Raw genomic sequence first — 55,410 nt, forward strand, 5'->3', positions numbered from 1 at the left:
ATCGCGCCGGCGAAGCGGGCGGAGACGTCCATGACCTGGCCGAGGTGGGAGAGGTCGCTGGTGCCGATCGCGACGACCTCGCCGGTCGAGACCTTGCGCGGCAGGGTCCCGCCGAGGTGCACGGCCTGGCGGCCGACCAGCTGGACGGTGCGGTAGGCCGCGGTGAGCCAGTTGGTGACGGCGAAGCGGTGCCGCATGATCCCGGTGGCGGCCTGCACGAGGCCGATCACGAACATCACCGAGGCCCACTTCAGCAGCTCGCCGCCGTCGCGGTCGGCGACGCCGGTGTCGATCGCGCGGCCGATGACCGCGGGCATCACGGCCTGCGCGGACATCCAGACGATGCCGAAGAGCATCCCGACCACGAGGGTGCGCCACTGGCCGCGGGCCATCCACCACAGGAACGCTCCCGGTGACGTCGTGACGGCGGTGCCGGGGTGGTCGAGGGGGAGGTGGCGCACTCGTCCCACTGTAAGCACGCGGAAGGCCCGCAGCGACCGGTTATCGGTCGCGCCGACGTGGCGTCGGACTCAGTCCAGGCCGCACGACGAGCGGGCGAACCCGATCGCGTTGCTGGCCCCGGCGGGGCTCATCCGGATGACCAGCTGGCCGGGCTTCCCGTCGAGGTGCAGGGAGACGAGGAACGCCGTCGCGCCGGCGGCCTCCATGAAGACGTGGTCGTCGCACCGGGCCGGCTGGACGGGCAGCTCGATCCGGGCCGCGTCGCCGTCGCTGGCGACCGTCGTGCCGGGCGCCCAGCGGGTCTGCCCGGCGGCGCTGAAGAGGGGGGTGCCGCCGACGGTGTCCACGGTCAGCCGGTGGCCCGGCACCCCGCTGGGTCGGGCCACCAGCGTCAGGGTGCCGGTGCTGCCCCGGCCCGGGCCGTCGCTGGGCACCGCGTCGTCGAAGGTCAGGGTCGCGACCCGGTCGACGGCGAGCTCGAGGCAGCGGCTGTCGACGTACCGCTGCACGATGTCGTTGTCGTCGCTGACCGGCAGGGACACCGTGCGGCCCGCGTAGGTCACGAGCACCCGGGGGCGTACGGCGTCGCCGGCCGCCCCGCACGCGGGACGGGCCGGCAGGTGGAGCGGGAAGCCGCGCTCGGAGCGCGAGGGGTCCAGCCGGAGGCGCTCGCCGGGCAGCGGCGTGCGGAAGCGGCCGTCGACGTAGCGGATCCGGGTCGGCGTGACGTCGCGCCTGGTGTCGTTCGCGATCCACACCTCCATCCGGCCCAGCGCGGCGTCCCGCGAGGACTGGCGCAGGTCCGCAAGGAGCTTCCCGCTCGGGGGCGGGTCCGGGGGCAGCTGGATCGGGGTGAGCGTCGGGACCGGCCCGGTCGGGGTGGCGGTCGCCGCGGAGGAGCCGGGGGACCCGGAGGCATCGTGGGAGTCGGAGTCGCCCGGGCCGCAGCCGACCAGCGCCAGCGCTGCCACGAGCAGCCCGGCGACCGTCGGGGCGAGCCGGCGCACGTCAGTCGGCCGTCCGGGCCGCGAGCAGGTTGGGCACGACCACCAGCAGCGTGCCGAGGACGACGGCCATCGAGGCCGCCACGACCACGGCGTACGTGCGGTCGACGACCACGTCGAAGATCAGCATCGTCATGCCGGTGATGAGCAGCGCGATGGTGCCGAGCACGACGTAGACGATCCGGTGCCCCGCCTTGACCACCTGCTCCTTGATGTTGTGCCCGGAGAGCCGGCGGTGCACGGCCACGGCGGCCATCACCAGCGCGGTGACCAGCGCCGCGAGCAGGACGAGCACCAGGTAGAGGAACGTCTGGAAGCGGTCGAGGTCCGCGAACGAGCTCTGGAACGGCAGCGTCAGCAGGAAGCCCGCCGTGAGCTGGGCGCCGGTCTGCATGACGCGGAGCTCCTGGAGGAGGTCCTCCCACTTGCGGTCGAAGCGCTCCTCCTCGGTCTCGTCGCGTCCGTCGCGCGCGGCCTGCTGATCCTCGTCCTGCTCCTGCGCTCCCATGGCGACAGTCTGGACCGTGGCGCCGACGAGTGCGCGGGAATCAGCCCGCGAGCCCCTCGACCACCTCGGCGCCGGGGAGCTGCGCGAGCAGGGCGCCCGCCACCAGCAGCTTGGAGCGGCGTACGCCGGAGCCGATGACCGCGACGTCCATGGCGGCGACCCGGGCGTCGACCAGGAGTCGCCACCCGGCGGGCAGCCCGACGGGGGTGATGCCGCCGTACTCCATCCCCGACCCGTCCACCGCGCGGTCCATCGGGAGGAACGACGCCTTGCGCACGTCGAGGGTCCGCTTGACCAGGTTGTTCACGTCGGCGCGGGTGTCCGCGCGGACCAGGCAGGCGGCGACCCGCTCCTCGCCGTCGCGGCGGCCGCCGACCACCACGCAGTTGGCGCCGGTGCTCATCGGCAGGTCGTAGGCCTCGCTCATCGCCGCGGTGTCGGCGAGGTCGGGGTCGATCGCGACGACCGCGACCCGGTCGGCGTGCTCCCAGCCCCGCAGGGCGGCGGCCACGGAGGGCGCCAGGAGGTCCGGGTGGTCGAGCGCGGGCAGGGACGTCAGGGCGCCGAGGGACGGAAGGCTCACCGCCCCATCCTGACCCGGACGTGGGCGGATGGTCACCCGGGGTTCACGTCGCGGGCCCCGACCGGCCATGCCGGTCCCGTCTGCTGGGGCCATGACCGCAGTGGCGCTCCCGGACCTCGAGCCCGCGACCCCCTCGCTGGTCGCGACCCCCGCGGTCGTCGCCCACCGTGGCGCCAGCGGGCTGCGGCCGGAGCACTCGATGCAGGCCTACCGCCTCGCGCTCGCCACCGGCGCCGACGACCTCGAGATCGACGTCGTGACGACCCGCGACCGCGTCCTGGTGTGCCGCCACGACGCCGAGCTCTCCCGGACCACCGACATCGCCCAGCGCCGCGACCTGGCCCACCTGCGCACGACCAAGCTCGTCGACGGCGAGGTGGTCACCGGCTGGTTCGTCGAGGACCTGCTCTGGGCGGAGGTCCGCACGCTCCGCACCCGCGAGCGGTGGGCGCGGACCCGCTGGGCGAGTGCGGCGTACGACGGCCGCGGCCGTGTCGTCACGCTCGACGAGGTCCTCGGCCTGGTGCGGGGCGAGTCGCGGCGCCGGGGCCGGCCCTGCGGCGTGCTGGTCGAGCTGAAGCACGCGGCGTACTACGAGGCGCTCGGCCTGCCGCTGCACGAGCCGCTGCTCGACGCCCTGCGCCGCCACGACCTCGACCACCCGGCCTCGCCGGTGACGGTGATGTCCTTCGAGGCGACCGTGCTCCGCCGCCTGGCGCGCAGCGCCCGGGTGCCGCTCGTGCAGCTGCTCGGCCCCGCCGTCGACCGGCCCGCCGACGTGGTCGCGTCGGGCGGGACGACCACCTTCGCTGAGCTGGCCACGCCCGTGGGGCTGGCCCGCGTGGAGGACTGGGCCGACGGGGTCGGCGCCCACACCGGGCTGGTGCTGGCCGACGGGGTGGCGCCGACCGACCTGGTCCGCGACGCGCACCGCGAGTCGCTGACGGTCCACGTCTGGACGCTGCGCCAGGAGAACCGCTTCCTGCCCGAGCCGTACCGCTCCCGCGCCGGCGACGACGCGGCCGGCGACCTGCCCGGCCTGACCACCCGGCTCCTGGAGCTGGGGGTCGACGGGCTGATCACCGACCATCCTGCGGTCGTCCGCGCGGCGCGGGACGCCTGGGCTCAGTCCTGGGGGAGCAGCGCCCAGGCGACCAGGTAGGCCACGATGAAGGTGCCGAAGCCGAAGACCGCTCCGAGCACCGTCACCAGCCGGACCAGCGTCACGTCGACGTCCAGGTAGGTCGCCACGCCGGTGCACACGCCGGCGACCATCCGGTCGTCGCGCTCGCGCACCAGGCGCTTGGGGTGGGCGGGGGTCTGCGGGGTGCTCATCGGTTCTCCTCGTGGGTGGGGTCGTGCTGCGGGATCGTGGTGGTGTCGTCGTACGACGTGGGGGTGGTGCCGACCCAGCCGGTCTGGCGGGTGCCCCAGCGGTCGCGGTTGGTCAGCGTCGTGGCCAGCAGGCCCGCGATGCCGGCGAGCACCCAGGGGACGGGCAGCAGCCAGCGGATGTCGGCGCCGTGGACGACGTCGCCCTGGACCAGGGCCCAGACGCCGACCAGGCCGACGAACGCCAGGCCCATCACCAGGTGGCCGATGTTGACCGGGTGGCGGCCGGAGCGGTCGGTGGTGTCCATGCTCGTCTCCTTCTCGGGCGTGCTCGGGGTGTACGGCGGGGTGCTCGGCGGGGTGCTCACTGGTGCACCTCGATCCCGCCGAGGTCGAGGGTGGCGACGACCGTGATCTCGGGGACGTCGTTGCCGCCGTCGTGAACGCGGTTGACCGTCGTGCCGATGCCGCCGCTGTCACCGTCGAAGAACGAGATGCCTCCCGGTCCGTCGACCGTGGCCCGGATCCGCGTGTCGACGCCCGGCGGCATGATCACCTCGAGGTGGCCGACGTTGCCGCTCAGCTCGATGGTGCGGCCGTCGAGGGCGTCGAGGTCGCGGACCTGCCTCAGGTCGAGCACCAGCTCCCCGGCCTCGACGTGGTAGCCGTCGGCGACGGCCGCCGCGCTCGTCGGGGTGGCGAGGACGGTGTCGGTCTCCCACTCGCTCGCGGCCGTGGTGACGGCCAGGGCGAGGGTCGAGACGAGCCCGACCAGGATGAGTCCGCCGGCCCGGCCGAAGAACGCGCCGACGAGCAGCATCACGCCGGTGAGGGCGACGGCGAGGGCGGGGTACGCCGAGTCGGTGACCGGCAGCCCGGCCAGGTCGACGATCCCGAGCACGCCCTCGGCCAGCGCGATCAGCGCCAGCGTGAACCAGAACAGGATCGGGCCGCGCTTGCGCGGGTTGCGGGGCCGGGGCGCGGCCACGGGGGTCGGCGGCACCCAGCCCGTGGCGGGGGCCTGGGCGTAGGGGGCGGTGGGCGGCGCGGTGGTCGGCACGGTGGTCGGCACGGCGTACGACGGGGTGGCGGCGTAGGCCTCCGGCGCGGGGGCGGTCGCGGGCCCGGACGGGGAGCGGCGGTCCTTGCGCGTCAGGAAGAGCAGCGCCACCAGGGCCACGATCGCGATCGGCCAGGGGAACCAGTCGCCGCCCCACGAGTCGCCCACCAGCGCCAGCGCGGCGATCGCGCCGACGATGACCAGCGCGACCGAGCGGCTGCGCTCGTCGAGCCCCAGCGGGGAGCCGGGGCGCCCCTCCTCGGGCACGAGCAGCCAGCAGGCGCCGTACAGGATCAGGCCGGCGCCGCCGAAGAACACCAGCACCACGAAGGCCACCCGCAGGATGACCGGGTCGATGTCGAGGTGGCGGGCCAGGCCGCCGGCCACGCCGGCGACCTTGCGGTCGTGGACCGAGCGGCGCAGGCGGCCGAGGTCGCGGACCTCCTCACGGGTGGCGCGGGGTCCGGCGTCGGCCGGGGCCGGCTCGTGCGGTGCTTCGGGCGGTGTCGTCGTCATGGCTCCAGCGTGGGTGCTGCGGCGGCGGCGCACCATCGGGGGAGACCCTGATCCTGGGCGCGCCGACCCCGGTCCCGGGCCGGGTCCGGCGTCAGGGTCGAGCCGGGGTCGCACCTCATGGTCGGAGGTCGGTCGCTGTGTGACGATTGAGGGGAGATGAGGCCCCGATGACCACCGCAGCCCCGGCGCGCGACGTACGCCGCGCCACGCGTGACGCGCAGGCCCCCGTCATCGGCGGCGTGGCCGCCGGCCTGGCGCGGCACCTCGCGCTGCCCGTGCTCTGGGTGCGGGCCGGCTTCGTGCTCGCCGCGGCGCTCGGGGGGCTCGGCATCGTGTTCTACGCCGGGCTGTGGCTGGTGCTGCCGTCCGACAGCTCCTTCGAGACCGGGGCGCCGGGCCTCGAGAGCGCGACCCGCCGCGGCATGCGCCCCGGCCGGATCCGCCGCCTGGGCGACGTGGGCCCGGCCATCGCGCTGGCGGCGCTCGCCTTCGGGGCGATCCTGCTGCTGGAGGCCGTGCTCGGGCAGTCCGCGGTGTTCTGGCCGATCTTCCTCGGCATCGTCGGTGTCGCGCTGCTGTGGCGCCAGGCCGACGAGGCCCAGCGCGAGCGCTGGCTCGACACGACCGGCCGCATCGACCCGGTGCGCGTCATCCTCGGGAACGGCGGGTGGGCGTCGTACGCCCGTCTCGCCGCCGGCATCGGCCTCGTCGTCGTCGCGCTGACCCTCTTCGCGTTCCGCGGCGGCTCGCTCGCGATGGCCCGCGACGTCAGCGTCGCCGCGCTGCTCGGCGTGGTCGGGATCGGGATCGTGGTGGGGCCGTGGATCTACCGGCTCGCCTCCGACCTGACCGACGAACGGGCCGAGCGGGTCCGCACCCAGGAGCGCGCCGACGTGGCCGCCCACCTGCACGACTCCGTGCTGCAGACGCTCGCCCTGATCCAGAAGAACGCCGCCGACGGCCCCACCGTCGCCCGGCTCGCCCGCGCGCAGGAGCGCGACCTCCGGTCGTGGCTGTACGCCGGGGAGTCGACCGACGGCTCGACGCTGGCCAGCGCCCTGCGGGGCGTCGCGGCCGCCGTCGAGGACGCGCACGGCGTCTCGGTCGACGTCGTCACCGTCGGCGACTGCGACCTCGACGAGGCGCTGCGCCCGGCGGTCGCGGCCACCCGGGAGGCCGTCACCAACGCCGCGAAGCACGCGGGGACCGGGCGCATCGACGTGTACGCCGAGGTGACGCCCGGCGCCGTCGACGTCTTCGTGCGCGACCGGGGCCGCGGCTTCGACCCGGCCGCCACCCCCGCGGACCGCCACGGCGTCCGCCACAGCATCATCGACCGGATGCAGCGACACGGCGGCCACGCCGAGGTGCGTTCCACCCCCGGCGAGGGGACCGAGGTGCGCCTGCACCTGCCCCGCGCCTCCCACCAGGAGGAGACCCCATGACGCAGACGCCCGGCCCCGGCCCCGGCCCTGGCCCTGGCCCTGGCCCTGGCCCGGTCAGCGTGGTCGTCGTCGACGACCACGCGATGTTCCGCCGCGGCGTCCGCGCCGAGCTCGCGGGCGCGGGGGCGGAGGCGATCGACGTGCGCGCCGAGGCGGCCGACGTCGACGAGGCCGTCGCCGCGATCGCGCAGCACCGCCCGGACGTCGTCCTGCTGGACGTCCACCTCCCCGGCGGTGGTGGCGTCGAGGTGATGCGGCGGCTGGCGCTCGCCCCGCCGTCGGACGGCCCGGCCCCGCGGTTCCTCGCGCTCAGCGTCAGCGACGCGGCCGAGGACGTGATCGGCACGATCCGGGGCGGTGCCCGCGGCTACGTCACCAAGACCATCACCGGCCCCGAGCTGGTCAGCGCCATCCAGCGCGTGGCCGACGGCGACGCGGTGTTCTCCCCGCGGCTGGCGGGCTTCGTGCTGGACGCCTTCGCGGGCTCGATCGACGTCGCTGCGGTCGACGAGGACCTCGACCGGCTCACCGAGCGCGAGCGGGAGGTGATGCGGCTGATCGCCCGCGGCTACGCCTACAAGGAGGTCGCCAAGGAGCTGTTCATCTCCATCAAGACCGTCGAGACCCACATGTCCAGCGTGCTGCGCAAGCTGCAGCTGTCCTCGCGCCACGAGCTGACCCGCTGGGCCTCGGACCGCCGGCTGCTCTGAGTCCTGGTGGAGGAGGCCGGGCCGTGCGTCAGGACCGGGCGTTGGTGAGGCTGGCGGTCCAGCGCTCGTCGATCTTGCCGACCCGCCAGATCGTCACCGACAGCGCCCACGTCACGACGAAGAGCAGCACGATGCCGTAGCCCACGTGGTTGAGGTCGACGTTCGCGATCGCGGCCAGCGGCCCCGAGCGGATGCCGGTCTTGTCGGCGAGCAGCCCGATGATCTCGATGCCGCCGATGATCAGCGCGACCGCGACGGACAGCGCGGTGACGGTCATGTTGTAGTAGATCTTGCGCACCGGGCGCGAGAAGGCCCAGCCGTAGGCCACCGTCATGAAGGCGCCGTCGAGGGTGTCCAGCAGGGACATGCCGGCCGCGAAGAGCACCGGCAGCGTCAGCACCGCCCACCAGGGCAGGTTGGCCGCGACCGCGCCGCCCGCGATGACGAGCAGGCCGATCTCGGAGACGGTGTCGAAGCCGAGGCCGAAGAGGAAGCCCGTGGGGTACATGTGCCACGGCTTCGTCACGGCCCGGGTCACGCGGCCGAGGATGCGGTTGAGGAAGCCGCGCTTGTCGAGCTGGCGCTCGAGCTCGGCCTCGTCGTACCGCCCCTTCCGCATCTCGCGGAAGACGTGCACGATCCCGATCAGCGCGGCCAGGTTGATCAGGCCGATGGTCAGCAGGAAGAGCCCGCTGATGGAGGTGCCCCAGACGCCGGTGATCTGCTGCAGCGCCGAGCTGTCGTCGCCGACGCCCTTCGCGAGCGCGCGCACCCCGAGCGCGATGCCCAGCACCATCACGAAGACCACCGAGGAGTGGCCGAGGCTGAACCAGAAGCCCACGCTCATCGGCCGCTTGCCCTCGGCCAGCAGCTTGCGGGTGACGTTGTCGATGGCGGCGATGTGGTCGGCGTCGAAGGCGTGCCGCATGCCGAGGGTGTACGCCGTGAGGCCGAGCCCCAGGCCGAGCACCTTGCCGCCGACCTCGTAGCCGTGCGGTGCGACGACGCCGAGCAGGAGGCCCCAGCCGAGCACGTGCAGGAAGAGCACGAACCCCATCGTGCGGGCCAGGCTGAGCTTCTCGTCGCGGGCCATGGGTCGCCGGGCGGGGCGATCGATGGTCGTCGGCGTCATGTTGCGCACTCTACCCACTTGCACATGGTGTGCAATAAGGGTCTCGCTCCGGAACGGCCCGGACGCTCTACGATCAGCGCATGGAGACGCTCCGGCTGGTGCTGCTGTTCCTGCACATCCTCGGGTTCGCCGCGCTGATCGGCGGCCTGCTCGCGCAGGCGCGGCAGCCCGAGAAGACCGTCAACGCCGCGATGCGCGACGGCATCGGGACGGCGTTCCTGGCCGGGCTGCTGCTCGTCGGCGTGCTCGAGGCCGGGGACACCGCCGTGAACCACGCGAAGGTCGCGGTGAAGTTCGCGATCGGCCTGCTGATCCTGGTCCTGGTGATGGCCAACGTGCGCAAGGAGCGGATCCCGCAGGGGCTGTGGGTCGGGCTGCTGCTGCTCAGCGTCGCGAACGTCGCCGTCGCGGTCTTCTGGTCGCCCGTCCATCACGCCTGAGGTTCGGAGCCGTCGGCCCCGCGGATCGGCGGAACGGCCGGGCAGAGCGCAGCGTCAGCCGCCCGGGCAGGTGGCGGTGCCCGGCGCCAGGTCCGGGTGGATCGCGCCGTCCCGCTCGCTGACCGACCGCACGGCCGCGTCCGCCCCACGTCGTACGGCCACGACCTCGGCGAGGATCGACACCGCGATCTCGCCCGGCTCGTCAGCGGCGATGTCGAGGCCGATCGGTGCCCGCAGCGCCTCGAGGGCCTGCTCGGTGACGCCGTTCGCGAGCAGCCACTCCCGGCGCCTGGCCTGGGTGCGGCGTGAGCCCATCGCCCCGACGTACGCCGTGCCGGCGGCGAGCGCAGCGCTGATCGTCGGGCCGTCCACGTCGTCGTGGTGGCTGGTGACGACGACCGCGTCGACGTCGGCATCGATCGTGGGCGTGGTCTCGCTGACCCGGCTCTGCCACCCGAGGGCGTCGAGCATGGGCACGAGCGCCTCGGTGACGGGTCCGGCGCCGACGATCAGGACGAGGGGAGGGGTGGCCATGGAGCCAGTATCCGCCCGGTGCCACGGGCCGACCGGATGTCGGTCGCGGAACGTAGGGTGGGACCCGAGATGAGCACCCCCTTCACCCTGCCCGGCCTCGAGCACGTCACGCCCGCCGAGGAGCCCCGCACCACGCGGCGCGGACCCTCCCGCGAGGAGCTGCTGGAGGGCCTGAACGAGCCCCAGCGCGCCGCGGTCGTCCACGAGGGCGCCCCGCTGCTCGTCGTGGCCGGCGCGGGCTCCGGCAAGACCCGGGTGCTGACCCGCCGGATCGCCTGGCTGATCTCCGAGCGCAAGGCGCACCCCGGCTCGATCCTCGCGATCACCTTCACGAACAAGGCCGCCGCGGAGATGAAGGAGCGCGTCGAGGACCTCGTCGGCAAGCGCGCCCGGATCATGTGGGTCTCGACGTTCCACTCCGCGTGCGTGCGCATCCTGCGCAAGGAGGTCGACAAGCTCGGCTACAAATCGAGCTTCTCGATCTACGACGCCGCCGACCAGAAGCGCCTGATGGCGCTGGTCTGCAAGGACCTCGACCTCGACCCCAAGCGCTACCAGCCGAACGCCGTCCTGCACTGGGTCTCCAACCACAAGAACGAGCTCCGCGACGCCGCCGACGCAACCAAGGACGCCCAGAACAACCTCGAGGAGACGTACGCCGCCGCGTACACCCTCTACGAGCGCCGCCTGCGCGAGGCCAACGCGCTCGACTTCGACGACCTGATCATGAAGGTCGTGCACCTCTTCCAGGACTACCCCGAGGTGCGCGAGACCTACCGGCGCCGCTTCCGCCACGTGCTCGTCGACGAGTACCAGGACACCAACCACGCGCAGTACGCCCTGATCCACGCCCTCTGCGCCAACCCGCTCGAGGAGGTCGTCGAGCCCGTCTCCCCGGTGGTTGAGGAGGTTGCGCAGCAACCGTCTCGAAACTCCGAGCGGGTCGAGCCCGCGGAGCTGATGGTCGTCGGCGACGCCGACCAGTCGATCTACGCCTTCCGCGGCGCCAACATCCGCAACATCCTCGACTTCGAGCAGGACTTCCCAAACGCCACCTCGATCCTGCTCGAGCAGAACTACCGCTCCACCCAGACCATCCTCAACGCCGCCAACTCCGTCATCGGCCACAACAAGGGGCGCAAGCCCAAGCGGCTGTGGTCCGACGCGGGCGACGGCGAGCGGATCACCGGGTACGTCGCCGACGACGAGCACGACGAGGCCCGCTTCGTCTCCGCCGAGATCGACACCCTCACCGACGCGGGTGGTCGGCCGGCCGACGTGGCCGTCTTCTACCGGACCAACGCGCAGTCGCGGGTGTTCGAGGAGATCTTCATCCGGCACGGCATGCCCTACAAGGTCGTGGGCGGCGTGCGGTTCTACGAGCGCCGCGAGGTGCGCGACGCGCTCGCCTACCTCCGGATGCTCGCGAACCCTGACGACCAGGTCTCGCTGCGCCGGATCCTGAACACCCCCAAGCGCGGCATCGGCGACCGCGCGGTGGCGTGCGTCGGGGCGCTCGGCGAGCGCGACCGGCTCACCTTCTGGGAGGCGCTGCGTCGTGCCGACGAGGCCCCCGGCCTCGCGACCCGCTCGCTGAGCGCGATCCGCGCCTTCGTCGCGATGATCGAGGAGCTCCAGTCGATGGTCGACGCGGGGGAGCGGGCCGACGTGATCCTCGAGTCCGTGCTCGCGCGCTCGGGCTACCTCGCCGAGCTCGAGGCCTCCGACGACCCGCAGGACGCCACCCGGCTGGAGAACCTCGCCGAGCTGGTCGCCGTCGCCCGCGAGTTCTCCGACGACCCGGTCGCCGGACCGTCGGCCGACCCCGCCGACGTCGACGCCGGCACCGTCGCCCCCGGCCTGCGCGACTTCCTCGAGCGGGTCGCCCTCGTCGCCGACACCGACCAGATCCCCGACGCCACCGACGACTCTGGCGTGGTCACCCTGATGACCCTCCACACCGCCAAGGGCCTGGAGTTCCCCGTCGTCTTCCTCACCGGCCTCGAGGACGGCGTCTTCCCGCACGCCCGCTCGCTCGGTGACCAGCCCGAGCTCGAGGAGGAGCGCCGGCTCGCGTACGTCGGTGTCACGCGGGCCCGTGAGCGCCTCTACATCTCCCGCGCCGTGGTCCGCTCCGCCTGGGGCGCCCCGTCCCACAACCCGGGCTCCCGGTTCCTCGACGAGCTGCCCGTCGACCTCGTCGACTGGCGCCGCACCGAGGCCGCCCAGACCAGCTGGTCACGCCCGGACCTCTCCGGCTCCTCCGGTGGCCGGATGGGTGCCCCCACCGCCGCCGGCCGCCGCAACTTCTCCTCCGCCGCGCTCCGCGCCGACGCCGCCGCCAAGGCCAAGCCGGCCCGCGACATCCCCTCCCTCGAGCCCGGCGACCGGGTCCTGCACGACTCGTTCGGCATGGGCACGGTCGTCGCCGTCGAGGGAGCCGCCGACAAGGCCGTCGCCTCCATCGACTTCGGCTCCGAGGGCGTCAAGCGGCTGCTGCTGCGCTACGCCCCCGTCGAGAAGCTCTAGCCGGCTCGGGAAGGTGCCGAGTCGGCGCGTCTGCAGATGCTGAGGGGTCGAGTCGGCGCATCTGCAGACGGGCGCGAGGGGCTGAGCGGCGAAAGTCCAGCGTCGTAGGCGACCGAGCGGCATGATCGGCACCGTGGCGGACAGCGGGAGGGCGACGATCGTGAGCGGCTCGCCGGTCCGTTCGGTTCTGGTGACGGGCGTCGTGGTCGCAGCACTGATGTGGGCGGGCGTTCTCGTCTACGCGGCGAGCGGGAGTGACGAGTCGCCCAGCGGGCCGCACGCCGAGTTCACGCGGTCCCAGTTGGTCCGGCTCACGGCGCGTGGCTCGGCGCGCAACCCGGTCCTGCTGCCTCGTGACCTGCCACCGGGGACGGACAACACCGGAGAACGCGACTTCACGCTGCTCAACAAGCCCTTCACGTCCACGGGTCGCCAACGCGCGGGTGCTGTGTGGCTGACGGAGTATTCCGTCGGAGCGCTCCCTCCTGCGGACGGCAGGGTCACGGGCTACACGGTGTACCAGGAGTGGTCCCAGACCCCCGAGCTGCATCGGCCGCGCTGCCGCAGCGGGCGACGGGACAACGTCACCGTCGTCCGTGTGGTCGGCGACGACCAGCTGACGATCTGCTTGGGGCCGGACCCCACGGCTGCGTCGCGCGAGTACTGGTCGACCGTCGCGTTCACGTCCAGCCTGTCCGACGTCGGCTGGTTGCGCGGCACTCTTCCGTGACCGCCTGAGCCACACGCTGGTGAGCATGTCGGCCGGGGTCGCCGCCGCGCCCTGCTCGCTTCGCTCGCGGGCGCTCGTGCCTACGTCTCGGTGGGGACGCCGCGCCCCTGCTCGCTTCGCTCGCGGGCGCTCGTGCCTACGTGACGCGGTGGTGCCGGGATCGCCGAGTCGGCGCGACAGCCCTCCGCTCGCTGGCGCTCGCTGCGAGCAGTAGCGCCGACTCGGCTCCGACCAGCACGGTGGGCTGGTCGTCCACGGGCAGAACCGCTCCGCTCGCTGCGCTCGCTACGGGTTCAACCCGTGGACGACCAGCGCCTGGTACGGGTCCACCGGGTCTCCGCCGCCGGGGCGGACCTCCAGGTGGAGGTGCGGGCCGGTGACGTTGCCGGTCGAGCCGACGTAGCCGATCAGCTCACCGGCGCGGACGACCTGGCCGGTGCTGACGGCGTACGACGTCTGGTGGCAGAACCAGAGCTCGGTGCCGTCCTCGAGCGTGATCACGGTCTTGTTGCCGTAGGAGCCGTCGTAGCCGACCGACGTCACGACGCCGTTGGCGACCGCGTGGATCGGGGTGCCGCTCGGGGCGGCGAAGTCGAGGCCGGTGTGGAAGTGCGACCAGAGGCCGCTGTACTCACCGAACGTGGCGGTCAGGTGGTAGCCCTCGACCGGCAGCACCCAGGCGTTGAGGGCGATCTTCTTGGCCTGAACCTCGGCCTGCTGGGCGAACTTGGCGAGCGCGGCATTGCGCTGCTCGGCCTGGTTCTCGGCCTCGTCGACCAGCTCGGCGTTCGCGGCGTCCGCGAGGGCGTCGCGACGCGAGTCGCGGCTCACGGTCGACTTGCGGGCGTCGAGGAGGCTGACGGTGGAGACGTCGCTGGCGCCGCTCAGGGCGCTGGCCTGGCTCAGGCGGTGGTCGTTCGACGCGAGGTCCGGGGACGCCGCGGTGACGGCGCCGCCGGCGGAGACCGCCAGGGCGGCCACACCGAGCAGGATCGGAGCCGAGGGGAGACCGCGGAACAGGGGGCCACGCGAGGCGGTGTGCTTCGCGGCCCTGCGCTTGCCGGCGGTCGCAGCGGCGACGTCCGGGGTCTCCGAGGGAGCACGGCCGTGGCCGCGACGATCCGCTCGGTGGTTGCCCATAAAGAAGTCTCCGCTGGGTTTCGGGGGTGAGACAGCGAGCCACGACCATAACGGATGGGTCACGGCCCGGGAAATCTGGACCGACCAATTTGTGGACGACGAGCGCATGTTCCGTCCGGAATCTGGGTAAAGGTGAGGGCCGCACCCGCTCGATCCGGCCGGATCCGGCCCGGTCCCGCCTCCTCGTGGCGTTCGTCACCCGTCCGCTAGATTGCCCTCATGATTCGCATCGTGGTGGGCAAGCCCGGGCTCGACGGACACGACCGCGGCGCCAAGATCGTCGCCCGCGCCCTGCGCGACGCCGGCCACGAGGTCATCTACACCGGGCTGCACCAGACGCCCGAGCAGATCGTCGAGACCGCGATCCAGGAGGACGCCGACCTGATCGGCCTCTCGGTCCTCTCCGGGGCGCACATGACGCTCTTCCGCAAGCTCATCGAGCTGCTCGCCGAGCGCGACGCCTCCGACATCGTCGTCTTCGGCGGCGGGATCATCCCCGAGGAGGACATCCCGGTCCTCACCGAGATCGGGGTCGCGAAGGTCTTCACGCCCGGCGCCACCACCGGCGAGATCACCGGGTGGGTCAGCGAGCACTTCGCCCAGGGCGCCGAGGCCTGAGCCGTCGGTACGCCGGACTCCGACCCCGTCCGCGGAGTTCCCCGGCCCGCTATGCCGTGCGTCACGTCGGGCGCCCTCGCCTCGTCCGTGGGCGTCGTACGGGTCTAGGGTGCCCGGGAGATACGTGCGGTCGCACATCGACGGCCGACAGCTTCGAACAGGACTGGTGGATCAGTGGATCTGATGGAATTCCAGGCGAAGGAGCTCTTCGCCAAGCATGACGTCCCCGGCACGCCGGGCATCGTCGCGACGACCCCCGCCGAGGCCCGCGCTGCGGCCGAGAAGCTCGGTGTCTGCGTCGTCAAGGCCCAGGTCAAGGCGGGGGGCCGCGGCAAGGCCGGCGGCGTCAAGCTCGCCAAGACCCCCGACGAGGCCGAGGAGCACGCCACGGCGATCCTCGGCATGGAGATCAAGGGCCTGACGGTGCACCGCGTGCTGGTCGCCCCGGCCGCCAGCATCGAGGAGGAGTACTACTTCTCCTTCCTGCTGGACCGCGCGAACCGTCAGTACCTCTGCATCGCCAGCGTCGAGGGCGGTGTCGAGATCGAGGAGGTCGCGAAGACCAACCCCGACGCCGTCAAGCAGATCCCGATCGACCCGGGCACCGGCGTCGACGAGGCCAAGGCCCGCGCGATCGTGGCCGAGGCCGGCTTCCCCGAGGTCCTCACCGAGCAGGCCGTCACGACGGTGCTGAACCTGTGGAAGGTCTTCGTCGAGGAGGACGCCACGCTGGTCGAGGTCAACCCCCTCGCCCGTCTCGCCGGCGACAAGCTCGAGGCGCTCGACGGCAAGGTCTCGCTCGACGAGAACGCCGAGTTCCGCCACGACGACCACGCGCAGTTCGAGGACAAGGAAGCGGCCGACCCGCTCGAGGCGAAGGCGAAGGCCAAGGGCCTCAACTACGTCAAGCTCGACGGCTCCGTCGGCATTATCGGCAACGGCGCGGGGCTCGTCATGAGCACCCTCGACGTCGTCGCGTACGCCGGTGAGGCGCACGGCGGGGTCAAGCCCGCCAACTTCCTCGACATCGGTGGCGGCGCGTCCGCCCAGGTGATGGCCGACGGCCTCGACGTGATCCTCAACGACGAGCAGGTCAAGAGCGTCTTCGTGAACGTCTTCGGCGGGATCACGTCCTGCGACGCCGTGGCCAACGGCATCGTCGGCGCCCTCGAGATCCTCGGCGACGAGGCCAGCAAGCCGCTGGTCGTCCGCCTCGACGGCAACAACGTCGAGGAGGGCCGCCGGATCCTGGACGAGGCCAACCACCCGCTGGTGACCCTCGTCGAGACCATGGACGGTGCGGCCGACAAGGCCGCCGAGCTCGCGCACGCCGCGAAGTGACTGGAGAACTCTGAATCATGTCTATCTACCTGAACAAGGACTCCAAGGTCATCGTCCAGGGCATCACCGGCGGTGAGGGCACCAAGCACACCGCGCTGATGCTCAAGTGCGGCACCCAGGTCGTCGGCGGCGTCAACGCCCGCAAGGCCGGCACCACCGTGGCCCACAAGGACGCCGACGGCAACGACGTCGAGCTCCCCGTCTTCGGCTCCGTCAAGGAGGCGATGGCCGAGACCGGCGCCGACGTGTCGGTGGCCTTCGTGCCCCCGGCCTTCACCAAGGACGCCTGCCTCGAGGCCATCGACGCCGGCATCGGCTTGCTCGTGGTCATCACCGAGGGCGTGCCCGTGCAGGACACGGCCGAGGTCTGGGCCTACCTGGACGGCAAGAGCACCCGGATGATCGGGCCGAACTGCCCCGGCATCATCACGCCCGGCGAGGCGCTGGCCGGCATCACGCCGGCCACGATCGCGGGCTCCGGCCCGATCGGCCTGGTCTCGAAGTCCGGCACGCTGACCTACCAGATGATGTTCGAGCTGCGGGACTTCGGCTTCTCGACCGCCATCGGCATCGGCGGCGACCCGATCGTCGGCACCACGCACATCGACGCCCTCGAGGCGTTCGAGGCGGACCCCGACACCAAGGCGATCGTGATGATCGGCGAGATCGGCGGCGACGCCGAGGAGCGGGCGGCGGCCTACATCAAGGAGCACGTGACCAAGCCCGTCGTCGGGTACGTCGCGGGCTTCACCGCCCCCGAGGGCAAGACGATGGGCCACGCCGGCGCGATCGTCTCCGGCTCGTCCGGCACCGCGCAGGCCAAGAAGGAGGCCCTCGAGGCCGCCGGGGTCAAGGTCGGCAAGACGCCGTCCGAGACCGCCTCGCTGATGCGGGACATCCTCAACGGGCTCTAGCCCGCAGGACCGCTGACCCGGTCCGAGAACGAACGAAGGAGGATCCCCGGCACCAGGTGCCGGGGATCCTCCTTCGTCGTCAGGGGCTCAGCAGCCCTGGTCGCCCCAGCGGCACATCGCGGCGACGAGCGTGGCCACCGCGTCGGCGTCGGACGCGGCCTGGTCGGCCAGGTCCTGGTCGGTGGCGGCCATGCCCTCGCCGTACGTCGTGGCGACGAGCACCGTGGGGCCGACGCGCACGATCGTGACCACGTCGAGGCCCGGCGCGGGGGAGCCGTCGAGCTCGTAGCCGGTGATCGCGCTCGCCGACCGGTCGCCCTGCCGGCCGTCCAGGACGGTCCGCACGCTGGTGTAGCCGTCGGAGGTGCTCTCCGTGGGGCAGTCGCGGTAGACCTGCAGGACCGCGTCGATCCACGCGTCCGCCGCGGCGACGTCGGCGAACCGCGTCAGCTGGCGGTGCCGGAAGTCCTCCGGGTTGGTCCAGCCGGCGCTGAGCCGCTCGACGCCGGTGAGGGCCGGCGCCTGCTTGCCGCACGCCTCGAAGGCGAGGGGAGGGGCGTCGGTGGAGGCGGACTCGATGCCGTACTCGCCACCCTCGGAGCTGGCGTCGTCCGGGTAGCCGTCCAGGATCGGGAAGTCCGCGGGGATCGCCGCCGCGTCGCCGCTCCCGGTGCCGGTCCCGTCGACCGTGCCCGTGGCACCGGCCGTCTCCTCCGGCCCGACCGAGGAGCTGGGGAGGTCGCACGGCTCGGCCGCGAAGACGCACAGCGAGCTGACGGTCGGCGCGGAGTCGGTGGTCATCAGCCGCTGCGTGAAGTCGATGACGTCCTGGTTCGCGCCGCCGGCCCCGTAGTAGGACAGCGCGTAGATCGCGTTGCCGACCCGGACGTTCTGCACGACGGTCAGCTCGGAGCTCAGCTCGCCACCCTGGCGCACGCGGACGGTCCAGGCGAAGGACTCCTCGCCCAGGTCGGAGGGCAGCGCGTCGAAGAGGTACGTCGCGTTCTGGCCGCGCTGGCTCGGGCACCGTGCGACATCGGTCTCGAGCTGCTGCAGGGCCGCGGAGGCGGCGTCCTGGTCGGCGTACACCGCCAGCACGCCCTCGCGCCGGTCCTCGGACTCGCCGACGTAGGTGACGCTGGCGCGGTCGACGGTCCTGGCCGGGGGCGTGCGCTGGTCGCCGGAGCCCAGGCACGGCGGGAAGACCTCGACGTCCGTGGGGGACGTGACGGTCACCGCCGACCCGTCGCTGCCGTTGGTGGCCGGGAAGCCCTCGGCGAGCGGGAAGCCGTCCGGGATCCGCTGCCGCCACGTCGGGCCGGCGTCGGGGGAGGGGGTGGCGGACGGCGAGGAGGTGGCCGGCCCGACGTCGGGGGCGCTGCTGTCCTGCCCGCTCGCGCTCAGGGCGAGCGGCACGGCGATGATCGCGACGGCCGCCAGGCCCCCGACGGTGGCGAGCGCGTTGTTGCGGCGACGCAGCCGGTTGCCGCGGCGTCGCACCTCGGAGGCGGGGAGCGGGTTCACGTCCATCCCTTCGTTGAAGTGCTCGAGGTCCTGGATCGGGTCAGACATGGTGTGCTCCCTCCTGGAGTCCGGTCTCGTCGGTCAGGAGCGCGGCGAGCGCCGCGCGTCCCCTGCTGAGCCGCGCCTTGATCGTGCCCTCGGGCACGCCGACCTCGGCCGCCACGGCGTGCACGGGCAGGTCGGCGATGTGGTGGAGCACCAGCGCCTGCCGCTGGGCCTCCGGGAGCTGCTTGAGCGCCGCCACCAGGGCGACGTGGCTCTCGCTCGGGGCGGCGGTCTCGGTGGCGGCGCCGACGGCGCGGTCCACCGGTCGCCGGCCGCGCACGGTGCGCCGCCAGCGGCTCACCGCCAGGCGGTACGCCGTGGTGCGGACCCACGCCTCCGGGTGCTCGGCCTGCTGGAGCTTGCGGCGGTGCGCCCAGGCACGGACGAACGCCTCCTGGACGCACTCCTGCGCCTCGTCCCGGTTGCCGATCATGGCGTAGACCTGCCCCGTGATCCGCTGGAACGACGCGGCGTAGAAGTCGTCGAACTGCTGCTCGTCCATCGACCTGTCCCCGTCTCGTGAGTGCTGCGCGTGTCGTCAGTCGCGAGGGATACGCCCCGGGTGCGACCACGGTTGCACGTGCGTCGAGGTTTTTTCGGCAGACCGCCCGGTCCGCCGGGTCAGCGGGAGGGGGAGGCCTGCCGCTCGAGCCGCTCGAGCGCCCGGCGGGCCAGCGCCTCGAACGCCGCGTCGCTCATCGGGGCGCCGGGGGCCGGGACGAAGCCCAGCTGGGCGACGCCGGTGCCGACCCGCATGATCGCCATCGCGACCGTCAGCTTCTTGTTGTCCGACAGCTCGGTGGTCAGGTGCCACACGGTGAGCTGGCGGTCGGCGCTGGTCAGCTCGGTGGTGCGGCGCACGTCGGTGCCGAGCTCCTTGTCGGGACAGGCCGCGAGCTTGGTGCGCACGCCCGCGACGAACGCCTTGGCCGCCTTGACCGGCAGCGACCCCTGGGTCTCGGTCAGGCCGAACTCGTCCGGCAGCCCGGCCTTGAGGATGAGGTAGGACCGGGTGCTCGCGTGCGAGATCGGGGCGCCGTACGCCCGACCCGTGAAGGCGGTGCCGTCGCAGGAGGTGGCGGCCACGTTGGTGCGCGCCTGCTGCGGCGGGGTGGCCACCCAGGGCTTGTCGACGCCCGTGATCGGCGGCAGGTCGACGAGCCCGAGGCCGGCGGGGTACTCGTCGGCCGGGAACGGCGCGCGGTCGCGCACCCGCGGCTTGTCGTCCGCGCAGGCGCCGGCGCCGGAGGTGGGGCAGAGGCGGTCGACCGCCGCGCCGAGGACGGCGGCGGAGAGGCGGCTGTCGGGCACGGTCGTCGACGCCAGGCTCTCGACGGTGGTGGTCGTGAAGACGCCGGTCCGCGCCAGCCCGACGACCATCGTGGTGACGGGCGCCTGCCAGGACCGCAGCACGAGCTGGACGGCGTCGTCCCCGACGCCGGGGACCTCCCGGGTGGCCAGCAGCTGCACGCGCTCGTCGCTGCAGCCGGCGAACCAGGCCCGCGTCGTGGCGAAGGTACGACGGGCAGCGGCCTCGGTCCGGGAGGCCTCGGTCGCCTGCAGCGCGGTGCGGCGGGGCGCGCCCTTCGCGGGGGCGGCGCGGAAGGTGCGGACCAGCGCGGCGAGTCCCTGGGGGTCGGCGTACCGCTCCCGGGTGCACGGCACCTCGACCCGCTTCTTGCCGACGTTCTTGGTGGTGCGGCGCACCTGCCAGTCGCGTCCGGGGGCGGTGCGGCGCAGGTCGGCGTCCTCGAGCATCGTGCTCGCGGGCAGCACCTCGGGCTCGGCCTCCGGGGAGGAGGTCGCGTCCGGCCCCTTCGGGGCGGAGGTGGTCAGCCGCTCGCGGTCCAGCGTGGGGTGCACCCCGGCGGCGTCGGTCACCAGCGCACCGGTGAGCACCAGGGCGGCGACCGTCACGACCGCGCCGACCCCGGTGTGGGTCCGGCGGCGGGCGGCCCCGGCCCGCCGGATGATCGTGGCGCGCGGCCAGGTGACGCTCGCGACGTGGTCGCGCAGCGCCTCGAAGAGCGGTCGGATGCTGGTGCTGGGCACGTCGCGGTGCACGGCGAACTGCGCCGTCGCGGTCTGCAGCTCGCGCTCGACCTCGGTGCGGGGGAGCCCGACCTCGCGCGCCATGTCCGACAGCGGCACGGTGGTCAGGTGGGTCAGCAGCAGCGCCTTGCGCTGGGGCGTGGAGAGCTTGCCGAGCGCGTCGAGGGTGGCGCGGGCCTCGGGGTCGAGCTTCTTCTCGCGGTGCCAGAGCCGGGCGGTGTGCCGCCGCTGGGCGTGCGCCCAGGCGTGCGGGCGGGCCCAGGTCTCGGGGTCCTCCTGGCGGGAGATCTTGCGCCAGTGGTGCCACGCCACGACGAAGGAGTCGCGGACCGCCGCGCGCGACGCGGGCAGGTCGCCGGTGAGGGCGTAGGTCTGCAGGAGGAGGCGGTCGCGGGCGTCCTTGTAGAACGCGTCGAACTCGTCGGGATTCCTCATGGCCCGTCCACGGTACGGGAGCCGCACACGTCGCGGCCAACCGGCGTGGGACCGCATCGGGGCCCTGGTGCCGGGTGATGATGGGCCGGCCATGACTTCGCTGCTCCCTCGATCTGCCACGGCCCCCACCCGCTCGCCCGCCGGCTCCGGCACGGACGCGCGGCACCGTCGGCCGCTCGTGCTGATCGCCACCGCCGGCGGCGTCGCCGCCGCGGCCTCGACGCTCCTGGTGTGCATGGCGCTCGGTGTCGTGGGCTGGTTCCTCAGCGACGCGGGCGCCCACGGGACCCCCCGGGACGGCCTGCGCGTCGGTGCCCTGGGCTGGCTGCTCGCCCACGGGTCGGGCGTGCGGGTGGAGGGTGTCGCGATCACCGTCGTGCCCCTCGGTCTCACCGCGCTGGTCGCCTGGGCGGTCTGGCGCGTCGGCCACCGGGTCGGCGACTCGGTGTCGGGGCACGGGCCGGACGCCGACCGGATCGCCGACGGCGAGCGTGACTGGACGGTCCCGGTCGCCAGCCTCCTCTTCGCGGTCGGGTACGCCGTCACCGTCGGGGTCACGACCTCGCTGGCCTCGACCGCGGCGACCGCGCCGTCCGGGTCGCGCGCGGTGCTCTGGTCGCTGCTGCTCTGCGCCTTCTTCGGCGCCCCCGCGATCGCCGTCGGCTCCGGCCGTGCCGCGATCTGGGCCGCCTTCCTGCCGCCGTCGGTCCGCGCCAGCGGCGCCGCCTGCCTGCGGATCCTGGTCTCCTACCTGACCGTCGCCGGCGTGGTCTTCGGCGTCGCGTTCGCCCTGGACCTCGGCGCCGCCGCCTCGGTGATGTCGCAGCTGCACACCGACGCCGGCGACGCGACGCTCTTCAGCGTCCTCTCGACCGCGGTCGTCCCGAACGCCGTCGCCTTCTCGGGCTCCTACCTCCTCGGCCCCGGCTTCGCGGTCGGCGCGCACACGCTGGTCTCCCCGGCCGCCGTCGTCCTCGGCCCCATGCCGCTCTTCCCCCTGCTCGCGGCCCTGCCCCAGGCCGGTCCGGTCGCCGGCTGGGTGATCGGGCTGATGGCGCTGCCGCCGCTGGTCGCCGCCCTGGCGGCCGCGCGCACCCAGCACCGGATGCCCACCCTGCGCTGGGACGAGGGCGCCCTGCGCGGCTGCGTCGGCGGCGTGCTCGCCGGCGTCCTGTTCGGCATCGTGGCCTCGCTGTCGGGCGGCTCCGTCGGTCCCGGCCGGATGCGGATGGTCGGCCCGTTCTCCTTCGACGTGCTCGTGCACGCGATCACCGCCTTCGGCATCGGCGGCCTCGTCGGCGGGCTCCTGATGACCTGGTGGCAGCGCCGCCTGGCGCGCCGTTCCGCCGACGTCGCCTGAGCCGCCGGCCTCCGCGGCACGCCCTAGACTCCTGCGCGTGCCTCCCACCTCTCCCGCGCGCCTGGTCGTGCTCGTCTCGGGCGCCGGCACCAACCTCCAGGCCCTGCTCGACGCGTGCGCGGACCCGGCGTACGGCGCCCGCGTGGTCGCCGTCGGCGCCGACCGCGACGACATCGAGGGCCTGGAGCGCGCAGAGCGCGCCGGGGTGCCGACCTTCGTCAAGAAGGTCGGGCAGTTCAGCAGCCGCGACCACTGGGACCGCGCGCTGGCCGACACCGTCGCCGGCTTCGACCCGGACCTGGTCGTGCTGGCCGGCTTCATGAAGCTGGTCGGCGAGGAGTTCCTCGGCAGGTTCGGCGGGTCGGTCGTCAACACCCACCCCGCGCTCTCGCCGTCGTTCCCCGGGATGCACGGGCCGGGCGACGCCCTGGAGTACGGCGTCAAGGTCACCGGCTGCACGCTCTTCGTCGTCGACGCCGGCGTCGACACCGGGCCGATCCTGGCCCAGTCGGTCGTGGCGGTGGAGGACGACGACACGGTCGAGGCGCTCCACGAGCGGATCAAGGTCGCCGAGCGCGCGATGCTCGTCGACACCGTCGGCCGGATGGCCCGCGAGGGCTTCGTCGTCGACGGCCGCCGGGTGAGGTTCGGCCGGACCTCCTCCTAGCCCCTAGACTCGGGCGCACCACGACTGGCGCAGGTGGGCAACCACCAGGGAGTGACGTCGGGAGCATCGCCCGCCTGGGTGCTCCTCCACCCGAGCAGGAGTGTCTCTGTGCCCGAAAACCCCGAGAACCGCATCGCGATCCGACGCGCCCTCGTCTCCGTCTACGACAAGTCCGGGCTCGAGGACCTCGTCCGCGGGCTCCACGAGGCCGGCGTCGCGCTGGTCTCAACCGGCGGCTCCGCCGCGCTGATCGAGAAGGCCGGCATCCCGGTCACCAAGGTCGAGGACCTGACGGGCTTCCCCGAGTGCCTCGACGGCCGCGTCAAGACGCTGCACCCGAAGGTGCACGCCGGCATCCTGGCCGACCGCCGCCTCGAGACCCACGTGCAGCAGCTGGCCGACCTGGGTGTCGAGCCGTTCGACCTCGTGGTCTCCAACCTGTACCCCTTCACCCAGACCGTCGCCTCCGGCGCCTCGCCCGACGAGTGCGTCGAGCAGATCGACATCGGCGGCCCGTCGATGGTCCGCGCCGCGGCCAAGAACCACCCGTCGGTCGCGATCGTCACGTCCCCGGCGCGGTACGCCGACGTGCTGACCGCTGTCGGCGTCGGCGGCTTCACGCTCGCGGACCGCAAGCGGCTCGCCGCGGAGGCGTTCGTCCACACCGCGTCGTACGACGTCGCCGTCGCGACCTGGATGGGCAACGTGCTCACCGACACCACCGACGGCTCGGGTGCGCCCGCCTGGATGGGTGGCACGTGGGAGCGCCAGTCGGTGCTCCGCTACGGCGAGAACCCCCACCAGGCCGCGGTGCTCTACACCAACGACCTCGGCCCCGGGCTCGCGCAGGCGACCCAGCTGCACGGCAAGGAGATGTCGTACAACAACTACGTCGACGCCGACGCGGCCCGCCGGGCGGCCTACGACTTCGACGAGCCGGCGGTCGCGATCATCAAGCACGCGAACCCGTGCGGCATCGCCGTCGGCGCCGACGTGGCCGACGCGCACCGCAAGGCGCACGCCTGCGACCCGGTCTCGGCGTTCGGCGGCGTGATCGCCACCAACGTGCCGGTCTCGGTCGAGATGGCCCGGCAGGTCGCCGAGGTGTTCACCGAGGTCGTCGTGGCCCCGGCGTACGACGACGGGGCCGTCGAGGTGCTCGCCGCGAAGAAGAACATCCGCGTGCTGCAGTGCGTGCCCGCCGTCCGCGGCGGCGTCGAGCTGCGCCCCGTGTCCGGTGGCCTGCTCGCGCAGGAGCGCGACGCGGTGGACGCCCCCGGCGACGACCCGACCACCTGGACCCTCGCCACCGGCGAGGCAGCCTCCGACGAGGTGCTCGCCGACCTCGCCTTCGCGTGGAAGGCCTGCCGCGCGGTCAAGTCCAACGCGATCCTGCTCGCCAAGGACGGCGCCTCGGTCGGCGTCGGCATGGGCCAGGTCAACCGGGTCGACTCGTGCAAGCTCGCCGTGCAGCGCGCGGGGGACCGCTCGACCGGCGCCGTCGCCGCGTCGGACGCGTTCTTCCCCTTCGAGGACGGCCCGCAGATCCTCATCGACGCCGGCGTCGCCGCGATCGTGCAGCCCGGCGGCTCGGTCCGCGACGAGCTGACCGTCGAGGCCGCCAAGGCGGCCGGCGTGACGATGTACTTCACCGGCACGCGGCACTTTGCTCACTGACCGTGGCGGCGGAGCCGCCACGGTCATCGGTGAGCAGGTCGAGCGAGGGCCGCGACCGAGGAACGAGGTCGCGACGCCCGGGTCGAGACCCGGTGAGGTGCAAAGCAGCAGCAACCCAGACAGGATGAAGCCATGACTGCACAGAAGCTCGACGGCACCGCCACCCTCAAGGCGATCAAGGCCGAGCTCGCCGACCGCGTCAGCAAGCTCCGCGAGCAGGGCGTCGTCCCCGGGCTCGGGACCGTCCTGGTCGGCGACGACCCGGGCTCGCACTGGTACGTCGGCGCCAAGCACAAGGACTGCGCCGAGATCGGCATCGAGTCGATCCGCGTCGACCTGCCGGCGACCGCCACGCAGGCCGAGGTGGAGGCCGAGATCGACCGGCTCAACGCCGACCCGGCGTGCACCGGCTTCCTGGTCCAGCAGCCCACGGGCCTCGACGAGTTCGCGCTGCTCTCGCGGGTCGACGCCGACAAGGACGTCGACGGCCTGCACCCGGTCAGCCTCGGCAAGCTCGTCCTGGGCGAGGAGGGCTCGCTGCCCTGCACGCCGGTCGGGTGCATCGAGCTGCTGCGCCGCCACGACGTCCCGATCGCGGGCGCCGAGGTCGTCGTCGTCGGCCGCGGGCTCACCGTCGGCCGCCCGCTGGGGCTCCTGCTCACCCGGCGTACCGAGAACGCGACGGTGACCCTGTGCCACACCGGCACCCGGGACCTCGCCACGCACGTGCGCAACGCCGACATCGTCGTGGCCGCCGCGGGGGTGCCCGGCATCATCACCGGCGCCATGGTCAAGCCGGGCGCCGCGGTGCTCGACGTGGGTGTCTCGCGGGTCGACGGCAAGATCGCCGGCGACGTCGCGGACGACGTGTGGGACGTGGCCGGCTGGGTGTCGCCGAACCCGGGCGGCGTCGGTCCGATGACCCGCGCCATGCTGCTCTCGAACATCGTGCTGATGGCCGAGAAGGCCCTGGGCTGACGCGTTGTCGACACCGCACGAGCCCGCACCGGAGCCGGACGAGACACCGGACCCGGTGCCGGACCCTGGGTCCGACCCGGCCTCCGACCCGGCTCCGGAGGAGCAGCCGCCGCCGTTCGAGGAGCTGCCCTTCGAGGAGCACGTCGAGGACGAGCCGCGCCGCTACCCCTCGACGATCGGCGGGCTGTTCTACCTCGTGGTGCTGGCCGCGACGGCGGTCGGCATCGGCATCGTCTGGACGGGCAACTGGCGCCTCGGCACGAACTGGATGGCGGGGGCGCTGATCTTCGCGGCCCTGATCCGCCTGGTGCTGCCGCGGCGCGACGCCGGGATGCTCGCGGTGCGCCACCGCGTCTTCGACTGCCTGCTGCTCGCGGGCGTCGGGGGACTGCTGATCTTCCTGGCGGCGACGATCCCGAACCAGCCCGTCTGAGCGACCCGTCGCCGGTTCACGCAGAAATGCGTCGACCCGTCGCTTCTTCACGCGCAGCGCGGTGAAGAGGCGACGGGTCGGCGTGCTGAGCCGTCGACGAGCGACGGGTCGGCGTCAGATCAGGCCGAGCTCCGTGACCGCGGCGCGCTCGTCGGCGAGCTCGGCGGTCGAGGCGTCGATCCGGGCACGCGAGAAGTCGTCGATCTCGAGACCCTGGACGATCTCCCAGTTGCCGTCCTTCGTGGTGACGGGGAACGACGAGATGAGGCCCTCGGGCACGCCGTAGGAGCCGTCGGAGACGACCGCCATCGAGACCCAGTCGTTCTCGGCGCTGCCGTGCAGCCAGTCGCGGGCGGCGTCGACGGTGGCGGACGCGGCCGAGGCGGCCGAGGACGAGCCCCGGGCCTCGATGATCGCGGCGCCGCGCTTGGCGACGGTCGGGATGAAGGTGTTCTCGAGCCAGTCCTGGTCGCCGACGGCCTCGGCGGCGTTCTGGCCCTTGACCTCGGCGTGGAAGAGGTCGGGGTACTGCGTGGCGGAGTGGTTGCCCCAGATCGTCATCTTCTTGATGTCGGTGACCGAGGCGCCGGTCTTCGCGGCCAGCTGCGAGATCGCGCGGTTGTGGTCGAGGCGGGTCAGCGCCGAGAACCGCTCCTGCGGGATGTCAGGGGCGTTCGTCATGGCGATGAGCGCGTTGGTGTTGGCCGGGTTGCCGGTGACACCGATGCGGACGTCGTCGGCGGCCACGTTGTTGAGGGCCTTGCCCTGGGCGGTGAAGATCGCGCCGTTGGCGGAGAGCAGGTCGCCGCGCTCCATGCCGGGGCCGCGCGGGCGGGCGCCGACGAGCAGGGCGAGGTTGACGCCGTCGAAGATCTTCTCGGCGTCGTCGCCGATCTCGACACCGGCGAGGGTCGGGAACGCGCAGTCGTCCAGCTCCATCACGACGCCCTCGAGCGCCTTGAGGGCCGGGGTGATCTCCAGCAGGCGCAGCTCGATGGGACGGTCCGGCCCGAGCAGCGAACCGCTCGCGAGACGGAAGAGCAGGCTGTAACCGATCTGGCCGGCTGCGCCGGTGACGGCCACCTTGAGGGGCGTTTGGCTCACGACGACTCCTTGTCGACTTGGCAGCCCGGAGACGGGCCTGGATGCATGGTCCGAGCGCCGACGCTAGCAGCGCTCAGGCGGGCTGGCGACGGAGGGTTGTGCGGCCGTCGACCGCCCGTGCGCCATGCTGGCGCCATGCGACGGACCCGGCTCGCGGCCCTCACCGCCGTCCTGACGGCCTCCCTGGCCCTCGTCGGCTGCGGCGGGGAGCCGCCGACGATCGCCCCGAGCGGCGTCGACGAGCTCGTGATCCCGACCCCGTCGCCCGACCCGGCGGACTTCACCACCACGATCGACAACCGGTGGCTCCCGCTCGAGCCCGGGACGGTGCGGACCTACGAGGTCACCGGGGACGGGGCGGGGAAGCAGACCGAGACCGTCACCGTCACCGACGACACCCGCGTCGTCGCCGGGGTCACCACGGTGGTGGTGCACGACGTGCTGACCGACGCCCGCGGCAAGGTCGTCGAGGACACCTACGACTGGTTCGCGCAGGACGACGACGGCAACGTCTGGTACTTCGGCGAGGACACCACGGAGTACGGCGACGGGAAGCCCAGCACGGAGGGGTCCTGGGAGGCCGGCGTCGACGGGGCGGAGGCCGGCCTGGTGATGGCGGCCCGCCCGCGGATCGGCGACGGCTACGCCCAGGAGCACCTCGCCGGGGTGGCGGAGGACCGCGCGGAGGTGCTGTCGCTCACGGAGCGGCGAGCCGTCCCCGCGGGCGTCTTCGGCGACCTGGTCGAGACCGAGGACACCACCCCGCTCGAGCCCGGGCTGGTCGAGCGCAAGTTCTACGCCGAGGGTCTCGGGGTCGTGCTGGAGGAGACGGTCACGGGCGGCGACGAGCTGGTCCAGCTGGTCTCCGTCACCACCCGCTGAGCGTCGTCAGTGGTCGCCCGACGGGCGGATCTGGGTGCGCTCGCCGGCCCCGCCGTCGGACCACGGCTGGTCGGGCGCCCACTGCTGGGGCTGCTGGGGCTGCTGGGCGGCCTGGTCGGGCTGCCAGCCCTCGCTCTCGTGGCGCCACTGCTGGGCCTGGGCGTCCCAGTGCCAGCCCTGCGCCGCGGCCTCCTCGATCGTCCAGGCGCGCTCGGCCTGCTCCTCCTGGGGAGCGGCGGCACCGGCGGCCGCACCGGCGCTCGCGGCCGTGGCGGGGCGGGCCGGTCGGTCGAAGCTGAGCCCGGATCCGGGGACCGGCTCGCCGTCGCGGCCGAAGAGCGCCGGGTGGGCGAGGCCGCCGAGGGCCGCGCCGACGAGCGGCGCGACGACGAAGAGCCAGAGCTGGATGATCGCGTCGGTGCCGGCGAAGAGGCCGACGCCGATCGAGCGGGCGGGGTTCATCCCGCCGCCGGTCAGCGGCAGCGTGAAGAAGTAGCAGGCCGCGAAGGCCAGCCCGATCGCGATCGGGGCGAAGGCGCGCTGCTCGTTGCGCGCGTCGGTCGCGGACAGGTGGACCAGGACGAACAGCGCGGTCAGCACCACCTCGACGAGCAGCGCGGCCCAGACGGCGAAGCCGAAGCCCTGGTCGCCGAAGAAGCTCTGGCCCATCGAGCCCTCGGCGTCGAAGGTGTCGAAGCCGTGCAGCATCGCGAACACCAGCAGACCGCCCACGACACCGCCGACGACCTGCGCCCCGGCGTACGCCGCGACGTCGCGCCAGGCCAGCCGCCCGCTCAGGCCGGCCGCCACGGAGACCGCCGGGTTGAAGTGCCCGCCGGAGATCCGGCCGAAGGCGAAGGTCACCGCGACCAGCGCGAAGCCGAAGGCGAGCGGGGTCGCCGAGGACCCGTCGCGGGAGTCGCCGCTGAGGGCGAGGAAGCCGCAGCCGAGGAGCACGAGGACGAGCGTCCCGAGTGCCTCCGCGGCCAGCTGCTGCGTGCGGGTGGATGAGTCGACCATGTCCGAGAGCCCCCTGTGGTGGTCCCCGGGCCCTGTCCCGGGGTCGGCAGCACTCTAGTCGCGTCGGCGGCCCGTTGCCCCGGGCCGGGACGGGTGCGAGGCTGGGCAGGACGCGGCGTCAGGTATCTTGACGTCAAGCAACTTTTCCATGATCCGCGACGTTCAGGAGCAGCCTTTTCCATGGCCAAGATCATCTACACGCACACGGACGAGGCGCCGCTGCTGGCGACGTACTCCTTCCTGCCGATCATCCAGGCGTACGCCGCCAAGGCCGGTGTGGAGGTCGAGACGCGCGACATCTCGCTGGCGGGCCGCATCATCGCCCAGTTCCCCGAGCGCCTGACCGACGAGCAGCGCATCGACGACGCGCTCGCCGAGCTGGGCGAGCTGGCCACGAAGCCCGAGGCCAACATCATCAAGCTCCCCAACGTCTCCGCCTCCATCCCGCAGCTCAAGGCCGCGATCAAGGAGCTGCAGGAGAAGGGCTACGACCTCCCGAACTACCCCGAGAGCCCGCAGTCCGACGAGGACAAGGAGATCCGGGCGAAGTACGACCGGACCAAGGGCTCCGCGGTCAACCCCGTGCTCCGCGAGGGCAACTCCGACCGGCGCGCGCCGCTGTCGGTGAAGAACTACGCGAAGAAGCACCCGCACCGGATGGGCGCCTGGAGCGCCGACTCGAAGACCAACGTCGCGACGATGGGCAAGGACGACTTCTTCTCGAACGAGAAGTCCGTCGTGATCCCCGCCGACGACACCCTCTCGATCGTGCACGTCGCGGCCGACGGCACCGAGACCGTCCTCAAGGACGGCATCACGGTCCTCGCCGGCGAGGTCGTGGACGGCACCTTCATGAACGTCGCGGCGCTGCGCCGCTTCCTGCTCGAGCAGATCGCCCGCGCCAAGGCCGAGGGCGTGCTGTTCTCGGTGCACCTCAAGGCCACGATGATGAAGGTCTCGGACCCGATCATCTTCGGCCACGTCGTGCAGGCGTTCTTCCCGACGCTCTTCGAGCAGTACGGCGAGCAGCTCACCGCCGCCGGCATCTCCCCGAACGACGGCCTGGGCGCGCTGCTCGGCGCGGTCGCCGACCTCCCCGAGGGCGACGCCATCAAGGCGACCATCGACCAGGGCATCGCCGACGGCCCGACGATGGCCATGGTCGACTCGGACAAGGGCATCACCAACCTGCACGTGCCGTCCGACGTCATCATCGACGCCTCGATGCCGGCCATGATCCGCACGTCCGGCCACATGTGGGGCCCCGACGGCGAGGAGGCCGACACCCTCGCGGTGATCCCGGACTCGTCGTACGCCGGCGTCTACCAGACGACCATCGACGACTGCCGCGCGAACGGCGCCTTCGACCCGGCCACCATGGGCTCGGTCCCGAACGTCGGCCTGATGGCCAAGGCGGCCGAGGAGTACGGCTCGCACGACAAGACCTTCGAGGTCCCGGCCGCCGGCCAGGTCCGGGTCCTCAACGCGGCCGGCGACGTGCTCATCGAGCACACCGTCGAGCCCGGTGACATCTGGCGCGCCTGCCAGACCAAGGACGAGCCGATCCGCGACTGGGTCAAGCTCGCCGTCACCCGCGCCCGCGCGACCGGCTCGCCGGCGATCTTCTGGCTGGACGAGAACCGCGCCCACGACGCCAACCTGATCGCGAAGGTGGAGGAGTACCTCCCCGAGCACGACACCGACGGGCTGACCATCGAGATCATGGCGCCGGCCGCGGCCACGGCGTACTCCCTCGAGCGGATCCGCAAGGGCGAGGACACCATCTCGGTCACCGGCAACGTGCTCCGCGACTACAACACCGACCTGTTCCCGATCCTCGAGCTCGGCACGTCGGCGAAGATGCTGTCGGTCGTCCCGCTGATGAACGGCGGCGGCCTCTTCGAGACCGGTGCCGGCGGCTCGGCGCCCAAGCACGTGCAGCAGCTGGTCAAGGAGAACTACCTGCGCTGGGACAGCCTCGGCGAGTTCTTCGCGCTGGCCGCGTCGCTCGAGCACCTCGCGGGCTACGACGACAACGCGCGGGCCAGGGTGCTGGGGGAGACCCTGGACAAGGCGACCGGCACGTTCCTCGAGAACGACAAGTCGCCCACGCGCCGCATCGGCGGGATCGACAACCGCGGCTCGCACTTCTACCTGGCGATGTACTGGGCCCAGGAGCTGGCCAGGCAGACCGACGACGCCGAGCTGGCCGCCGACTTCACGGCGCTCTCCGAGCTCCTGGTCAGCAGCGAGGACGCCATCGTCGCCGAGCTGAACGGCGTGCAGGGCTCGCCGGCCGACATCGGCGGCTACTACCAGCCCGACGACGCCAAGGCCGACCACGTGATGCGGCCGTCGACGACGCTGAACGAGGCGCTCGCGACGCTCTGACCCGCTCGACCCGCCGGGACGTCCTCCGGAGGGAGCACCCGCTCCCACCATCCGCAGGACGTCCCGGCGGCATGTCAGGGCAGCTGCGGCACCGGCCAGGACGGGTCCGGGCGGAAGGTCTCCCAGCCGTCGCAGAACGGCGGGCCCCAGGCGGCGATCACGTCCTCGACCTCGGCGGCGACGGCGGTGATCCGGGCGGCCTGCCCGGGGGTGTAGCGGCCCTGCTCGACGGCCAGCGCCAGCTCGTCCACGTCCTTGCGGTGGTGGGTGCGATCGGGCTCGACCCAGACGTCGAGCACGTGGTCGGTGGAGTACGTCGTGTCCGCGTCGCGCACGTGCGGGTCCTCCAGGTTGACGTACCACCCCTCGAAGGTCGCCTGGCCCGCCGGGAAGAACCACCACACCGACCAGGGCCGGCCGGTCGGGGCGACCCGCAGGACGTCGTACTCCTCCCAGGTGCCGACCAGCTGGGTGCGCTCGGCGGTGAACATCGTTGCGGCGTCGCCGTCGCGGAAGCCGCCGCCGTCCGCGCGGCCGACCTTGAGCACCGGCGTGCCGGCCGGGAGCCAGGCCACGAGGGCGTCCGCGTCGTCCCGGACGACCGTCATCGGCGTCGCCCAGTGCGGGCGCGCGGGGTCGCCGTACCGCCACATGATCGGGGTGCCGGGCGCCCAGAAGGGCGGCGTGCCGGAGGGGCGGGCGTCCGAGAGGCTCACGCGCCCGAGGCTACCGATCGGGAGCGGCCACCGGCCCGGGACGTCATCGGATCCGAGGGCTACTGCCCACGATCCCGATGACGTCCCGCCGGGTCCGGGCAGCGGGCACGTGGTCCCGCTTGTGGTCGTTGTGGCCGGCCGCGGGGCCGCCGAGGAATAGGCACCCGCCGTGGCCGGGTTGGAGACTGGTGACAGCGAGAGCAGATCCAGCGACGACGCCGGCGACGACCGGCAGCGGCCCCCCGGTCGCCAGAGAGTGACGATGACGACCACCGCACCGGCCCCGACCCGGACCGAGCCGACCCCTGCCGCGCACTTCGTGCTGGCGGTGCTGGCGCTCGGCATGGGGGGCTTCGCCATCGGCACGACGGAGTTCGTGACGATGGGGCTGCTGCCCCAGATCGCGCGGGGCGTGGACGCCTCGATCCCGACCGCCGGACACGTCATCTCGGCGTACGCCCTCGGCGTGGTCGTCGGCGCCCCGGTGCTCGCGTTCTTCGGTGCCAAGTGGCCGCGCCGCGGCCTGCTCGTCGCGCTGATGCTGGCCTACGCGGTCCTCAACGCGGCCAGCGCGATGGCCACCAGCTTCCACCTGCTCTTCGCGGCCCGCTTCCTCGACGGGCTGCCGCACGGGGCCTACTTCGGGGTGGCCTCCCTGGTCGCCGCCAGCATGGCGCCGGCCGAGCGCAAGGGCCGCGCGGTCGCCATGGTGATGCTCGGCCTGTCGGTCGCCAACGTCATCGGCGTCCCCGCCGCGACCTGGCTCGGGCAGGCGATGGGGTGGCGCGCGGCGTACTGGTCCGTGGCCGTGATGTCGCTCGTCACCGTCGTGCTCGTGCTGCTGTTCGTGCCGTCCTGCCCCGGCGACCCCGAGGCGACCGGCCGGCGCGAGCTCAGGGCCTTCGCCAAGCCTCAGGTCTGGCTGACGCTGCTGGTCGGGGCGCTCGGCTTCGGCGGCATGTTCGCGGTCTACTCCTACATCTCCCCGACCCTCACCGACGTCGGCGGTCTCTCCGAGGGGTCGATCCCGGTCGCGCTGTTCGTCTTCGGCGTCGGGATGGTCGCCGGCACCTGGGTGGCCGGCGAGATGGCCGACTGGTCGATCTTCCGCTCGCTGGTGATCGGGTCGGTCGGCATGGGCCTCGTGCTGCTGCTCTTCTGGGCGACGGTGCCCTACGGCTGGCTCTCGCTGCCGGCGGTCTTCCTCATCACCGTGCTGGGCTCCGTGCTGGTCGTGAACCTCCAGCTCCGCCTCATGGACGTGGCCGGCGACGCCCAGACGCTGGGCGCCGCCATGAACCACGCCTCGCTCAACGTCGCCAACGCCCTGGGCGCCTGGCTGGGCGGGCTGGTCATCGCGGCCGGTTACGGCTACCGGGCGCCCGCCCTCGTCGGGGTGGCGCTCTCGGTGGTGGGGCTCGCGGTGATCGGCGTGTCCGCGCTCCTGCACGTGCGCGAGCGCGACGCCGCGGCCGCCTGACCCCTCCCGCAGACCGGGCGCCCGGCTAGAGCGCCAGGTCGTAGATCGCCAGGTCGACCCGCGACCCGTCGGCCATGTCGGCCCCGAGCCGCTCGACGCCGGTGTGCTCGAACCCGAGCGTCTCGACGACGTGCTGCGAGGCGGCGTTGCCGACCGCGATCCGGGCCCGCACGTGCTGCAGCCCGAGCCGGTCGCGGGCGTGCCCGAGCGCGAGCGCCGCGGCCCGGGTGGTGAGCCCTCGTCCGCGGGCGGCCGGGTGCGCCCAGTAGCCCAGCTCGGCGACCACCCCGGGCCGCAGCCCGAAGAAGCCCAGCCAGCCGGACATCACGTCGTCGTCGCCCGTGACGGCCCAGGTGACGCCCTTGCCGCTCGCGCGCAGCTCGGTCGAGGCGCTGACGACCCCGCGGCCGGACTCCTCGGTGAACGGCTGGGGGTAGAGGAACGAGAGCCACTCCAGGGTGCGCGGGTCCGAGCACGCCTCGACGATGCGGGGGACGTCGCGCTCGTCCATCGGCCGGAGGTGGACGCCGTCGCCGGCGAGCGTCGGGCAGTCGAGCCAGACGGTGCGCGGGCCGGGGGACTGGTCGCGGTGCAGCGTGCCGACCCAGGCGTCCAGCAGCTCGCCGCGCTGCGGCAGCCACTGCCGGACCGTCCCGTCGAAGGAGAAGCCCACCCGCCAGGCCAGGCGCCGCGAGGCCCAGTTGCCGCGGTTCGCCCACCAGATGACGGTCTGCAGGCCCTGCTCCTCGAAGCCCCAGCGCAGCAGCAGCCGCAGCGCGCGCTCCATCGCGCCGGTGCCCCGCACCCGCGGGTGCGAGCCGTAGGCGATCTCCGCGCGGCCGTCGCCCTCGTTGCGGAGCGACACCGTGCCGGCGTACTGCCCCTCGTGCTCGACCGCGAAGCCCCACTCGCGGTCGTCGACCCAGCCCTGCGGCATCATCTCGGTGACGAAGCCGACGGCCATCTCGTGGGTGTACGGCACCGGCACGGTCGTCCACGCCTGCGACAACGGGTCCTGACACTGCTCGAAGGAGCCCTGCGCGTCGTCGGGCCGGTGCGCGCGGAGCGTCACGGTGCCGTCGGTCAGCGTCGGCGCGGTGCGGGCGGTCGGGGCGGTGGGGTCGTCGGCCATGGGGCGAACCCTCCCAACCGTGGACCGGACGGGGCAAACCGATAACCCCGTGGGGCGCGTCGTCGTTGACCGGCCATGCGCCTCCTCGCCGCCCTCGTGGGCCTGCTGCTCGTCGCCGTGCTCCCGGCCACCTCGGTGGCGGCCGGCGACCCGCGCGCGGCCGCGTCCGGCTCACCCGCAATCTCGCCCTCCACCTCGGCCACGGCCCCGGGTGCGGCGGCTCCCCGGGCCCGGCCGCACGGCCGCTGGCTGCTCGACCCGCGCGGCCGGGTGCTGGTGCTGCACGGGCTGAACATGGTCTACAAGCGCGCGCCGTACGCCCCGGACGCCGAGGGCTTCGGCCGCGACGACGCCCGCTTCCTGGCCCGCCACGGGCTGACCACGGTGCGCCTCGGGGTGATCTGGAAGGCCGTGGAGCCGCAGCCCGGGGAGTACGACGACGCCTACCTCGCCCGTCTCGAGCGGACCACGCGAATCCTGGCGCGTGCGGGCATCTGGACGCTGCTGGACTTCCACCAGGACCTGTACCACGAGCGCTTCCAGGGCGAGGGCGCCCCGGACTGGGCGGTCCAGGACGACGGGCTGCCGGCCGAGCCCCAGGCCGGCTTCCCCTACAACTACTTCGGCATGACGGCGCTCAACCGCGCCTTCGACCACTTCTGGGCCAACGACCCCGGTCCCGGCGGCGTCGGGCTCCAGGACCGGTACGCCGCCGCCTGGGCGCACGTCGCGTCGTACTTCTCCCGGACCCCGCGGGTCCTCGGCCTCGACCTCTTCAACGAGCCGTGGCCCGGCACCGGCTGGCAGCAGTGCGCGAACCCCGCCGGCTGCCCGGCCTTCGACGCGCAGCTGCAGACGTTCACCCAGCGCAGCATCGACGCGATCCGCGCCGTCGACCGGCGCACGGCCGTCTTCTACGAGCCGCACGTGCTGTTCAACAACGGCGCGCAGACCCACGTCGAGCCGACCGGCCGGCGGCTGGCCTTCTCCTTCCACGACTACTGCCTGACCGCGGACGCCGGCACGGGGGAGAGCGGCGGCCAGGAGGGCTGCACGCAGTTCGACGACCTGGTCTTCGACAACGCGGACGCGCACGTGGCGGCGACCGGCGACCCGGCCCTGCTGACGGAGTTCGGCGCCACGAACAAGCAGTCGACGCTGACCTCGATGGTCGACCGGTCCGCCGCGCACCGGGTGGGCTGGCAGTACTGGGCCTACTGCGGCTGCGACGACCCGACCACGACGGGCCCCGGCAGCACCCAGGCCCTGGTCCTCGACCCGGCGAAGGCCCCGCGCGGGAAGAACGTCGACCACGCCAAGCTGCGCGCGATCGTGGTGCCCCACCCGCTGGCCGTCGCGGGCACGCCGCAGCGCTGGCACTACGACCGCGAGCGTCACGTCTTCCGCACGTCGTGGCGTGTCGCGCGGGCCGGCGGCCACGGTCGCTTCCACCGCCGCAGCCGTACGACGCTCGCCGTGCCGCGGGTGGCCTTCCCGCACGGGTACGTCGTCCGCGTCCGCGGCGGGCACGTGGTCTCGCGGCCGGGCGCCCGGGTGCTGGTCGTCGCTCAGGGCAGCGGCGTGGAGCGGGTGCGCCTGCTCGTGAAGCGGCGCTGACGCGGGGCCTCGGACCACGCGTCGAAGAGCACCTCGTTCGCGGCCTTGCCCACGACCAGCACCGAGGCCAGCACGACCCCGACCTCCTGGCCGGTCGCTGCGGCCGTGTCGACGACGAGCCGGCCCACCGCACCGGTGACGCCGGACGTCGCGACACCGGGGTCCCAGCCACGCGCGTGCAGCCGGTCGACGGACTCGACGACCAGAGCGGCCGGGGCCGCGGCCAGGACCACGGCCACCCGCCACAGGGTGCCCACCGGCTCGCCCGCGGCCTCGAGGAGCCCCCGTCCGCTGGCCCGCCCGGCGGCGTACGTCCCGGCGAGGAGGAGCAGGGTGTTCGCGACGGCCGTGAGCACCCCGAGCACGGTCCAGCCGTCCGCGACCACCAGCACGACGACGACGCCGACGACGCTCGCGAGCCGGGCCGCGATCGCCAGCACGAGGGCGTCGCCGAGGCTGCCGCCGCGGCGGGAGCGGCCGCCGGCGCGCAGGTAGTTGAGGGCCATCAGGGCCAGCACCTCGAGGGCGTAGGACAGCACGAGCCCCGCGAGGTCGAGGAGGCCGGTCGCGAGGAACAGCAGCGGCACCAGGTGGGTGAGGAACACGCCCGCCCTGGCCCGGGCGGCGGTCGTCGTCACGGGTCCACCTCGACCGCCACGTCGGTGACCCGGGCGGAGTCCCCGTCGCGCTCGAGGCGGCAGGTCACGGTGCCGCGGGGTCCGGGGCGGTCGTCGAAGTAGCCGTACACCCAGGTCAGCCGGATCGAGGCCCCGACGGCCGCGGGCTCCCCGACCTGGTCGACGGCACCGTCGGCGTACCGCTCGGCGAGCCGGGACTCGAGCGCGTCGTAGCAGCCGTTCTCGGCGTCGTACCACGCGCTGTCGTCGCCCTGGAGGCCCGAGCAGGCGGCCGCCACCAGCCACAGCAGGGTCGCGTTCACCGCCAGCGAGATCCAGACCAGGCGGCGGCGCACCGGTGCAGCGTAGGCGGAGGGACGCGTCGTGCACAGGCGGCCCACGACCCCACGCCGCCGGGCGGCGGCCGGATCGGGAAGAATGCCCGCCATGTCCACCACTGCCGAACCCGAGGTGCAGACGTCCGCGTCCTCCGCCGCCTCCGGGACCGCGCGACCGCGCGTGCTCTCCGGGATCCAGCCGACGGCCGACTCCTTCCACTTCGGCAACTACCTCGGTGCGCTGCGGCAGTGGGTGGACCTCCAGCGCGACCACCAGCCGTTCTTCTTCATCGCCGACCTGCACGCGATCACGGTGGAGCAGGACCCGAAGGTGCTGCGGGAGCGGACCCTGCGCGCGGCCGCCCAGCTGCTGGCGATGGGCATCGACCCCGCCCGCTCGGCGATCTTCGTGCAGAGCCAGGTGCCCGAGCACGCCCAGCTCGGCTGGGTGCTGCAGTGCCTCACCGGCTTCGGCGAGGCCCGGCGGATGACGCAGTTCAAGGACAAGTCCGCCAAGGGCGGCGAGGGGGCCGCCTCGGTCGGGCTGTTCACCTACCCGGTGCTGCAGGCGGCCGACATCCTGCTCTACCGCCCGCACTTCGTGCCGGTCGGCGAGGACCAGCGCCAGCACCTCGAGCTGACCCGCGACCTCGCGCAGCGGTTCAACCACCGCTACAAGAAGACCTTCCGGCTCCCGGAGCCCTACATCCTCAAGGCGACCGCCAAGATCGCCGACCTGCAGGACCCGACGTCGAAGATGTCGAAGTCGGCCTCGTCGCCCGCCGGGATCATCGAGATGCTCGACCAGCCCAGCGTGAGCGCGAAGAAGATCCGCTCCGCCGTGACCGACTCCGACGGCGAGATCCGCTTCGACGTCGAGAACAAGCCGGGCATCAGCAACCTGCTGACGATCTACTCCGCGCTGACCGGCGAGACGATCACCGCGCTCGAGGAGCAGTACGCCGGGCGCGGCTACGGCGACCTCAAGAAGGACCTCGCCGAGGTCGTGGTCGGCTTCGTGACGCCGTTCCGCGAGCGGACCCTCGAGCTGCTCGACGACCAGGCCCACCTCAGCGCCGTGCTGAAGAGCGGCGCCGAGCAGGCCCGCGAGGTCGCCCAGGCCACCCTGCGCGACGTCTACCAGCGCGTCGGCTTCGTCGCGCCGGGCCAGTAGGCTCGGACGGTGCCGACCATCGGAGTCGCCCTGGCCATCCCGGAGCCGTGGGCCAGCGAGCTCCAGGACTACCGGACCTCCGTGGGTGACGCCACGGCGACCATGATCCCCACCCACATCACGCTCGTGCCGCCGACCGAGATCGGCGAGGCCGAGGTGGCGCAGGTCGAGAAGCACCTGGCCGAGGTGGCCACGCTGGTCGAGGCGTTCCGCGTGCACCTGCGCGGCACCGGCACCTTCCGGCCGGTCTCGCCGGTCGTCTTCGTCACCCTCGTCGAGGGCATCTCGCAGTGCGAGCTGCTCGCCAAGTCGGTGCGCCAGGGGCCGCTCGACGTGGACATCGAGTTCCCGTACCACCCCCACGTGACCGTCGCCCACCACCTCGACGACGACGCGCTCGACCGTGCGTTCCGCGAGCTGGGCGACTTCGAGTGCGAGTTCGCCGTGGACGGCTTCCACCTCTACATGCACGACGAGTCCACGGGGTGGCGACCCACGCGCGACTTCCCGCTCGCCGCACCCGCCGCCGACCCCGCAGGAGCCTGACCGTGCCCTCCCTCAAGGAGCGCGTCACCGCGCCCCTGACCGAGGCGCGCCGCCGCCGCCCCTTCGTGGACCACCTGGTCCGGATGCAGGAGCACTACGGCTCCTCGCAGGCCAGCCAGCAGGCCGGCGCGGTGACGTTCTTCGGCTTCCTGTCGTTCTTCCCGATCCTGGCGCTGAGCTTCTTCGTCGTCGGCGTCGTCTCCCGCTTCTACCCCGAGGCCAACGCCAACCTGCGCACCGCGATCGACAGCGTGCTGCCCGGCTTCCTCGGGCCGCCCGACGGGGTCTCCCTCAAGGACATCCGCACCTTCTCGGGCTGGGCGGCCGTGATCGGCGTCCTGGGCGTCCTCTACTCCGGCCTCGGCTGGCTCTCGGCGCTGCGGATCGCGCTCGTCAAGGTGTTCGAGACGCCCGAGAAGGAGCAGCCGAACTTCGTCGTCGGCAAGCTCCGCGACCTCGTGACGCTCGGCACGATCGGGCTCGTCCTGCTCGTCTCGGTCGCGCTGACCGGCGTCGTGAGCGGCTTCTCCGACGCGGTGCTCGGCCTCCTGCACCTCGGCTCGCAGCTGGCCTGGCTGGTGGTCCTGGTGACGATCGTCGTCGGCCTGGTCGCCAACACGGTCCTGTTCTTCGCCCTCTTCCGGCTCCTCGCCGAGCCGCACACCCCGCGCCGCTCGCTGGTGCAGGGCTCGCTGCTGGGCGCCGTCGGCTTCGAGGTGCTCAAGCAGCTGTCCGGCGTGCTGCTGGCCTCGACCAAGCAGCAGCCGGCCTTCCAGGCCTTCGGGATCGCGCTGATCCTGCTCGTCTGGATCAACTACTTCACGCGGGTGGTGCTGTACGCCGCCTCGTTCGCCCACACCTCCGCCGAGGCCCGCGCCCAGCGGGTCGCGGAGCCGGCCACCCCGGTCGAGGGCCCGCCGTCACCCCCACTGTCCGCGCGGGCGGCCCAGGAGCTCGCGGACGTGCCCGTGGCCGGTGCGCCGCAGCGGCCCTGGCTCGGCCCGTTCGCCGCCGGCGGTGCCGCTGCGCTCGGGCTCGTGGCCCTGGTCCGCAGGCGCTCGCACGACTGACCCCCCGACGTACACCCCCACCTGGACGAGGAGTCCCATGCGCTTCGAACGCAAGCACGGCTGGCTGCTGATCGGCGTCGCCGTCTGGAACGCCGTCATCTGGCTGACCTTCGCCAAGAACCTCGCCGCGGCGCACGCGTCGGGGGAGGACCGCCCCACCGGCTACTGGGTCGCCCACTCCGTGCTGATCGTGGTCGACCTGGTCATCGGGGTCGTCCTGGGCCGCCTGGGCCTCAAGGCGCTCCGCGCCACCAAGGAGTAGGTCGAGTCGGCGCATCTGCACGGCTCACAGGGGTCGAGTCGGCGCATCTGCACGGACATGACAGCGAGTCGGCGCATCTGCTGGTGCAGATGCGCCGACTCGACCGCTTTCGGCGGTATCGCGTTGCTCGGTGGGTCTCGATACGCCGGTCGCGTCCTCCTTCCTCGGACGCGCGGCTACTCGACCTCCCTGAGCACTGCTGCGCGCTCGTGCCTCGCGCGCAGCGGCTCAGTGACGCGGCTACTCGACCTGCCTGAGCACAGCTGCGCGCTTCGCGCGCAGCGGCTCAGTGACCGTGCCGCATCGCGGCGTGCAGGTCCCAGTTGAGGCGGGAGATCACGTCGAGCGGGATCTCCTTGGGGCACGAGGAGGTGCACTCGCCGATGTTGGTGCAGCCGCCGAAGCCCTCGTGGTCGTGCTGGCCGACCATGTTCACGACGCGGCGGTCCCGCTCGGCCTGGCCCTGGGGCAGCTCGCCGAGGTGGGTGATCTTCGCGCCGAGGAACAGCGAGGCCGAGCCGTTCGGGCAGGCCGCCACGCAGGCGCCGCAGCCGATGCAGGTCGCGGCGTCGAAGGCGCGGTCGGCCTTGTCCTTCGGGACCGGGACGGCGTGGGCGTCCGGAGCCGCACCGGTGTTGACCGAGATGAAGCCGCCGGCCTGGATGACGCGGTCGAAGGACGACCGGTCCACGACCAGGTCCTTGAGGACCGGGAACGCGTTGGAGCGCCAGGGCTCGATGACGATCTCGTCGCCGTCCTTGAAGGACCGCATGTGCAGCTGGCAGGTCGTGGTGACGTCGGGACCGTGCGCCTGGCCGTTGATCATCAGGCCGCACATGCCGCAGATGCCCTCGCGACAGTCCGAGTCGAACGCCACCGGGTCCTCGCCGCGGGCGATCAGGTCCTCGTTGAGCACGTCGAGCATCTCGAGGAACGACATGTCCTCGGAGACCTCGTCGAGCTGGTAGCCGTGCATGGCACCGTCGGACGCCGCGTCAGCCTGGCGCCAGATCTTGAGCGTGATTCTCACTTGTAGCTCCGCTGCTTCATCTCGATGGCCGTGTAGACGAGGTGTTCCTTGTGCAGGACCGGCTGGGCCTCGTCACCCTTGAACTCCCACGCCCCGACGTAGGAGTACTCCTCGTCGTTGCGCAGCGCCTCGCCGTCCTCGGTCTGCGACTCGGCCCGGAAGTGGCCGCCGCAGGACTCCTTGCGGTGCAGGGCGTCGATGCACATGAGCTCGCCCAGCTCGAGGAAGTCGGCCACGCGGCCGGCCTTCTCGAGCGACTGGTTGAGGCTCTCGGCCGACCCGAGCACCTTGACGTTGCGCCAGAACTCCTCGCGCAGGCCGCGGATCAGGTCGATCGCCTTGCGCAGGCCCTCGGCCGTGCGCTCCATGCCGCAGTACTCCCACATGATGTGGCCGAGCTCGCGGTGGAAGGAGTCGACGGTCCGGTCACCGTTGATCGAGAGCAGGGTGTTGATCCGGCTCTCGACCGACTCGCGGGCCTCGACGACGGCCGGGTGGCTCTCGTCGATCTTCTCGAACGGGCCGTCGGCGAGGTAGTCGCGCACGGTGTTCGGGAGGACGAAGTAGCCGTCGCCCAGGCCCTGCATCAGCGCCGAGGCGCCGAGGCGGTTGGCGCCGTGGTCGGAGAAGTTGGCCTCACCGGTCACGAACAGGCCGGGGATCGTCGACGACAGGTCGTAGTCGACCCAGAGGCCGCCCATGACGTAGTGGACGGCGGGGTAGATGCGCATCGGCACGGCGTACGGGTCCTCGCCCGTGATGCGGGCGTACATGTCGAAGAGGTTGCCGTACTTCTCCTCGACGGCCTCCTTGCCCATCCGCTCGATCGCCTGGGCGAAGTCGAGGTAGACGCCGCGCCGGAAGTCGCCGACCAGCGGGCCGACGCCGCGACCCTCGTCGCAGACGTTCTTGGCCTGGCGGGAGGCGATGTCGCGGGGGACCAGGTTGCCGAACGCCGGGTAGATCCGCTCCAGGTAGTAGTCGCGGTCCTCCTCCGGGATGTCGCGCGGGTCCTTGTCGCAGTCCTCGCGGTTCTTCGGCACCCAGATCCGGCCGTCGTTGCGCAGCGACTCCGACATCAGGGTCAGCTTCGACTGGTGCTCGCCGGAGACCGGGATGCAGGTCGGGTGGATCTGCGTGTAGCAGGGGTTCGCCATGTAGGCGCCCTTGCGGTGCGCACGCCACGTCGCCGTGACGTTGCAGCCCATCGCGTTGGTGGAGAGGAAGTAGACGTTGCCGTAGCCGCCGCTGGCGAGCACGACGACGTCGGCGAGGTGGGTCTCGATCTCGCCGGTGACCATGTCGCGGGCGATGATGCCGCGGGCCTTGCCGTCGACCACGATGACCTCGAGCATCTCGTGGCGCGTGAAGGTCTCGACGGTGCCGGCGGCGACCTGGCGCTCGAGCGCCTGGTAGGCGCCGATCAGCAGCTGCTGGCCGGTCTGGCCGCGGGCGTAGAACGTGCGGGACACCTGGACGCCGCCGAAGGAGCGGTTGTCGAGGAGGCCGCCGTACTCACGGGCGAAGGGGACGCCCTGCGCGACGCACTGGTCGATGATGTTCCGGCTGATCTCGGCCAGGCGGTAGACGTTCGACTCGCGCGAGCGGTAGTCGCCGCCCTTGACGGTGTCGTAGAAGAGACGGTGCACGGAGTCGCCGTCGCCCTTGTAGTTCTTGGCGGCGTTGATCCCGCCCTGCGCGGCGATGGAGTGCGCGCGACGCGGGGAGTCCTGGTAGCAGAAGGACTTCACGACGTAGCCGGCCTCGCCCAGCGTCGCCGCCGCGGAGGCGCCGGCCAGGCCGGTGCCGACGATGATCACCGAGAGGTTGCGGCGGTTCGCCGGCGCCGCGAGGCGGGCGTTGAACTTCCGGTTCTCCCAGCGCTCGGCGATCGGGCCGGTCGGCTGCTTCTTGTCGATCAGCGGGGAGCCGTCGACGAAGTAGCCCTCGGCGTCGTTGGGCTCGTGCTCGGGGTGATTGTCCACTTGGGTCATGTCTGCCGCCCTTACTTGGTGATGACGCCGGCGAGGACGAAGACCGGCACGAGCGAGAAGCCGCCGGCGATGACCACCGCGACGATCCAGCCCAGGGTCTTCGCGTTGCGGCGCGCCTTGGCGTTGTTGGTCAGGCCGAGCGTCTGCGCCGAGCTCCACACCCCGTGGTGCAGGTGCAGGCCGAGCGCCGCCATCGCGACCAGGTAGATGAGGGTCAGCCACCACACGTCGAACGAGTCGACGAGCAGGTTGTAGGGGTCGTTGGTCGCCCCGCCCTGCACGTTCACCTTGCCGATCGTGAAGTTCAGCAGGTGCCACACCAGGAAGACCAGGATCGTCAGGCCGCCCCAGCGCATGAAGCGCGAGGAGAAGGAGGACGAGCGGTTCTTCTTGACGTGGTACTTCACCGTGCGGGCCTGGCCGCTGCGGCGCCAGAGGGCCACCGCCGAGGAGACGTGCACCACCAGCGACACGATCAGGACCGTGCGGATCAGCCACAGCAGCCCCTCGCGGGGCAGCATCGGCTCACCGATGGTGCGCAGGTGGTCGGCGTACTCGTTGTAGGCGTCGTGGCCGCTGAAGGCCTTGAGGTTGCCGTACATGTGCAGGAGCACGAAGCCGATGAAGATGAGGCCGCTGACGGCCATCAGGAGTTTGAGTGCGATGGTCGAGCGCGTCGAGCGCGCTCCCCGGACCAAGGTCGTCGTTGCCACAAGTGGCCACGCTACCTGCCGTTTTCCTTGCTGGGGGCGGCGGGGAGTGTGACATAGGTCCGGTTACCGACCAGTCGTCACGCCGCGAGGTGCCCGGCCCCCGCCGAGAGCGCCACGTGGCGCTCCACCAGCTCGTCGAGGGCGACGGTCCAGTCGCGCTCGCAGGCGAGCTGGCGGGCCCGGCAGCCGAGCAGGCTGCGACGGCTGTCGGCCGCCACCGCGGCGACCGCCCGGACCAGTCCGTGCGGGTCGTCGGGGTCGGCCAGGACCCCCGTCTCGAGGTGGCGTACGACGTCGGGTGCACCGCCCGCACGCGGGGCGACGACGGGCACTCCGCTCGCCGAGGCCGCACGCAGCAGGTGGCAGCAGGTCTCCTGCTCGCCGGCGTGCACCAGCACGTCCAGCGACGGCAGGGCCACGGTGAGGTCGCCCGTGGCGAGCGGCCCGGTGAGCACGACCCCGGGGAGGCGGGACCGGAGCCGGTCGGGCTGCGGTACGTCGCCGATCACCACCGGGCGGATGCCCGGGAGCGCGGCGAGAGCCGTCAGACGGCGTACGTCCTGGCGGGAGCGGACGCCGGCGACGCCGACGACCACGAGGGGCCCGCTGCGTGAGCGGGCGCGCGACCACCGGGTGTGCAGCCAGGGGTCGCGCAGCTGAGGGGCGAAGGCCGAGGTGTCGACGCCGGGGGTCCACAGGGTGGCCTCGGCGCCGAAGCCGGCCACGCGCTCGACCATCCACCGGGAGGTCACGAGGAGCGTGTCGGCACGATCGGCGACCTTGGCGCGCCAGTAGTCGGAGGTGAGGTCGAGGACGGGGGACTGCTCGACGACGAGGGTCGCGATCCCCAGCCGCCGGGCGTGCTTGAGGGCCTTGCGGCCGACGGCGCCGGGCGAGATCACCACGACGAGGTCGGGGGCGAGGTCCTCCAGCGCGGCGAGCACCTGGCCGCCGGGCTTCTCGAGCGGGCGGACCCGCACCACCAGGCTGCGGCGGTACGACGTCAGCCCGGGCCCCGGGGCGACGACCCGGACCTCGTGCCCGTCGTCGACGAACCGGTCGAGGACCGCCTTGACGGTCACGGTCGAGCCGTCGAGGGCGGGCAGGAAGCGTTCGGTCACCAGGGCGATCCGCATGCTCCGAGGATGGCCGCGCCCGGCGACGTACGACCCCGGCCGCGACGTCCCCGTGGTGACCGCCGGGTGAACTCTCCCCACGCCCGGGATCGGTGTGGCCCCTTTCACAAAGTGCCGTCAGTGTGCAGACTCACCCATGCACCGGACCCCAATCCCGGACGGCGGAGGTGGCCATGGCGTCGACGGACGCGAGATCGGCAGCAGGAGTCAACGGGCCCACGCGGGCCCGCATCGGCGTCAAGACCCTGCGGGAGGACCGCTGGTGGCTCGCCCCGGCCGGCACCTTCGTGGTCTTCGCGGCGTTCATCGTCTACTCGACGTGGCGGGCCTTCTCCGGTGCGAACTACTTCTCCGAGCCCTACCTCTCGCCGTTCTACTCGCCGTGCCTGAGCAACGAGTGCGTGCCGGGCTCGTCCGACTTCGGGCAGCCGTTCGGCGGCTGGCCGCTCTCGCCGGCGCTGCTGATCCTGGTCTTCCCGCTCGGCTTCCGGCTGACCTGCTACTACTACCGCAAGGCGTACTACCGGGCGTTCTGGCTCTCGCCCCCGGCCTGCGCCGTGGCGGAGCCGCACACGAAGTACACCGGCGAGACCCGCTTCCCGCTGATCGCCCAGAACCTCCACCGCTGGTTCTGGTACGCCGCGGTCGTGGTCGCCCTGGTCCTGAGCTACGACGTGCTGCTGGCCTTCGGGCCGGCCGAGGGTGAGTCCGACGGCATCCACATGGGGCTCGGCACGCTGATCATGCTGGTCAACGTCGTCTTCATCTGGATGTACACGCTCGGCTGCCACTCGTGCCGCCACATCATGGGCGGCCGCCTGCGCCACTTCTCCCAGCACCCGGTCCGCTACAAGCTGTGGGGCTGGGCCTCGAAGCTCAACGGACAACACGCCCGGTGGGCCTGGTTCTCCCTGGTCTCGGTGGCGCTGACGGACTTCTACATCTACCTGCTCGCGACCGGTGCCTTCGACGACCCGCGCTTCTTCTAAGGACTGAGCCAACTGATGGATACGACCCGCCACCCCATGACGGGGAACGAGATGTCCGGCGCCAGCGAGGGCGGCATGGAGCGGCACCAGTACGACGTCGTCGTGATCGGCGCCGGCGGTGCCGGTCTCCGCGCGGCGATCGCCGCCCACGAGTCCGGCGCGCGCACCGCGATCGTCTGCAAGTCGCTGCTCGGCAAGGCGCACACCGTGATGGCCGAGGGCGGCATCGCGGCCGCCATGGGCAACCGCTGGCCCGAGGACAACTGGGAGGTGCACTTCCGCGACACCATGCGTGGCGGGAAGATGCTCAACAACTGGCGGATGGCCCAGCTGCACGCGCAGGAGGCGCCCGAGCGGGTCCAGGAGCTGGAGGACTGGGGTGCGCTCTTCGACCGCACCGACGACGGCCTGATCTCCCAGCGCGACTTCGGCGGCCACAAGTACGCCCGCCTCGCGCACGTCGGCGACCGCACCGGTCTCGAGATGATCCGGACGCTCCAGCAGCGCGCGGTCGCGCTCGGCATCGACGTGTTCATGGAGTTCACCGTCACCGACCTGATGAAGGACGGGGACTCGATCTCCGGGGCCTTCGGCTACTGGCGCGAGTCGGGCCGCTTCGTGCTGTTCGAGGCGCCCTCGGTGATCCTCGCGACCGGCGGCATCGGCAAGTCCTTCAAGGTCACCTCGAACTCCTGGGAGTACACCGGCGACGGCCACGCGCTCGCGATGCGCGCCGGCGCCAGCCTGATCAACATGGAGTTCGTCCAGTTCCACCCGACGGGCATGGTCTGGCCCCCGTCGGTGAAGGGGCTGCTGGTCACGGAGTCGGTGCGCGGCGACGGCGGCGTCCTGAAGAACTCCGAGGGCAAGCGGTTCATGTTCGACTACATCCCCGAGTTCTTCAAGAGCGAGACGGCCGACACGATCGAGGAGGCCGACCGGTGGTACGACGACAAGAAGAACAACCGCCGCCCCCCTGAGCTGCTGCCGCGCGACGAGGTCGCGCGGGCGATCAACTCCGAGATCAAGGCCGGCCGCGGGACGCCCCACGGCGGCATCTACCTCGACATCGCCTCCCGGCGCAGCCCGGAGTTCATCCGCAAGCGGCTGCCGTCGATGTACCACCAGTTCAAGGAGCTCGCGGACGTCGACATCACGGCGGAGCCGATGGAGATCGGCCCGACCTGCCACTACGTGATGGGCGGCGTCGAGGTCGACGCGGACACCCAGGAGAGCGCGGTCACCGGGCTGTACGCCGTGGGCGAGTGCTCCGGCGGGATGCACGGCTCGAACCGGCTCGGCGGCAACTCGCTGGGTGACCTGCTGGTCTTCGGCAAGCGCGCGGGCGAGGCGGCCACGGCGTACTCCTCCTCGCTGGGGGGCAACCGTCCCCGCGTCGACGAGGCGGACGTGAAGGCGGCCCGGGAGAGCGCGCTGGCGCCGTTCGAGGTGGAGGGCGGGGAGAACCCGTACACCATCCAGTCCGACCTCCAGCAGTCCATGAACGACCTGGTCGGCATCATCCGCACGGCCGCGGAGCTCGAGCAGTCGCTCACCGAGGTCGAGGCGTTCAAGGTGCGCGCGGCGTCGATGAAGGTCGAGGGGCACCGGCAGTACAACCCCGGCTGGCACCTCGCGCTCGACCTGCGCAACATGCTGATCGTCAGCGAGTGCATCGCCAAGGCCGCGCTGGCGCGGCAGGAGTCGCGGGGCGGCCACACCCGCGACGACTTCCCCGGCCCGAACGCCGAGTGGGGCACGAAGAACCTCGTGGTGAACCTCAACGCCGCCGGCACCGGCGTCGACCTGCACGAGAAGCCGCTGCCGGTGATGCCGGACGAGCTGAAGAAGTACTTCGAGCCGGCGGCCGTCGAGCCCGCAGCCGAGAGCCAGGAGGGGAAGTAGCCATGGGATACGACCTGAAGATGCGGATCTGGCGCGGCGACCAGGACGGCGGCGACCTCGGCGACTACACCGTGGAGGTCTCCGAGGGCGAGGTGGTCCTCGACGCGCTCCACCGCGTGCAGGCCACCCAGGCCGGCGACCTCGCGATCCGGTGGAACTGCAAGGCCGGCAAGTGCGGCTCGTGCAGCGCCGAGATCAACGGCAAACCCCGGCTGCTCTGCATGACCCGGCTCTCGGACTTCGACGAGACCGAGACGATCACGGTCACGCCGATGCGCACCTTCCCGGTCATCCGGGACCTGGTCACCGACGTCTCGTTCAACTACGAGAAGGCCAAGGAGCTGCCGTCCTTCGCCCCGCCCCCGCGCGACGCCGACGGCAAGCGCCGGATGGCCCAGATCGACGTCGAGCGCGGCCAGGAGTTCCGCAAGTGCATCGAGTGCTTCTTGTGCCAGAACACCTGCCACGTCGTGCGTGACCACGAGGAGAACAAGCCGGCCTTCGCCGGCCCGCGCTTCTTCCTGCGGTACGCCGAGCTCGACATGCACCCGCTCGACACCCACGACCGGCGCGAGCTCGCGCAGGGCGCCGCCGGCCTCGGCATGTGCAACATCACCAAGTGCTGCACCGAGGTCTGCCCCGAGGGCATCAAGATCACCGACAACGCGATCATCCCCATGAAGGAGCGCGTCGTGGACAGGAAGTTCGACCCGCTGGTGTGGCTCGGCAGCAAGATCGGCATCCGCAACAAGGACAACGACGGCCGCACAGAAGTGTGACGTGACGAGCAGTCGGGCGCGTCGAGATCCGCTCCCGGGTGGTTGAGGAGGTCGCGCAGCGACCGTCTCGAAACCACCATCACCGGACTGTGAGGAGGAGGCTCAGCCCCGGCCGGCCTCGTCGCCGAGGGTCGCGGTGGGCGTGTGCCCCCGGCGTACGGCGTCGGCGATCTCGTGGATGCGCACGCCGCTGGCCTGCCAGTCGCCCGCGGCGGTCTCCCACCACGGCTTCCAGCCCTGGCGCAGCTCGACGTGCCAGTGCCGGCCGAGGAGCACCCGGCCCAGGACGGCGAACGGCAGCACGAGGAGCAGCAGCAGGAACTCGATGCCGGCGACCACCAGCAGCAGGATGAACGGCAGCAGCAGGATCAGCAGGATGACGGCCAGGATCAGGCTGATCGGGTCGTCCCCGAGGCCGTCGAACCCCGAGCCCAGGTCGGGGCCGGAGTCGAGGTTGCCCTTGAGGCGGCGGCGCCACGGCACCCAGCGCCGGCTGACGCGCCAGACCTGGCCCGAGGGGTCGGTGACCTTCATGGGAGGGAGGCTGTCCCCGGGCCGCGTGGTGGAAACATCACACTCGGTGGCCCGCCGCGGGCGGGCCCTCCTATGGTTCGCACCATGAGTGAAGACGGAACCGTCGACGGCGGTCTGGACGAGCCCGACGAGCTCGAGCCCGAGCAGGGCACGCTGGACCTCGCCGATCCCGGTGACCGCTGGACGATCGCGGACTGGGAGAAGGCCACGGCCGCCGTGCTGCGCAAGTCGCGCCGGATGACCGACGAGGACCCCGACGACCTGGTCTGGTCGAAGCTCACCCGCACCACCCTCGACGACATCCCGGTCGCGCCGCTCGGCACCGCCGCCCTCGCCGCCGACCTCGAGACGGCCGGCCGGCCCACCCGCTCGGGCGCCTGGGACGTCCGCGCCCACCTCTCCGGCCACGACCCGAAGGCCGCGAACGAGACCGCGCTGGTCGACCTCAACGGCGGTGTGACGTCGCTGTGGCTGTCCGTGGCCGGCGACACCGACCTGAAGACCCTGCTGAACGAGGTCCTCCTCGACCTGGCTCCCGTCGTGCTGGACGCGCCCGACGCCCCGGTCGCCGCGGCGGAGGCGCTGCTCGGCCTGTTGAAGGAGCGCGGCACCACCCCGGCCGACGGCACCAACCTCGGCGCCGACGGGGAGGCCGACGAGGCCGACCTGGTCGCCGTCGCCCGCCTCGCGTTGGAGGCCGGGACGCTCGGCGTGGTCGTCGACGCGACCCGGGTGCACGACCGCGGTGCCTCGGACGCCCAGGAGCTCGGCCACGCGCTGGCCGTCGGCACCCGGGTGCTGCGGGTGCTGGGCGAGGCCGGGATCCCCGTCGCGGACGCCGCGCGGCTCGTCGAGTTCCGCCTGGCCGCGACCGACGAGCAGTTCCCGACGATCGCCAAGCTGCGCGCGGCCCGGCGGCTCTGGGCGCGGGTGCTCCAGCTCAGCGAGGTCGCCGACCCGCCGGCCCAGCGCCAGCACGTGGTCACCAGCCGCCCCATGATGAGCGCCTACGACCCGTGGGTGAACATGCTCCGCACCACCGTCGCGGCCTTCGCCGCCGGCGTCGGGGGAGCGGACGCGATCAGCGTGCTGCCCTTCGACAGCCCGCTCGGCGAGCCCGACGCCTTCGGTCGCCGGATCGCCCGCAACACCTCCGCCCTGCTGATCTCCGAGTCCCACGTCGCGCACGTCGCCGACCCCGCCGGTGGGTCGTACGCCGTCGAGAAGCTCACCGACGACCTCGCCCGTGCCGGGTGGGAGGTCTTCGGGGCGCTCGAGTCGGGGGAGTCCCTCGACGAGCGGATCGAGGCCATCGTGGCCCGTCGCGAGCGGGACGTGGCGACCCGCAAGCGCCCGATCACCGGGCTCACCGAGTTCCCGAACCTCGCCGAGACCCTGCCCGAGCGGCCCGCGGACCCGTCCGCGCCGCAGGTGCGCCGCTACGGCGCCAGCTTCGAGGCGCTGCGGGACGACCCGGCCACCAGCCCGGTCTTCCTCGCCACGCTCGGCACCGTCGCCGCGCACACGGCCCGGGCCACCTTCGCCTCCAACCTGCTGGCCGCGGGCGGCATCGCGGTCGACGTCGCCGGCCCCACCGCCGACGCCGACGAGCTGCTGGCGGCGTACGACGGCCAGTCGGTCGTCTGCCTCGCCGGCAGCGACGCGGCGTACACCGAGTGGGGCGAGGCGGCCGCCGCCGCCCTCCGCGAGGCCGGCGCGACCTGGGTGGTCATCGCCGGCAAGCCGACCGACTACGCGGACGACTCCTGCGCGATGGGCGTGGACGCGCTCGACTTCCTGACCCGGACGAGGGAGAAGACGGTATGACGATCCCGAAGAGCTTCGCCGGCCTGCCCCTGTCGGGCGGGGCGACGGGCGCCAGCGCGCCCTCCTCCACCACGGGCGACACCGGTGCCGGGGCGTGGACGAGCCCCGAGGGCATCGACATCCTCCCGGTCTACGGCCCCGAGCACCTGGCCGGCCTGGACGCGCTCGACACCCTGCCGGGGCTGAGCCCGTTCCTGCGCGGGCCCTACCCGACGATGTACACCACCCAGCCCTGGACGATCCGGCAGTACGCCGGCTTCTCGACGGCCGAGGAGTCCAACGCGTTCTACCGCCGCAACCTCGCGGCCGGCCAGAAGGGGCTGAGCGTCGCGTTCGACCTCGCCACGCACCGAGGCTACGACTCCGACCACCCGCGCGTGCGCGGCGACGTCGGGATGGCCGGGGTCGCGATCGACTCGATCTACGACACCCGGACGCTCTTCGACGGCATCCCGCTCGACGAGATGTCGGTGTCGATGACGATGAACGGCGCCGTGCTGCCCGTGCTCGCGCTCTACATCGCCGCGGCCGAGGAGCAGGGGGTGAAGCCGGAGCAGCTCGCGGGGACCATCCAGAACGACATCCTCAAGGAGTTCATGGTCCGCAACACCTACATCTACCCGCCGGCGCCGTCGATGCGGATCATCTCCGACATCTTCAGCTACACCGCCGAGAAGATGCCGCGCTTCAACTCGATCTCGATCTCCGGCTACCACATCCAGGAGGCCGGGGCGACGGCCGACCTGGAGCTCGCCTACACGCTCGCCGACGGGGTGGAGTACATCCGCGCCGGCCTCGCGACCGGCATGACGATCGACCAGTTCGCCCCGCGGCTGAGCTTCTTCTGGGCGATCGGGATGAACTTCTTCATGGAGGTCGCCAAGATGCGCGCGGCCCGGGCCCTGTGGGCCCGCCTGGTCCGCGAGTTCGAGCCGCAGAACCCCAAGTCGCTCAGCCTGCGCACGCACAGCCAGACCAGCGGCTGGTCGCTGACCGCCCAGGACGTCTTCAACAACGTCCAGCGCACCTGCATCGAGGCGATGGCCGCGACCCAGGGCCACACCCAGTCGCTGCACACGAACGCCCTCGACGAGGCGATCGCCCTGCCGACCGACTTCTCCGCCCGGATCGCCCGCAACACCCAGCTGCTGCTGCAGCAGGAGAGCGGCACCACCGGCACCATCGACCCGTGGGGCGGCTCGTACTACGTCGAGCGGCTCACCCACGACCTCGCCGAGCGCGCCTGGGCGCACATCCAGGAGGCCGAGCGCGCCGGCGGCATGGCGAAGGCGATCGAGCAGGGCATCCCCAAGATGCGCATCGAGGAGGCCGCGGCCCGCACCCAGGCCCGGATCGACTCCGGTGCCCAGGCCGTCATCGGCGTCAACACCTACCGCCTCGCCGCGGAGGACAAGCTCGACGTGCTCCGCGTCGACAACGACGACGTCTACCGCCAGCAGATCGCCAAGCTCGAGCGGCTGCGCGAGGAGCGGGACGACGACGACGTACGCCGGGCGCTCGAGGCGCTGACGAACTCCGCCGAGCGCGGGGCGCCGACCAGCGGCCTCGACGGCAACCTGCTGGCGCTGGCCGTCGACGCGGCGCGTGCCAAGGCCACCGTCGGCGAGATCTCGGACGCGCTGGAGAAGGTCTACGGCCGCCACCAGGCGACGATCCGTACGATCAGCGGCGTGTTCAGGGACGAGTCCGGCAGCGGCGAGAAGGTGCAGCAGGTCCTCGACGCGACCGACGCCTTCGAGGAGGCCGAGGGCCGTCGCCCGCGGATCCTCGTCGCGAAGATGGGCCAGGACGGCCACGACCGCGGCCAGAAGGTCGTCGTCTCCGCCTTCGCGGACATGGGCTTCGACGTCGACGTGGGCCCGCTGTTCTCGACCCCCGAGGAGGTCGCGCAGCAGGCGGTCGACGCCGACGTCCACATCGTCGGGGTCTCCTCGCTCGCGGCGGGCCACCTCGCGCTGCTGCCCGCCCTGCGCGAGGCGCTGGCCGAGCAGGGTCGCCCGGACATCATGGTCGTCATCGGCGGCGTGATCCCGCCCGACGACGTGCCCACGCTCCGGGAGATGGGGGCCGCCGCGGTCTTCCTGCCCGGCACGGTCATCGCGGAGTCCGCCCTCGACCTGCTGGCGCGGCTGCGGGAGCAGCTCGACCACTGATGGTCCGCTGATGGTGGAGGTCTCCGCGCTCGTCGAGGGCATCCGCGAGCGCCGCCGCGCCGCGGTGTCGCAGGCGATCACGCTCGTCGAGTCCTCGCGCCCGCAGCACCGCGCCCAGGCGCGGGAGCTGCTGGCGGCGCTGGCCGAGGGTGGCGAGACCACCGGGGGGCCCGCGGTACGGGTCGGGATCTCGGGCGTCCCCGGCGTCGGCAAGTCCACCTTCATCGAGGCCCTCGGCACCCGGCTCACCGCCGCCGGCCACCGGGTGGGCGTGCTGGCGGTCGACCCGTCCAGCGTGCGCACCGGCGGCTCGGTCCTCGGCGACAAGACCCGGATGGCGCGGCTCTCGGCCGAGCCCGACGCCTACATCCGGCCGTCCCCGTCCGCCGGCACCCTGGGCGGGGTCGCCCGCGCGACCTTCCAGGCCATGAGCGTGCTCGAGGCGGCGGCGTACGACGTCGTGCTCGTCGAGACCGTCGGCGTCGGCCAGTCCGAGGTGACCGTGGCGGGCATGGTCGACACGTTCCTGTTCCTCACGCTCGCCCGCACCGGCGACCAGCTCCAGGGCATCAAGAAGGGCATCCTCGAGATCGCGGACGTGATCGCGGTCAACAAGGCCGACGGCGACCGCGAGCAGGAGGCCCGCGGCGCGGCTCGCGAGCTCGCCGGGGCCTTGCGCCTGGTGCGGGGCAAGGGTGAGTGGGCGCCGCCCGTCGTGACCTGCTCGGGCCTCGAGGACCGTGGCGTCGACGACCTGTGGGAGCGGGTGCTCGCGCACCGCGAGCACCTCGGCGCGGACGGGCTGGCCGCCAAGCGCGCCCAGCAGCAGCTGGACTTCACCTGGGCACTGGTCCGCGACGACCTGGCCGAGCGGCTGCGGCATTCGCCGGGCGTCCGGGCGATCCGGGACGAGGTGCGCGCCGCGGTCCTGGCCGGCGAGCTGCCCGCGACGACCGCGGCCGACCGGCTGCTGGCGGCGTACGACGCCGATTGACCCGTGCCGGGAGGGTGTCGGGACAACGGTTGCCCCCGCGGGTGGGCCGCCGCATACTGACCCGGCCCGGTCGGGCGTCCCACTCTGTCCTCGGGGGTACACCATGAACACCGCACTCGTCCCACGCGTCCTCGCCCTCGTCGGCGCCCTGCTGCTCGGCCTCGTCGTGCTCCTGCCGGGTCAGGCCGACGCGGCGCCTCGCAAGCTCGACTGCGGGTCGAACGACAACTCGTCGTGGTGCAGCTACATGACGCAGAACCTCGAGAACTCGCGCGTCTACGGCTACCGCGACAGCATCTCGAACAGTCGCAACTACGCCATCACGGGCACGTGCGAGGCCTCGACGTCGAAGACCTTCACCTACACCGTCGGGTCCACGCTCGGGACGGAGATCAAGGCCGGCATCTTCGGCGGCGTCAAGGCCGAGATCAACGCCAGCGTCGCGAAGAGCACGACCACGGGTTACGTGACGTCGGCCGAGTTCAAGGTCCCGGCCCACGACACGGTCTACTGCGACCGCGGCACCGTGAACGAGACCATCAAGGGCTACACCAAGCTCAGCTACTGCGGCGGCGGCTGCGGGACCAAGAAGAAGACCTGGTCGTTCAAGGCGCCGACGCGCGCCCGCTGGTGGATCTACTGACGCTGCGGGGGATCGCGGCGGGCGCCGCGGGCCTGGTGGTCCTCGCGTCCGTCAGCGGGTGCGCGAGCGAGCCGGAGACGTCCGCCCCTCCGGCGGCCGGCAGACCGACCGGATCGACCGGATCAGCCGGTACGCCGGCCGCCGGGCCACGGCTCGAGCCGCTGCGGCCGGACG

54 protein-coding genes and 1 riboswitch (2 of these 55 only partly in view) are annotated in these 55,410 nt (G+C 72.6%); of the genes, 30 read left to right on the forward strand and 24 right to left on the reverse strand.

Annotated elements, in window-relative coordinates:
• The 4 genes from H5V45_RS16060 to H5V45_RS16075 form a co-directional block, all read right to left on the reverse strand.
• Positions 1 to 461, reverse strand: the start of a protein-coding gene (locus H5V45_RS16060; protein ID WP_343061591.1) for an ABC transporter ATP-binding protein. 1,270 nt of this gene lie to the left of the window's left edge; only the first 461 of its 1,731 coding nucleotides appear in the window; it begins with the start codon at positions 459 to 461; the stop codon falls past the left edge of the window.
• A 69-nt stretch (positions 462 to 530) separates the two neighbouring features.
• Positions 531 to 1,469, reverse strand: coding sequence for a hypothetical protein (locus H5V45_RS16065; RefSeq protein WP_185253857.1), 939 nt, complete (start codon positions 1,467 to 1,469; stop codon positions 531 to 533).
• A gap of 1 nt (position 1,470) precedes the next feature.
• Complete coding sequence (locus H5V45_RS16070) at positions 1,471 to 1,974, reverse strand: DUF6328 family protein (protein WP_185253858.1); 504 nt, start codon at positions 1,972 to 1,974, stop codon at positions 1,471 to 1,473.
• Between the two features lie 40 nt (positions 1,975 to 2,014).
• Complete coding sequence (locus H5V45_RS16075) at positions 2,015 to 2,557, reverse strand: YbaK/EbsC family protein (RefSeq protein WP_343061592.1); 543 nt, start codon at positions 2,555 to 2,557, stop codon at positions 2,015 to 2,017.
• 91 nt (positions 2,558 to 2,648) lie between these two features.
• On the opposite strand from H5V45_RS16075, the gene H5V45_RS16080 reads away from it, so the two are divergent.
• Entirely contained in the window at positions 2,649 to 3,719 is a 1,071-nt protein-coding gene (locus tag H5V45_RS16080) for a glycerophosphodiester phosphodiesterase family protein (protein ID WP_185253860.1), read from the forward strand.
• On the opposite strand, the gene H5V45_RS16085 is transcribed toward H5V45_RS16080, so the two are convergent.
• The 3 genes from H5V45_RS16085 to H5V45_RS16095 are packed head-to-tail and all read right to left on the reverse strand — an operon-like array spanning position 3,683 to position 5,465.
• Positions 3,683 to 3,892 (reverse strand): PspC domain-containing protein, encoded by a 210-nt coding sequence (locus tag H5V45_RS16085; protein ID WP_185253861.1) that lies wholly within the window; start codon positions 3,890 to 3,892, stop codon positions 3,683 to 3,685. The genes H5V45_RS16080 and H5V45_RS16085 overlap by 37 nt on opposite strands.
• Positions 3,889 to 4,257 (reverse strand): hypothetical protein, encoded by a 369-nt coding sequence (locus H5V45_RS16090; protein ID WP_185253862.1) that lies wholly within the window; start codon positions 4,255 to 4,257, stop codon positions 3,889 to 3,891. Before H5V45_RS16090 ends, H5V45_RS16085 begins: the two co-directional genes overlap by 4 nt.
• Positions 4,254 to 5,465: a PspC domain-containing protein gene (locus H5V45_RS16095; RefSeq protein WP_185253863.1), complete on the reverse strand. Its 1,212-nt coding sequence runs from the start codon at positions 5,463 to 5,465 to the stop codon at positions 4,254 to 4,256. Before H5V45_RS16095 ends, H5V45_RS16090 begins: the two co-directional genes overlap by 4 nt.
• Before the next feature lie 167 nt (positions 5,466 to 5,632).
• Here H5V45_RS16095 and H5V45_RS16100 point away from each other — a divergent pair, with 167 nt between their 5' ends.
• Both H5V45_RS16100 and H5V45_RS16105 read left to right on the forward strand, forming a co-directional pair.
• Positions 5,633 to 6,910, forward strand: a complete 1,278-nt coding sequence (locus H5V45_RS16100; protein WP_185253864.1) for an ATP-binding protein — start codon at positions 5,633 to 5,635, stop codon at positions 6,908 to 6,910.
• Positions 6,907 to 7,620, forward strand: a complete 714-nt coding sequence (locus tag H5V45_RS16105) for a LuxR C-terminal-related transcriptional regulator (protein WP_185253865.1) — start codon at positions 6,907 to 6,909, stop codon at positions 7,618 to 7,620. The genes H5V45_RS16100 and H5V45_RS16105 overlap by 4 nt, the downstream gene beginning before the upstream one ends.
• 28 nt (positions 7,621 to 7,648) lie before the next feature.
• Here the strand turns inward: H5V45_RS16105 and nicT are convergent, their stop codons facing one another.
• Complete coding sequence (nicT, locus tag H5V45_RS16110; RefSeq protein ID WP_185253866.1) at positions 7,649 to 8,752, reverse strand: Nickel transporter NicT; 1,104 nt, start codon at positions 8,750 to 8,752, stop codon at positions 7,649 to 7,651.
• An 80-nt stretch (positions 8,753 to 8,832) separates the two neighbouring features.
• Between nicT and H5V45_RS16115 the strand changes: the two genes are divergently transcribed.
• Positions 8,833 to 9,192, forward strand: a complete 360-nt coding sequence (locus H5V45_RS16115) for a hypothetical protein (RefSeq protein ID WP_185253867.1) — start codon at positions 8,833 to 8,835, stop codon at positions 9,190 to 9,192.
• A gap of 54 nt (positions 9,193 to 9,246) precedes the next feature.
• Here the strand turns inward: H5V45_RS16115 and H5V45_RS16120 are convergent, their stop codons facing one another.
• The gene (locus H5V45_RS16120; protein ID WP_185253868.1) at positions 9,247 to 9,726 is read right to left on the reverse strand and encodes an XdhC family protein; all 480 of its coding nucleotides are present in this window, start codon (positions 9,724 to 9,726) and stop codon (positions 9,247 to 9,249) included.
• Between the two features lie 69 nt (positions 9,727 to 9,795).
• Between H5V45_RS16120 and pcrA the strand changes: the two genes are divergently transcribed.
• Together pcrA and H5V45_RS16130 are read left to right on the forward strand one after the other, a co-directional pair.
• Positions 9,796 to 12,255, forward strand: coding sequence for a DNA helicase PcrA (gene pcrA / locus H5V45_RS16125; RefSeq protein ID WP_185253869.1), 2,460 nt, complete (start codon positions 9,796 to 9,798; stop codon positions 12,253 to 12,255).
• Positions 12,256 to 12,376: 121 nt separating this feature from the next.
• Positions 12,377 to 12,985 (forward strand): hypothetical protein, encoded by a 609-nt coding sequence (locus tag H5V45_RS16130; RefSeq protein ID WP_185253870.1) that lies wholly within the window; start codon positions 12,377 to 12,379, stop codon positions 12,983 to 12,985.
• A gap of 285 nt (positions 12,986 to 13,270) precedes the next feature.
• Here H5V45_RS16130 and H5V45_RS16135 read toward each other — a convergent pair whose 3' ends face one another.
• Positions 13,271 to 14,125, reverse strand: coding sequence for a M23 family metallopeptidase (locus H5V45_RS16135; RefSeq protein WP_185253871.1), 855 nt, complete (start codon positions 14,123 to 14,125; stop codon positions 13,271 to 13,273).
• A gap of 219 nt (positions 14,126 to 14,344) precedes the next feature.
• On the opposite strand from H5V45_RS16135, the gene icmB reads away from it, so the two are divergent.
• The 3 genes from icmB (at position 14,345) to sucD (ending at position 16,998) form a co-directional block, all read left to right on the forward strand.
• Positions 14,345 to 14,743 carry a coenzyme B12-dependent isobutyryl CoA mutase small subunit gene (gene icmB, locus H5V45_RS16140; protein ID WP_221634030.1) on the forward strand — a complete coding sequence of 133 codons (399 nt, stop codon included), beginning with the start codon at positions 14,345 to 14,347 and terminating at the stop codon, positions 14,741 to 14,743.
• 174 nt (positions 14,744 to 14,917) lie between these two features.
• Positions 14,918 to 16,084, forward strand: a complete 1,167-nt coding sequence (gene sucC, locus H5V45_RS16145) for an ADP-forming succinate--CoA ligase subunit beta (RefSeq protein ID WP_185253872.1) — start codon at positions 14,918 to 14,920, stop codon at positions 16,082 to 16,084.
• 17 nt (positions 16,085 to 16,101) lie between these two features.
• Positions 16,102 to 16,998 carry a succinate--CoA ligase subunit alpha gene (gene sucD / locus H5V45_RS16150; RefSeq protein WP_185253873.1) on the forward strand — a complete coding sequence of 299 codons (897 nt, stop codon included), beginning with the start codon at positions 16,102 to 16,104 and terminating at the stop codon, positions 16,996 to 16,998.
• An 87-nt stretch (positions 16,999 to 17,085) separates the two neighbouring features.
• Here sucD and H5V45_RS16155 read toward each other — a convergent pair whose 3' ends face one another.
• The 3 genes from H5V45_RS16155 to H5V45_RS16165 all read right to left on the reverse strand — a co-directional run bounded on the left by H5V45_RS16155 (position 17,086) and on the right by H5V45_RS16165 (position 21,054).
• Positions 17,086 to 18,570 (reverse strand): hypothetical protein, encoded by a 1,485-nt coding sequence (locus tag H5V45_RS16155; RefSeq protein ID WP_185253874.1) that lies wholly within the window; start codon positions 18,568 to 18,570, stop codon positions 17,086 to 17,088.
• Entirely contained in the window at positions 18,563 to 19,069 is a 507-nt protein-coding gene (locus tag H5V45_RS16160; protein ID WP_185253875.1) for an RNA polymerase sigma factor, read from the reverse strand. The genes H5V45_RS16155 and H5V45_RS16160 overlap by 8 nt, the downstream gene beginning before the upstream one ends.
• A 119-nt stretch (positions 19,070 to 19,188) precedes the next feature.
• Positions 19,189 to 21,054 (reverse strand): SigE family RNA polymerase sigma factor, encoded by a 1,866-nt coding sequence (locus H5V45_RS16165; RefSeq protein ID WP_185253876.1) that lies wholly within the window; start codon positions 21,052 to 21,054, stop codon positions 19,189 to 19,191.
• 91 nt (positions 21,055 to 21,145) lie between these two features.
• Between H5V45_RS16165 and H5V45_RS16170 the strand changes: the two genes are divergently transcribed.
• The 5 genes from H5V45_RS16170 (at position 21,146) to H5V45_RS16190 (ending at position 26,169) form a co-directional block, all read left to right on the forward strand.
• Positions 21,146 to 22,414 carry a cell division protein PerM gene (locus tag H5V45_RS16170; RefSeq protein ID WP_185253877.1) on the forward strand — a complete coding sequence of 423 codons (1,269 nt, stop codon included), beginning with the start codon at positions 21,146 to 21,148 and terminating at the stop codon, positions 22,412 to 22,414.
• A gap of 37 nt (positions 22,415 to 22,451) precedes the next feature.
• Entirely contained in the window at positions 22,452 to 23,081 is a 630-nt protein-coding gene (gene purN, locus H5V45_RS16175) for a phosphoribosylglycinamide formyltransferase (RefSeq protein WP_185253878.1), read from the forward strand.
• A 10-nt stretch (positions 23,082 to 23,091) separates the two neighbouring features.
• Positions 23,092 to 23,168, forward strand: a riboswitch (ZMP/ZTP riboswitch).
• 21 nt (positions 23,169 to 23,189) lie between these two features.
• Entirely contained in the window at positions 23,190 to 24,758 is a 1,569-nt protein-coding gene (gene purH, locus H5V45_RS16180) for a bifunctional phosphoribosylaminoimidazolecarboxamide formyltransferase/IMP cyclohydrolase (protein ID WP_185253879.1), read from the forward strand.
• A gap of 132 nt (positions 24,759 to 24,890) precedes the next feature.
• On the forward strand, positions 24,891 to 25,736 hold the full coding sequence (locus H5V45_RS16185) for a bifunctional methylenetetrahydrofolate dehydrogenase/methenyltetrahydrofolate cyclohydrolase (protein WP_185253880.1): 846 nt from the start codon (positions 24,891 to 24,893) through the stop codon (positions 25,734 to 25,736).
• Positions 25,737 to 25,791: 55 nt separating this feature from the next.
• Complete coding sequence (locus H5V45_RS16190; RefSeq protein ID WP_343061593.1) at positions 25,792 to 26,169, forward strand: DUF3017 domain-containing protein; 378 nt, start codon at positions 25,792 to 25,794, stop codon at positions 26,167 to 26,169.
• 114 nt (positions 26,170 to 26,283) lie between these two features.
• On the opposite strand, the gene H5V45_RS16195 is transcribed toward H5V45_RS16190, so the two are convergent.
• Positions 26,284 to 27,273 (reverse strand): malate dehydrogenase, encoded by a 990-nt coding sequence (locus tag H5V45_RS16195; RefSeq protein ID WP_185253881.1) that lies wholly within the window; start codon positions 27,271 to 27,273, stop codon positions 26,284 to 26,286.
• A 135-nt stretch (positions 27,274 to 27,408) separates the two neighbouring features.
• Between H5V45_RS16195 and H5V45_RS16200 the strand changes: the two genes are divergently transcribed.
• Positions 27,409 to 28,155, forward strand: a complete 747-nt coding sequence (locus tag H5V45_RS16200) for a hypothetical protein (protein WP_185253882.1) — start codon at positions 27,409 to 27,411, stop codon at positions 28,153 to 28,155.
• A 6-nt stretch (positions 28,156 to 28,161) separates the two neighbouring features.
• Here H5V45_RS16200 and H5V45_RS16205 read toward each other — a convergent pair whose 3' ends face one another.
• Complete coding sequence (locus tag H5V45_RS16205; RefSeq protein WP_185253883.1) at positions 28,162 to 29,175, reverse strand: MIP/aquaporin family protein; 1,014 nt, start codon at positions 29,173 to 29,175, stop codon at positions 28,162 to 28,164.
• Between the two features lie 180 nt (positions 29,176 to 29,355).
• Between H5V45_RS16205 and H5V45_RS16210 the strand changes: the two genes are divergently transcribed.
• Complete coding sequence (locus H5V45_RS16210) at positions 29,356 to 31,566, forward strand: NADP-dependent isocitrate dehydrogenase (RefSeq protein WP_185253884.1); 2,211 nt, start codon at positions 29,356 to 29,358, stop codon at positions 31,564 to 31,566.
• 74 nt (positions 31,567 to 31,640) lie between these two features.
• Here the strand turns inward: H5V45_RS16210 and H5V45_RS22735 are convergent, their stop codons facing one another.
• Positions 31,641 to 32,282, reverse strand: coding sequence for a DUF402 domain-containing protein (locus H5V45_RS22735; RefSeq protein WP_185253885.1), 642 nt, complete (start codon positions 32,280 to 32,282; stop codon positions 31,641 to 31,643).
• Positions 32,283 to 32,544: 262 nt separating this feature from the next.
• Between H5V45_RS22735 and H5V45_RS16220 the strand changes: the two genes are divergently transcribed.
• Positions 32,545 to 33,762: an MFS transporter gene (locus H5V45_RS16220; protein WP_185253886.1), complete on the forward strand. Its 1,218-nt coding sequence runs from the start codon at positions 32,545 to 32,547 to the stop codon at positions 33,760 to 33,762.
• Positions 33,763 to 33,787: 25 nt separating this feature from the next.
• On the opposite strand, the gene H5V45_RS16225 is transcribed toward H5V45_RS16220, so the two are convergent.
• Positions 33,788 to 34,894 carry a GNAT family N-acetyltransferase gene (locus H5V45_RS16225; RefSeq protein WP_185253887.1) on the reverse strand — a complete coding sequence of 369 codons (1,107 nt, stop codon included), beginning with the start codon at positions 34,892 to 34,894 and terminating at the stop codon, positions 33,788 to 33,790.
• Positions 34,895 to 34,969: 75 nt separating this feature from the next.
• Here H5V45_RS16225 and H5V45_RS16230 point away from each other — a divergent pair, with 75 nt between their 5' ends.
• Complete coding sequence (locus H5V45_RS16230) at positions 34,970 to 36,511, forward strand: cellulase family glycosylhydrolase (protein ID WP_185253888.1); 1,542 nt, start codon at positions 34,970 to 34,972, stop codon at positions 36,509 to 36,511.
• Here H5V45_RS16230 and H5V45_RS16235 read toward each other — a convergent pair.
• Together H5V45_RS16235 and H5V45_RS16240 are read right to left on the reverse strand one after the other, a co-directional pair.
• Positions 36,463 to 37,149 (reverse strand): hypothetical protein, encoded by a 687-nt coding sequence (locus H5V45_RS16235; protein ID WP_185253889.1) that lies wholly within the window; start codon positions 37,147 to 37,149, stop codon positions 36,463 to 36,465. The two genes, H5V45_RS16230 and H5V45_RS16235, sit on opposite strands and share 49 nt — an antisense overlap.
• The gene (locus tag H5V45_RS16240; protein ID WP_185253890.1) at positions 37,146 to 37,484 is read right to left on the reverse strand and encodes a hypothetical protein; all 339 of its coding nucleotides are present in this window, start codon (positions 37,482 to 37,484) and stop codon (positions 37,146 to 37,148) included. Before H5V45_RS16240 ends, H5V45_RS16235 begins: the two co-directional genes overlap by 4 nt.
• A gap of 91 nt (positions 37,485 to 37,575) precedes the next feature.
• On the opposite strand from H5V45_RS16240, the gene trpS reads away from it, so the two are divergent.
• From trpS to H5V45_RS16260, 4 genes are read left to right on the forward strand one after another with little or no spacing between them, the layout of a single operon-like run.
• Positions 37,576 to 38,640, forward strand: coding sequence for a tryptophan--tRNA ligase (gene trpS / locus H5V45_RS16245; RefSeq protein WP_185253891.1), 1,065 nt, complete (start codon positions 37,576 to 37,578; stop codon positions 38,638 to 38,640).
• 9 nt (positions 38,641 to 38,649) lie between these two features.
• Positions 38,650 to 39,186, forward strand: a complete 537-nt coding sequence (locus tag H5V45_RS16250) for a 2'-5' RNA ligase family protein (protein WP_185253892.1) — start codon at positions 38,650 to 38,652, stop codon at positions 39,184 to 39,186.
• A gap of 2 nt (positions 39,187 to 39,188) precedes the next feature.
• Positions 39,189 to 40,256, forward strand: a complete 1,068-nt coding sequence (locus tag H5V45_RS16255) for a YihY/virulence factor BrkB family protein (RefSeq protein ID WP_343061594.1) — start codon at positions 39,189 to 39,191, stop codon at positions 40,254 to 40,256.
• 37 nt (positions 40,257 to 40,293) lie between these two features.
• Positions 40,294 to 40,518 carry an SCO4848 family membrane protein gene (locus tag H5V45_RS16260; RefSeq protein WP_185253893.1) on the forward strand — a complete coding sequence of 75 codons (225 nt, stop codon included), beginning with the start codon at positions 40,294 to 40,296 and terminating at the stop codon, positions 40,516 to 40,518.
• Between the two features lie 286 nt (positions 40,519 to 40,804).
• Here H5V45_RS16260 and H5V45_RS16265 read toward each other — a convergent pair whose 3' ends face one another.
• From H5V45_RS16265 to H5V45_RS16280, 4 genes are all read right to left on the reverse strand, one after another.
• Positions 40,805 to 41,548, reverse strand: coding sequence for a succinate dehydrogenase/fumarate reductase iron-sulfur subunit (locus H5V45_RS16265; RefSeq protein WP_185253894.1), 744 nt, complete (start codon positions 41,546 to 41,548; stop codon positions 40,805 to 40,807).
• Complete coding sequence (locus tag H5V45_RS16270) at positions 41,545 to 43,542, reverse strand: fumarate reductase/succinate dehydrogenase flavoprotein subunit (protein WP_185253895.1); 1,998 nt, start codon at positions 43,540 to 43,542, stop codon at positions 41,545 to 41,547. Before H5V45_RS16270 ends, H5V45_RS16265 begins: the two co-directional genes overlap by 4 nt.
• A gap of 11 nt (positions 43,543 to 43,553) precedes the next feature.
• Positions 43,554 to 44,255: a succinate dehydrogenase/fumarate reductase transmembrane subunit gene (locus H5V45_RS16275; protein WP_185253896.1), complete on the reverse strand. Its 702-nt coding sequence runs from the start codon at positions 44,253 to 44,255 to the stop codon at positions 43,554 to 43,556.
• A gap of 77 nt (positions 44,256 to 44,332) precedes the next feature.
• The gene (locus tag H5V45_RS16280) at positions 44,333 to 45,391 is read right to left on the reverse strand and encodes a glycosyltransferase (protein ID WP_185253897.1); all 1,059 of its coding nucleotides are present in this window, start codon (positions 45,389 to 45,391) and stop codon (positions 44,333 to 44,335) included.
• Positions 45,392 to 45,564: 173 nt separating this feature from the next.
• Between H5V45_RS16280 and H5V45_RS16285 the strand changes: the two genes are divergently transcribed.
• From H5V45_RS16285 to H5V45_RS16295, 3 genes are read left to right on the forward strand one after another with little or no spacing between them, the layout of a single operon-like run.
• A complete protein-coding gene (locus H5V45_RS16285) occupies positions 45,565 to 46,380 on the forward strand; it encodes a hypothetical protein (RefSeq protein WP_185253898.1) in 816 nt (271 codons plus the stop codon).
• Positions 46,381 to 46,416: 36 nt separating this feature from the next.
• Positions 46,417 to 48,285, forward strand: coding sequence for a fumarate reductase/succinate dehydrogenase flavoprotein subunit (locus H5V45_RS16290; RefSeq protein WP_246415913.1), 1,869 nt, complete (start codon positions 46,417 to 46,419; stop codon positions 48,283 to 48,285).
• Positions 48,286 to 48,287: 2 nt separating this feature from the next.
• Positions 48,288 to 49,064 carry a succinate dehydrogenase/fumarate reductase iron-sulfur subunit gene (locus H5V45_RS16295; RefSeq protein WP_185253899.1) on the forward strand — a complete coding sequence of 259 codons (777 nt, stop codon included), beginning with the start codon at positions 48,288 to 48,290 and terminating at the stop codon, positions 49,062 to 49,064.
• Between the two features lie 102 nt (positions 49,065 to 49,166).
• Here the strand turns inward: H5V45_RS16295 and H5V45_RS16300 are convergent, their stop codons facing one another.
• Positions 49,167 to 49,598, reverse strand: coding sequence for a hypothetical protein (locus H5V45_RS16300; protein WP_185253900.1), 432 nt, complete (start codon positions 49,596 to 49,598; stop codon positions 49,167 to 49,169).
• An 84-nt stretch (positions 49,599 to 49,682) separates the two neighbouring features.
• Here H5V45_RS16300 and H5V45_RS16305 point away from each other — a divergent pair, with 84 nt between their 5' ends.
• From H5V45_RS16305 to H5V45_RS16325, 5 genes are all read left to right on the forward strand, one after another.
• Entirely contained in the window at positions 49,683 to 51,425 is a 1,743-nt protein-coding gene (locus H5V45_RS16305; RefSeq protein WP_185253901.1) for a methylmalonyl-CoA mutase family protein, read from the forward strand.
• A complete protein-coding gene (scpA, locus tag H5V45_RS16310; protein ID WP_185253902.1) occupies positions 51,422 to 53,599 on the forward strand; it encodes a methylmalonyl-CoA mutase in 2,178 nt (725 codons plus the stop codon). The genes H5V45_RS16305 and scpA overlap by 4 nt, the downstream gene beginning before the upstream one ends.
• 10 nt (positions 53,600 to 53,609) lie before the next feature.
• On the forward strand, positions 53,610 to 54,593 hold the full coding sequence (gene meaB, locus H5V45_RS16315; RefSeq protein WP_185253903.1) for a methylmalonyl Co-A mutase-associated GTPase MeaB: 984 nt from the start codon (positions 53,610 to 53,612) through the stop codon (positions 54,591 to 54,593).
• Between the two features lie 103 nt (positions 54,594 to 54,696).
• Positions 54,697 to 55,236, forward strand: a complete 540-nt coding sequence (locus tag H5V45_RS16320; protein WP_185253904.1) for a hypothetical protein — start codon at positions 54,697 to 54,699, stop codon at positions 55,234 to 55,236.
• Positions 55,224 to 55,410, forward strand: the 5' portion of a protein-coding gene (locus H5V45_RS16325; RefSeq protein ID WP_185253905.1) for a hypothetical protein. 269 nt of this gene lie beyond the right edge of the window; 187 of the gene's 456 nt are visible here — the first part of the coding sequence; the start codon lies at positions 55,224 to 55,226; its stop codon lies off the right edge, out of view. The genes H5V45_RS16320 and H5V45_RS16325 overlap by 13 nt, the downstream gene beginning before the upstream one ends.

It is taken from the genome of Nocardioides luti (assembly GCF_014212315.1).
GTDB classification, from domain to species: Bacteria; Actinomycetota; Actinomycetes; order Propionibacteriales; family Nocardioidaceae; genus Nocardioides; species Nocardioides luti.

Coding starts and splice junctions, on each gene's coding strand:
- H5V45_RS16070 (WP_185253858.1), bottom strand. CDS start 1,974: ATGGGAGCGCAGGAGCAGGACGAGGATCAGCAGGCCGCGCGCGACGGA.
- H5V45_RS16080 (WP_185253860.1), top strand. CDS start 2,649: ATGACCGCAGTGGCGCTCCCGGACCTCGAGCCCGCGACCCCCTCGCTG.
- H5V45_RS16085 (WP_185253861.1), bottom strand. CDS start 3,892: ATGAGCACCCCGCAGACCCCCGCCCACCCCAAGCGCCTGGTGCGCGAG.
- H5V45_RS16095 (WP_185253863.1), bottom strand. CDS start 5,465: ATGACGACGACACCGCCCGAAGCACCGCACGAGCCGGCCCCGGCCGAC.
- H5V45_RS16100 (WP_185253864.1), top strand. CDS start 5,633: ATGACCACCGCAGCCCCGGCGCGCGACGTACGCCGCGCCACGCGTGAC.
- H5V45_RS16105 (WP_185253865.1), top strand. CDS start 6,907: ATGACGCAGACGCCCGGCCCCGGCCCCGGCCCTGGCCCTGGCCCTGGC.
- nicT (WP_185253866.1), bottom strand. CDS start 8,752: ATGACGCCGACGACCATCGATCGCCCCGCCCGGCGACCCATGGCCCGC.
- H5V45_RS16115 (WP_185253867.1), top strand. CDS start 8,833: ATGGAGACGCTCCGGCTGGTGCTGCTGTTCCTGCACATCCTCGGGTTC.
- H5V45_RS16120 (WP_185253868.1), bottom strand. CDS start 9,726: ATGGCCACCCCTCCCCTCGTCCTGATCGTCGGCGCCGGACCCGTCACC.
- pcrA (WP_185253869.1), top strand. CDS start 9,796: ATGAGCACCCCCTTCACCCTGCCCGGCCTCGAGCACGTCACGCCCGCC.
- H5V45_RS16130 (WP_185253870.1), top strand. CDS start 12,377: ATGATCGGCACCGTGGCGGACAGCGGGAGGGCGACGATCGTGAGCGGC.
- H5V45_RS16135 (WP_185253871.1), bottom strand. CDS start 14,125: ATGGGCAACCACCGAGCGGATCGTCGCGGCCACGGCCGTGCTCCCTCG.
- icmB (WP_221634030.1), top strand. CDS start 14,345: ATGATTCGCATCGTGGTGGGCAAGCCCGGGCTCGACGGACACGACCGC.
- sucD (WP_185253873.1), top strand. CDS start 16,102: ATGTCTATCTACCTGAACAAGGACTCCAAGGTCATCGTCCAGGGCATC.
- H5V45_RS16155 (WP_185253874.1), bottom strand. CDS start 18,570: ATGTCTGACCCGATCCAGGACCTCGAGCACTTCAACGAAGGGATGGAC.
- H5V45_RS16160 (WP_185253875.1), bottom strand. CDS start 19,069: ATGGACGAGCAGCAGTTCGACGACTTCTACGCCGCGTCGTTCCAGCGG.
- H5V45_RS16165 (WP_185253876.1), bottom strand. CDS start 21,054: ATGAGGAATCCCGACGAGTTCGACGCGTTCTACAAGGACGCCCGCGAC.
- H5V45_RS16170 (WP_185253877.1), top strand. CDS start 21,146: ATGACTTCGCTGCTCCCTCGATCTGCCACGGCCCCCACCCGCTCGCCC.
- H5V45_RS16185 (WP_185253880.1), top strand. CDS start 24,891: ATGACTGCACAGAAGCTCGACGGCACCGCCACCCTCAAGGCGATCAAG.
- H5V45_RS16200 (WP_185253882.1), top strand. CDS start 27,409: ATGCGACGGACCCGGCTCGCGGCCCTCACCGCCGTCCTGACGGCCTCC.
- H5V45_RS16205 (WP_185253883.1), bottom strand. CDS start 29,175: ATGGTCGACTCATCCACCCGCACGCAGCAGCTGGCCGCGGAGGCACTC.
- H5V45_RS16210 (WP_185253884.1), top strand. CDS start 29,356: ATGGCCAAGATCATCTACACGCACACGGACGAGGCGCCGCTGCTGGCG.
- H5V45_RS16220 (WP_185253886.1), top strand. CDS start 32,545: ATGACGACCACCGCACCGGCCCCGACCCGGACCGAGCCGACCCCTGCC.
- H5V45_RS16225 (WP_185253887.1), bottom strand. CDS start 34,894: ATGGCCGACGACCCCACCGCCCCGACCGCCCGCACCGCGCCGACGCTG.
- H5V45_RS16230 (WP_185253888.1), top strand. CDS start 34,970: ATGCGCCTCCTCGCCGCCCTCGTGGGCCTGCTGCTCGTCGCCGTGCTC.
- trpS (WP_185253891.1), top strand. CDS start 37,576: ATGTCCACCACTGCCGAACCCGAGGTGCAGACGTCCGCGTCCTCCGCC.
- H5V45_RS16260 (WP_185253893.1), top strand. CDS start 40,294: ATGCGCTTCGAACGCAAGCACGGCTGGCTGCTGATCGGCGTCGCCGTC.
- H5V45_RS16270 (WP_185253895.1), bottom strand. CDS start 43,542: ATGACCCAAGTGGACAATCACCCCGAGCACGAGCCCAACGACGCCGAG.
- H5V45_RS16280 (WP_185253897.1), bottom strand. CDS start 45,391: ATGCGGATCGCCCTGGTGACCGAACGCTTCCTGCCCGCCCTCGACGGC.
- H5V45_RS16285 (WP_185253898.1), top strand. CDS start 45,565: ATGGCGTCGACGGACGCGAGATCGGCAGCAGGAGTCAACGGGCCCACG.
- H5V45_RS16290 (WP_246415913.1), top strand. CDS start 46,417: ATGACGGGGAACGAGATGTCCGGCGCCAGCGAGGGCGGCATGGAGCGG.
- H5V45_RS16295 (WP_185253899.1), top strand. CDS start 48,288: ATGGGATACGACCTGAAGATGCGGATCTGGCGCGGCGACCAGGACGGC.
- H5V45_RS16300 (WP_185253900.1), bottom strand. CDS start 49,598: ATGAAGGTCACCGACCCCTCGGGCCAGGTCTGGCGCGTCAGCCGGCGC.
- H5V45_RS16305 (WP_185253901.1), top strand. CDS start 49,683: ATGAGTGAAGACGGAACCGTCGACGGCGGTCTGGACGAGCCCGACGAG.
- scpA (WP_185253902.1), top strand. CDS start 51,422: ATGACGATCCCGAAGAGCTTCGCCGGCCTGCCCCTGTCGGGCGGGGCG.
- meaB (WP_185253903.1), top strand. CDS start 53,610: ATGGTGGAGGTCTCCGCGCTCGTCGAGGGCATCCGCGAGCGCCGCCGC.
- H5V45_RS16320 (WP_185253904.1), top strand. CDS start 54,697: ATGAACACCGCACTCGTCCCACGCGTCCTCGCCCTCGTCGGCGCCCTG.